Below are 48,963 nucleotides of genomic sequence, written 5' to 3'. Positions count from 1 at the left end.
CCATCGAGCCCACGCTCATCCAGATTGACGCCGGGGCCAGCCACGAAGCCGGGCGCATTGCCATCCTTGATGGTGAGCGGCAAGTCGGTGGAGACCCTGTCCCCGTCCTTGTCGGTCAGGGTCACGGTGAGCGGCAGCTCCAAAGACTCGCTGCCCTGGTGATCCAGCTCGGCGCTCAAGACAACCTGGGCCGTGACGCTCCAGTTGCCGTTGTTGTCCACCAGATCAAGCTCGGCGCGCAGTACCTCGCGGCCGTCCGCGCTGGTGCCCACCAGATCCCCATTGGCATCCAGGGTGAAGGTTACCGGGCTGCCGTGGCTGCTGTATTTACCATCCAGGCTCTGCTGGATGGCTGAAATGTCGAATTTCAGGCTGTTTGCATCGAGGGCATCGGAGCCGTGGCTCACGGTGAAGCTCATGTGGCTGACCACATCCTTCGCCCCTTGGTTGGCCTCCGTCATGGCGGTGCCGGTCACGGCGCTGATCACCGGGTTGGCGCCGTCGCCGATAGCGACGCTCAGGGTGGAGGAGACTTTGTCTCCATCGCTGTCGGTGAGGGTAAAGCCCGCCTTCAGCAGGCTGTCGGCGCTGCCCTGATCCAGCGGCTGGTTCAGGGTAAAGACGTAGTGGCCCTGCTGCCCTGTTTGATCCGAAACAAGGGTCAAGGTGAACACATTCTGGCCGTTGACGCTGCCGCTGATGCTGTTGCCGCTGATGCTGATGACAACGGGTTGGCCGCCGCTGGTGAGTCTCTGCAGGCCCGGTTGGCTGGCATCGAAGCTGATGCTGGCAAGGGGGTCGCTGCCGGCGGTGATATCGAGATCCCCGGTCAGGGTCTGACCGACCGTCCAGTCGCTGTCCTCCACCAGGGTGAGAGAAACGGGATCGACCTGGGGCAAGGCGCCGTCGGTGATCTGGATATTGAGGGTGCCGAGGTTGCTCTTGTCGCCGTCAAAATCGGTGCCCTGCACCTGCAGCCCCAGGTTGACGCTGTTGGTGCCCACAGGTTGATCCAGCACGCCATCGAGCTTCACATGGTACTTGCCGTCCAGATCCAGGGTCACGGTCAGAATGGTCTTGCCACTCGCATCCAGCAGGGTGATCTGGTTGCCATTGACCTGATAGCTGGTCGGCTTGCCGCCGCTGGTGAGACCATCCAGGGCAGGCTGGCTTGCCTCGAAGTTCAGGGATACCAGGCGATCGCTGCCCACATTGACCGGCAGCTGGCCATCCAGGGAGTGGCTGGCGCCCCCTTCCTGCAGGCTGATGCCGCCGTCGATGCCAAGGCTCGGATCCACGCCGTCGTTGATGGAGACCACCAGATCGGCGCGGGTCTCGTCGCCGTCGATCTCCTTGGCCGAGACGGTGAGCCCCAGGGAAAGGTTGTCGCTGCCCTGGTGATCCAGAGGCCCATTGAGGGAAACGGTCACCTTGCCGTCGATGTCGCTGCCAGACTGGCTGGCACTCAGCTCGGCCTTGATCACGTCAATGCGATTGCCCTGATCATCGATGTAAAAGCCGGTGAGCAGGCGATCGCTGCCGAACTCGAAGCTGAGCACATGGCCGTCGCTGCTGAGCCCGCTGCCGTTCAGACGAGTGAGCGTCGCGGCCTGATCGGCAAAGGCAAGGGAGTCCGCCAACAGGGGATCGGCCTGATGGCCCACCACGAACTCGCTCTGGCCCACCACGGCGCCCTGCTGGGTGAAGCCGTCTTCCGTGAGCGAAATGGGGGCTATGGTGAAGTCCGGCGGCGTGCTGTCCACCAGCTTGAGGGTGAGATTGGCACTCACCAGATCCCCGTCGCTGTCGCGGTATTCGAGGGAGAATGGCAGGCTCTGGCTGTCCTGGCCGTGATCCAGACTCTGGTTCCAGACAATGCGATAGCTGCCGTCATTGGCCAGGGTCAGGGTGAAGACGGTGACGCCCCCCGCGCTCGCGGTCAGGGTCTGGCCGCTTGTCTGGTAGCCGAGGGCCGCGCCCTGGCTGGTGAGGCCGAGCTGCTCGAGGGCGCTCTGATCGGCGCCGAAACTCACCTGCAGGTTGCCATCCAGACCCGCCCCCGTGTGCAGGGAGCCGGTGGCGCTCACCGGGCCATTGGCCAGATCCGCCTCGGACAGGGTCAGGGTATCGCTCTGGCCGATGAGGGGGGCGCCGTCGATCACCCGGTTCCCCGCCAGATCCGTCACCTCGGCGCGTACCTCGAAGGGGCCTTGAATGCCGGAGAGATCCAGGCCATTGAGCTGCCAGCGGCCGTCGCTCTCCACCAGGGCGCTGCCGCTATAGAGGGTCTGGCCGTTCTGGCCGATGAGGGTGATGGTGACGCGCTGGCCAGCTTCCACCTCTGTGGTGCTGCCGCTCAGGGTGACATTGCCCTGGCCCAGCAGGCTCTGGGTGTCGAGATCGTCGATGTCGATGCCGGCACGGGTGTCGACGGTGACGGTCAGGGTGTCGCTGGCCCGGTTGCCGGCGATGTCCACAGAATCGACGCGAAAATCATAGGCACCATCGGCCAGGGTAGTGGGGATCTGGTATTGCCAGTTGCCGTTGCCATCCACGGTGAGCACGGTCAGCACATTGCCGCCGAGGCTCAGGGTGACGGTGGCACCGGGCTCTCCCTTCCCTTGCAGCAGCGGCGTGGTGTCGCGGGTCAGATCGTCCACCTGGCTGGCGCCGGTGTCGCTCTCGTCGGTGAGATCCAGCGTGATGGTGGTGATGGTGTCGAGCAGGGTCTGACCGGTGTCGCTGGCCCGGTTGCCGGCCGCATCCTGGGTATCGGCCACTATGGTGAGCGGGCCGTCCACCAGCTTGCCGGTGACGTCGCCGAAGTTTGCCTCCCAGACGAAGCCCGGCAGCACCACTGTGGTGGTGGTCAGGCGATTACCATCCTGATCGATCAGGGTGACGGTCACCGTCTGGCCCACCTCGACGTCCTCGACAAAGCCGCGAATGATGACGCCGGCCGCCTCGTCGGCGTTGATGATGTTGTCGTCGGTCTGGGGCTCGGTGATGGTGATGGCCGCCAGGAGATCCTGATCTTCCGAATAGAGCAGCTCGTCCCCTGGCTGGGCGCCCTGATGGTCGGTGTCAAAGCCGGACTCCGCCAGGGTATATTCGCTGTTGAGATCCACCACCACGAAGCCGCCGGCGCTGGAGCCGACCACACCGCCCCCCGTGGCGGCTGCCGCGTTACCGGCCGCGGTCTCCTCAAACAGCTCGGTCGGGTCGGCCCCCTGACGGATGGCCTCCTGCAGGCTGGCCAGCTCGGGATCCATGGCCACGTTCGGTTCTGCCTGCGCCAGCTCGGACTGGTCGGCGTCCGGGGTCTTCGCGGGATCGCCCAGTTCGAAGCGTCCGTCCCCTTCGGTGAGCAGGCGCATGCCCGGCAGCAGCTGCATCCCCAGAGTGGCGCGGTGCAAGGAGCCATCGGCATCCATCACCAGCACGGTGCCCTCCACCTGGGTAACAAGAGTCGGTTTCTCTATTCGCAGCTCAGCCATACATCCTCCAACGGGTAAACACAGACAGCCCAGACCCACAAGGGTACAGGACGTCACCGTGACAGGCGGCTATTTTACCGCCTCTGTCGGCACAGATCCCTTCGCCATTTTCGAAAATATCGAAAGTAAATGCCGTAAACCTTCCTATTAAATTCAATAAAGTGCTGCCATTCACGGGATATCTCGGGATAGATACCCTTTTTCACGCCTCAGATGAAAAACATGGCTCTCCTGGTACCCATCCATACGACAACTCCTGACCTGCGCGCCCCCGGCCAGGCTTTCCCACTATTTCACCAGGGGAAGGTGAGTCCTCCATCCCCAGCAGGAATAAAGAATAAATATTCACTTTTACTTGGCGATAACTCTGGCCTAAGAGGCCATTCCCCTGCTCTTCCCCCCTTTGGCACGCCCCTGCTTCCCCGAGGCGCCGGCCAGCCGCAGCAGATCACCATGGATGAGGTGACGGGGATAACCACCAGATTGGGCTCAATAATTCAACCTGGATCTCACTTTTTGCATTAGCCCCCCATGCCAATTGATCTAGCGCAACTCCCACAGGGATAAATGATTATCCATTTTACCCATTTGGTATTATCCCCCCGAGCAAATGCATAAAAAATACTTTCTATGCAGTCATAACAATTAATCGGCCTGCCATGTCCATAAACCATGGGCACAGATGTCCACGCACCAAGATGGAACGGTCAGGCTCGGCATGGACATTTTATCTGGGAGTGATGACCGTGGGTTCACATAACAAGCCATTTCGGCCGGGTCTGGCCGCCCTGCTGCTGACGGCCCTGCTTGGCACCAGCATGCTGGCGCAGGCAGACGAGGCCGCCCCCGAGGGCAAGATAGAGGCGCGCAGCGAGCTGTTCGCCAAGGATCACGCCGATCAGTTCAGCAGTTGGCAAGACACCAGCGAGAGCCGCGAGCGCACCGACGCCCTGGCGGAAGATCCGCAGATGGTGGTGCTCTGGGCCGGCTACCCCTTCTCCAAGGATTACAACAAGCCCCGCGGTCACTTCTATGCGCTGACCGACGTGCGGGAAACCCTGCGCACCGGCGCCCCTAAGACCGCCGAAGACGGTCCACTGCCCATGGCCTGCTGGAGCTGCAAAGGCCCGGACGTGGCCCGCGTCATCGACGAGAAGGGTGAGGATGGCTACTTCAAGGGGATGTGGGCAAAAGGCGGCCCCGAGATCGTCAACACCATCGGCTGCGCCGACTGCCACGACACCGCCTCGAAAGAGTTCAAGGAGGGCAAGCCTGCCCTGCACCTCTCCCGTCCCTATGCCGACCGGGCCATGACCGCCATCGGCAAGCCGTTCAAGGAGCAGGGGCGCTTCGATCAGCAGTCCCAGGTGTGCGGCCAGTGCCACGTGGAGTACTACTTCAGCGGCCCCACCAAGGCGGTGAAATTCCCCTGGGACAAGGGCACAACAGTTGAGCAGATGGAGCAGTATTACGATGAAATAGGCTTTGCCGACTGGACCCATGCCCTCTCCAAGACCCCCATGCTCAAAGCCCAGCACCCCGAGTACGAGACCTGGCGCGCCGGTATTCACGGCCAGAACAACGTCGCCTGCGTCGACTGCCACATGCCCAAGGTGCAGAACGAGCAGGGCAAGGTCTACACCGATCACAAGGTAGGCAACCCCTTCGATCGCTTCGACCAGACCTGCCGCAACTGCCACACCCAGAGCAAGGAGATGCTGCAAGGGGTGGTCAAGCAGCGCAAGGATGCCGTCACCGAGATCAAGCTCAAGGTCGAGAAGCAGCTGGTGCACGCCCACTTTGAAGCCAAGGCCGCCTGGGATGCCGGCGCTACCGAGGCCGAAATGAAGGACATTCTGCAGGACATCCGTCACGCCCAATGGCGCTGGGACTTCTCCATCGCCTCCCACGGGGTGCAGATGCACGCCCCGGAAGTGGCGCTGCGCATGCTGGGAACCGCTCTGGACAAGGCTGCCGATGCCCGCACCAAGCTGGCACGTCTGCTGGCCGCCAAGGGGATCAGCCACGAGATCGCCATTCCTGACATCTCCAGCAAGGAGAAGGCCCAGGCCGCTCTTGGCATGGACATGAAGCAGATGAACAGCGACAAGGCCCAGTTCCTCAAGACCACAGTCCCCGCCTGGGATGCCGAGGCCAAAGCGGCCGGACGGCTCGCACAATGACGAGGCATGCGGGCCCGCAGTGTCGGGCCCGCAGCCGGATGGAGGCTTCCTATGGGTGATTTAACAATGGATTTCTTACGACTGATGCTGATGGCAGCCATGCTGCTGACCAGCCTGCAGGGCCAGGCCGCCGATGCGGCGAACGCCCCTGCGGCCCTCCCTGCCACACATGAGGTGGAGTTTTTGCGCAATCCCGATGCCGCCTGTACCGACTGCCACAAGGAGCAGGCATACGGCATGCACGGCAAGCACGGCCAGGCGACCAACCCCAACAACCTGGCGCCGGTCACCTGCACCAACTGCCATGGTCAGCCCTCCCCCCAGCACAGGGAAGGGGTCAAGGACGTGATGCGCTTTAGCGACAGCTTCAACAACAAGCAGAGCACCGGGACCTACCCCATCGCCGAGCAGAACGGGGTCTGCATGAGCTGTCACGAGCCGGGGCCCCTGCGCGAGGCGCTCTGGACCCACGACGTGCACGCCACCAAACTCAGCTGTACCAGCTGCCACCAGTTGCACCCGGCCAGGGAGCCCATGGTGGCGATTCCGGAGAAGTCCCGCATCAAGCTCTGCGTCGACTGCCACAGCAAGCAGCATCAAGCCAAGGCGGTCGGCCTGCAGGTCAATGCGGGCAAGGAGGCACCATGAGTTGCTCTCGTCGTGACTTCATGGCGGGGATGGGCGCGGGGGCCCTCATCATGATGACGGGCCCGGTGCGCGCCGGCGCTGCCAGCCTCGCCCACAGCCAGACCATAGACGGAGTGCGCTACGGCATGCTCCATGACGAGACGGCCTGCATCGGCTGCACCGCCTGCATGGATGCCTGCCGGGAGGTGAACAAGGTACCGGAAGGGGTCTCGCGCCTCGAGATCATCCGCTCCGGCCCCATCGGAGAATTTCCCGACGCCGACTACCGCTTCTTTCGCAAATCGTGCCAGCACTGCAACAACGCCCCCTGCGTGCACGTCTGCCCGACCGGTGCCTCCCATATCCGCAAGGAGGATGGCATCGTCGACGTCAACCCGGACTTGTGCGTCGGCTGCATGTATTGTCTGGCCGCCTGCCCCTATCAGGTGCGCTTTATCAACCCTGTGACCAAGGTTGCCGACAAGTGCGACTTTTGCCGCAAGACCAACCTGGCGGCGGGCAAGGAGCCGGCCTGCGTGGCCTCCTGCCCCACCAGGGCACTGGTGTTCGGCAATCTGGATGACCCGGGCAGCCCCATCGCCAAACGGCTGGTGAAGGAGACCATCTATCGCTACAAGCAGGCACTCGGCACCTCGCCCAAGATGTACCGCGTGCCCAAAGGGGAGATAACGTCATGACCATGCAAGCGGCATTTCACTTCCCCTCCCTTGTCTGGGGATTTGTCCGATCGCCATCTACCGCAGTCACAGAAGGAGGAATGGATCATGTTGCATGACGCATTTCACTTCCCCTCGCTGATGTGGGGATTTGTCCCATCGCCATCTACCCCGGCAATAACCGATGGAGGGAATGACCATGTGGCATGACGCATTTCACTTCTCCTCGCTGGTGTGGGGATTTGTCCGATCGCCATCTACCGCAGTAACAGAAGGAGGAATGGATCATGTGGCATGACGCATTTCACTTCCCCTCGCTGGTGTGGGACTGGCCCATCGCCATCTATCTCTTTCTGCTCGGCATCTCCGCCGGGGCCACCACCCTCTCGGTGCTGCTGCGCCGCCAGGGGGCCGGCAGCGAGAGCGGCATCATCAAGGCGACCGCTATTCTGGCGCCCGCGAGCGTGGTACTGGGGTTACTCATCCTCATCTTCCACCTGGCCCGCCCCTGGACCTTCTGGAAGCTGATGTTCCACTACCAGTTCGACTCCGTGATGTCCATGGGGGTCATGCTGTTCCAGGTCTATATGGCGGTGCTGTTCGCCTGGTTGGCGGTGGTGTTTCGCACCGAGTTCGAGGGGCTGCGCAGCCGGCTGCTAAAAGAGAAGTTCGCCTTTGTGGATGGGCTGATAGGCTTGCTGGCTCGTTTCGAGCGTCTGCTGGCACCGCTCTTGTTGCTGCTCGCCGTGCTGCTGGGGGCCTACACCGGCTTTCTGCTGTCGGCGCTCAAGACCTATCCGCTGTTGAACAACCCTGTGCTGCCGGTGCTGTTCCTCGTCTCCGGCGTCAGCTCCGGCATCGCCTCCACCATCTTGCTGGCGGTCACCCTGTTCAAGGAGAACCATCACAGCCAGGGGGTGAGCTTTGTCCACCGCTTCGAGCGGCCGGTGCTGGCGGTGGAGGTGTTGCTGCTGGTCTGCTTCTTTACCGGCCTCTACTTCGGTGGCGGCCAGAAGGAGATGGCCATGTGGGCTGCCATCGGCGGCGGCTTCTGGGCCCAGGTGTTCTGGCTCGGGGTGGTGGGCATCGGCATGCTGCTGCCCCAGCTGCTGGCTCTGCTGACCCCAGCGCCCCTGCGGGAGCGCAACAGCCATCTGGTGCTGATCTGCTGTCTGACCCTGGTGGGGATACTGCTGCTGCGTTACTTCGTGCTTTATGCCGGCCAGATGACGGTAGTTTAAAAACCGGTTCACGCTCCTGTTGCGAGGCCGTGATCAAGGCTCATGTGCTGCTCGCGTGTTTGCAATTAAGAGCGCTCACGTATGTCTATACGCTCTGGTTCGCGCAGCTCTTTAACGAGCTTCCGACCTCTCGCGACGGATCGTGAACCGGTTATTAAAGCTGGGGACCAGCGCCAGCCGCCCTCGGGTGACTGGCGCTGGCTTGTTGCTGGCCCAATGAATTTCTGGTGATGCCACACCCGTTGCTTGGCAATGTTCTCCGCCAAAGGGAGACGACGCGGCCTGTGTGTCATGACATGAATGAGATCAAAGATTGAACCGGAGGTTGTGTGCTGGCGGAGCTCGGCTATCTCTCACTGCTGCTGGCAGCGGCGCTCTCCCTGTTGCAGGGCACCCTGCCCTGGCTGGGCTTGCGGCTCGCCTCCCCCGCGCTGCTGCGCTGCGTCACGCCGCTGGCGCTGAGCAATGCCGCTCTGCTGGGGGCCGCCCTGCTGCTGCTCGCCAGCTGTTTTGGCCAGGATGACTTCACCCTCACCTATGTGGCCCAGCATGCCAACAGCGCCCTGCCCCTGGGCTTCAAACTGGCCGCCGTGTGGGGCGGTCACGAGGGCTCCATGCTGTTCTTCGTCTTTGCGCTGGGGCTGTGGGGCGCCCTGGTAGCGCTCTGCTCGAAGCGGGTCGATCCGTTGATCACAACCCGGGTATTGGCCATCATGGGGCTGATCGTGGGGCTCTTTGCCCTCTATACCCTGATCTTCTCCAGCCCGTTTGACCGCCAGTTCCCCGGACCGCTGGAGGGGCGCGATCTCAACCCCATGCTGCAGGACATCGGCCTTATCATCCACCCGCCCCTGCTCTATCTCGGCTATGTCGGCTTTGCGGTCAACTTCGCCTTCGCCATGGCGGCGCTGCACTCGGGTCGGCTCGATGGCGCCGTAGCCCACTGGAGCCGCCCTTGGGCGCTCGGCTCCTGGGTGTTTCTCACCGCCGGTATAGTGCTGGGCTCCTGGTGGGCCTATTACGAGCTCGGCTGGGGCGGCTGGTGGTTCTGGGATCCGGTGGAAAACGCCTCCCTGCTGCCCTGGCTGCTGGGCACCGCCCTCTTGCATGCCCTCATCGTCTGCGAGCGACGCGGCGCCTACGGTCACGGCGTGCTGCTGCTCTCCATCTTCACCTTTGCCTTGAGCCTGCTCGGCACCTTCGTGGTGCGCTCCGGGGTGCTCACCTCGGTGCACGCCTTCGCGGTGGATCCCGACCGCGGCCTCACCCTCTTGTTGCTGCTCGGGCTGCTATTGACCACGGCACTCACCCTGTTTGCCCTGCGGGCGGACATTCGCGCCCCCTATGCCCGCTTCGGTTTCTGGTCAAAGGAGGGGCTGCTCGGCGCTGCCATACTGCTGCTCTGCGTGGCCTGCGCCTGCGTGCTGCTCGGCACCTTCTACCCCATGGTGTTCCAGTCACTCCATCTGGGCTCGCTCTCGGTGGGTGCCCCCTACTTCAACGCTGTTTTCGTGCCGCTGGCGCTCTGCCTGATGGGGCTGATGACCCAGATCCCGCGCCTGCGCTGGCAGCGCCTTGCCAGGGTCTCCCCCCTCGGGACGCTGCTGCCGCCCCTGCTCGGCCTGCTGGGGGGCGGCCTGCTCAGCCTCGGCTATCGCGAACAGGGGTCCATGGGCTGGAGCGGCATCCTCGCCAATATGGCGAGCTTCTGGCTCATCGCGAGCCTGCTGCTCAATTTCTCATTCAAGACTCGCGACCTGAGCGCCAGCCGGCTGGGAAGCCTGCTGGCCCACCTCGGGGTGGCGGTCTGCGCCCTCGGCATCGCTCAGGTGAGTCACCACAGCCAGGAGGGAGGCACTGTGCTCTCTGCTGAGCGCCCCTATCGCCTCGGTGCCTATGAATTTCGTTACGAGGGGAGCGAGCCCCTGCTCGGCCCCAACTACACCGCCGAGCGCATTACCCTGAGCGTGTACAAGGAGGGTCTCGAGGTGGCCAGGCTCACCCCCGAGCGACGCCACTACAGCGTGCGCACCATGAACATGAACGAGCCCGGCATTGCCTGGGGGCTCTTTGGCGATCTCTACGTAGTGCTCGGCGAGAAGATGGGGCCGGAGGCCTATGCCATGCGGCTGCACCATAAACCGCTGGTGCGCTGGATCTGGCTCGGGGGCCTGCTGATGATGGCGGGCGGCGCCCTGCGCCTGCTGGGGCGCAAGCCCTTGCTGGCATCCCGTCCAGCCAGGATCCCGCAGTCCCTGCGCCAACAGGAGGCACCATGAGCCCGCGCCTGCGTCTCTTCCTCCCCCTGATAGTCACCCTAGGCCTCGGCGCCCTGCTCTGGCTCGGCCTGGGCAACAATCCCTACAGCCAGGATGAGGCCGTCGCTGGGCGCACCCTGCCCCCCTGGCAGAGCGACAATCTGCTGGATGGGGGCCTTATCCAGACCGCCAGCCTCAAGGGGGAGCCCTTTGTGCTTAACGTCTGGGCCAGCTGGTGCCCGAGCTGCCGCGCCGAGCACCCGCTGCTCAGTGAGCTGGCCAGCGCCGTGCCCCTCTACGGCCTCAACTACCGGGACAAGGGGGATGCCGCCCGCGCCTGGCTCGCGCAGGCGGGCAACCCTTATCGCACCGTGCTGGCCGACCCCGATGGCAAGCTGGCAATGGAGCTCGGCGTCTACGGCACGCCGGAGACCTATCTCTTTGCCGCCGATGGCACCCTGCTCAGCCGCCACACGGGGGAGATCACCAAGGAGGTCTGGCAGCGCCAGTTTGCGCCCCTGCTTGCCAAGGCTCGCAGCAAAACCCCTAACCTGGAGCAAGTACGGGAGAGTAAACCATGAGCCGTCTCGGCCACGCCCTGATCGCGCCGCTCTTGCTGGCATTGAGCCTTGGGGCCTTGGCCAGCGGAGTCGATACCTATCAGTTCCAGCACCCCGAGTTGCAAGCCCGGGCCCAGGATCTCGCCCGCGCCCTGCGCTGCCCCCAGTGCCAGAACCAGAATCTGGTGGAGTCCAACTCCCCCATCGCCCGGGATCTGCGGCTCGAGGTCTACCGCTGGGTGGACGAAGGGCAGAGCGATGAGCAGGTGATCGCCCGCATGACGGAGCGCTTCGGCGATTTCGTGCGCTACGATCCCCCCTTCAAGGGCAGCACGGTACTGCTGTGGGGAGGACCCCTGCTGCTGCTGGGGCTGGCGCTGAGGCTCCTTCGTCGCCGCCTGAAGGCCAGAGGGGAGCAGGCCACTCCGCCCGATGACAGGGTCAATCTGAGTGAGAGAGATCCCCGCAGCGCATTGAATCGCCTCATCATGGCAAGGGAGCAGGCTGGCCTCCCTCCCCATGATCCCCTCTATCGGGAGCTGGCCACCACTCACCTTGCCCATGCCACGCCTGTCGCCGAGCTGGCCCTGCGCGATCGGCTGACCCAGGCCCCCGGCCGCAGCGGGCGGCACGCGCGCGCCCTGCTGCTGCTTGGGATAGTGGCGCTAGGCGCTGTGGCCGGCATTTATGCCGCCAGCGGCCGCTACCAGGCCTGGCAGGCCTATCAATCCCGCCCCGATCCCCTGGCGGGGTTGAGCCCGCGGGATCTGCAGGACAAGGCGCTCGGCGCCCTGCACCAGCAGCTGCAACGCAACCCCGAAGATCTAGAGGCCTGGGCCGAGCTCGGCCAGTTGTATCTCTATCGGGACGAGTACGACAACGCCCTGCTCGCCTACCAGCGTCTGGCCCTGCTGGAGGGGGGCGCCAGCGCGGCGACCCAGGCCGCGCAAGCCACAGTGATCTACTACCAGGCGGGTCAGCGGCTCACCCCCGAGGCCGAGCGCCTGCTGGGCAGCGCCCTCAAGCAGGACAAGGGGGAAGTGAGCTCCCTGATGCTGCTCGCCTCCGATCACTTCCTGCACGGTCGCTACAGCCAGGCGATAGCCCTGTGGCAGCAGCTGCTCGACAGCGAGCGCCCCCGCATCAACCGGGCCGCGCTGATTGAGGCGATCCAGACGGCAAGAATAATGGGGGGCTAGCCGGGGACAGGGCGGGACGCAGAAAAGGGGGCAAGGGGCACCGAACAACCCCATAATGCAAACCGTGATTTCACAATGACAAGGTAGATGCATGATCCCTATTCGCTGCCACGCCGTTGCCGGAGTGGCGCTATCGAACATCGATGGCCAGATAAAGATGCTGCTGATGAACAGGGTCAAAGGGGGCTTCTGGTGTCATGTGGCGGGCACGGTCGAGGCGGGTGAAACCGGCTGGCAGACCATAGTGCGCGAGTTTGGCGAGGAGACGGGTATCACGGTTTGCGAGTTATACACAGCCCATTATCTGGAACAATTTTACGAAAGTACTTCAAATACGGTGGAGGTAGTGCCGGTATTTGTGGTCTATTGCCCGCCCAATCAAGCGATCACTCTCAACGACGAGCACACCGAGTATCGCTGGTGTTCGCTCACCGAGGCCAAGGCGCTGGTGAGCTTTCCCGGACAGCAGGCGCTCTATGACCATGTCTGGCACCATTTTGTGGCGCGCCGCCCCTCGCCGCTGATGAGGGTGGCACTGCGCTGATCCGGGTCGGCTGACAGCTCCCTCGCAGCCCCCTGCCGGCGCCCCTCTTCACCGCCACAAAGGGGATTAATGGTGCGTTCGACCCGATACCGCCCCGGAAGGCGCAAAAAGAGTAGCAATGATGGGCCAGAAAGGGCATATAGTGCGCCCCATGACGGGCGGAACCCGGCCAATGTACGCGCCAGATGTGGCTCATTATGAATCCCGTGAGAGGGCGCCATAGCCATGAATTCGGCTATTTCAAGGTGAGCCATCCCATAAAATGGAAATATCGGGCCGTCAGACGTTGTGAAGCGTCAATTACCGTCATATAACTTAGCCAAATGTCCCTGTCAGTCGTAGTAGAGCCAAACCATGAACCTTCGTCCTTTTCTTCCCCTGCTGCTCGGCGCCTTCCTTCTTCCCGCCAGCATGGAAAGCGCCCATGCCAACCCGTTTTCTGCGACCTCCTCCTCCACCAACAGCCTGATAGCACCACGCACCAATCTCGCCCTGGGATCCGATGCCTTCGTGGTTGCCAATCCCAGAACCGGGGAGATCCTGGCTGAACGCAACGCCAACCGGGTGATGGCGATCGCCTCCATCACCAAGCTGATGACGGCGCTGGTGGTGCTGGATGGCAACCAGCGCCTCAACGAGATGCTCACCGTCACCATGGACGATGTGGACAGGATCAAGGGCACCGGCTCCCGCCTGGCCATAGGCTCCCGCCTCAGTCGCGCCGACATGCTGCACATCGCCCTGATGTCGTCGGAAAACCGGGCCGCCTCGGCCCTGGCGAGACACTACCCCGGCGGCCGCCGCGCCTTCATCGAGGCGATGAACGCCAAGGCCCGCATGCTCGGCATGTGGAGCACCCATTTCGCCGACAGTACCGGGCTCAACCCCCGCAATGTCTCCAGCGCCCACGATCTCGCCAAGCTGGTGGCCAGCGCCTCCAGCTACCCGCTGATCCGCCAGTACTCCACCACAGAGCACAGACTGGTGCGCAACGGCAAACGCCAGATGCAGTACCACAACTCCAACCGCCTGGTGCGGGAAGGGAGCTGGCCCATCATGGTCTCCAAGACCGGCTACATCCGCGAGGCGGGCCGCTGCCTGGTGATGGACACCCGGGTCAACAATGAGCCCGTGGTCATGGTGCTGCTTCACGCCAACACCACGGATGAGCGGGTGGCCGACGCCAAGAAGATCAGAACCTGGCTGGAAACCTCGGGCCGCATGACCCTGACCGCCCAGTCCACCCCGCGCCCCAAGCTCTTCTCGGCGCAATAAGCGGGTCTCCCCGGACCGCAGGCCGCTCGCCTGCGGTTTTTTTGTGGCCGACCTCCTGGCTCCTGCCCCTCCCCTGACCCTTGCGCCGATGGCAAGGATCGCCCCTTCCATTTCCAGCAGCAAACATCAGCAAGGCATGAAAAGCGATGATGAAACACTGGCGATAAATGTTAACGCAGTGATAAATCACATTTTCAAGCAAGCGGATTTGCTGATCCCGCTGCCGATGATAACGTGATGCCCAGCCCGCAACCCCGGTCTGCTGTACCCGGGTTGCCGAAGGATTCAATCTGGTATGTTCAATGGCAAGGATGACGTGATGAAGATAGTCGTATTGGGGGGTGGGGTGATAGGGGTGGCCAGCGCTTGGTATCTGGCCAAGGCGGGCCATCAGGTGACCCTGCTGGAGCGACGCGGCGGGGTGGCGCTGGAGACCAGCCATGCCAATGCGGGTCAGATCTCCCCCGGCTATGCCTCCCCCTGGGCGGCCCCGGGCATCCCGCTCAAGGCGGCCAGATGGCTGCTGCAAAAGCACGCCCCCTTCACGGTACGCCCCACCTCGGATCCCTTCCAGCTGCGCTGGATGCTGAAGATGTTCGCCAACTGCACCCCGGCGGCCTATGCCACCAACAAGGGGCGCATGGTGCGCCTGGCCGAATACAGCCGGGACTGCATGAAGTTGCTGCGCGACGAGCTGGCGCTGGATTACGAAGGCCGCCAGCTTGGCACCCTGCAGCTGTTTCGAAGCACGGCCCAGTGTGAGGCCAGCAAGCGGGACATCGAGGTGCTGGAAGAGTACGGCGTGCCCTATGAGGCGCTGGATGCCAGCGGCTGTGAAGAGGTGGAGCCCGCCCTGGCGCGGGTACGCGGCAAGATAGTGGGGGGCCTGCGCCTGCCGGGGGACGAGACGGGGGACTGCTTCCGCTTCACCCAGGCCCTGGCGGCGGAGGCGGCGCGCCTCGGGGTGGAGTTCGTCTTCGACTGCCCCATCGACGAGGTTGAACTCGCCCAGGGACGGGCCGTGGCGGTCCGTGCCGGTGAGCGGCGCTGGCAGGCCGATGCCATCGTCTGCGCCCTGGGCAGCTATGGCACCGGCTTCCTGCGCCCACTCGGGATAGAGCTCCCCGTCTACCCGGTCAAGGGCTACTCCCTCACCCTGCCGATGACGGACGCCGCCGGGGCGCCGCGCAGCACAGTGCTGGACGAAACCTACAAGGTGGCCATCACCCGCTTCGACGAGCGGATCCGGGTCGGCGGCATGGCCGAGCTCAGCGGCTTCAATCTGGCGCTCAACCCCAGACGCCACGACACCCTGGCCATGGTGGTGAGGGATCTCTTCCCCGAGGGGGGCGATCTCCCCCGGGCCGAGTTCTGGACCGGGCTGCGCCCCATGACCCCGGACGGCACGCCCCTGGTGGGTCCAAGCCCCATTCCCGGGCTCTGGCTCAACACCGGTCACGGCACCCTGGGCTGGACCATGGCGGCAGGCTCGGGCCGCTTGCTGGCCGATCTCATCTCGGGCAGCGCCCCCGCCATCAGCGACGAGGGGCTTACCCTGGCCCGCTACGGCTAGCCCCAGGGCGCAACGCCAGATGCAACAGAGGGAGTGCCTGGCACTCCCTCTCTTTATTCGCCCCCTTTTGCAGGGACCGGGCCACCCGGCGCCAGCCCCGGCATCGACTGCCAGACCCGGGCGGGATCCGGCTCTTCGATGGCCGCCATCATCAGCTGCTCGCTCCAGCGTCTGTGCAGCAGCCACAGCTGCGCCCCCGCCTCCCCCTGCCCCTTGGTGCACTGCTTGGCCACGTCCGCGGTCCGGTAGAAATAGCGCACCAGGGTGGTGAGCTCGGGCTCGGGCCAGCGGCAGCCAAAGTGGCGCAGCCGCTCGGACCAGAAGGTGATCTGTCGCCCCTCGTGCTCCTGCTCGACCCCGTGCAGGGCAGGAATGAGATCCATCGCCTGCCACAGCGCCCCGTACCCGACGAAGCGCTCATCCAGCGCCTCCAGCGCCTCGTCCAGCATCAGCAGGGTCTGCGGCCAGCTGTCGGCCTGCTCGCGGATGATCTCCTGCTCCTCGCACACCGCCGAAAGCCAGGCCAGGGCCAGCCGGCAGATGATGGCCTCCTTGTTGGGAAACAGATGGTAGAGCGACTTGATGCCCACCCCGGCGCGGGCGGCGATGGCATTGGTGTTGAGGGCCGCAAACCCCTGCTCCTGCAACAGGGCCAGGGTGGCCTGCTCGATGCGGCTCGCCACCTCCTGGCTGCGCAGCTGCCTGGGTTGGCGCCGCATGCAAAGTTCGGCCGGCAGCACGTGTTGTGACATTCTCTTCCCCCGATGCGGTGTCCGCCCCCAGGGGGCGACTGGTTGTCATAACTACATGATGAGACAAGGTAAACACAAGTCAAAAAAAGTGCAGCAATCACTGGCATTTTTCAGAATAGCTGCGATAACCATAAGTGCTCATATCTGCAGTAAAAACTGCAATTAACCCAAGGAGAGCGCGCTATGGATAGCAAACACCCCCGTCTCAGGCTGGGCGCCATCGCCCTGCTGGTGAGCGGCCTGCTCGGCTGCCAGCAAGACAGCAGTGAACCGCCCCCCGGCAACACCCTCTATCTCAACGGCAAGATCCACACCCAGGATGGGCAACGCAGCCAGGCCGAGGCCATGGTGGTACAAGGGGGCAAGTTCACCTACGTGGGCTCCCGTGCAGGGGCCGAGGCCTTGCAAAACAGTGCGACCCAGGTGGTGGATCTGCAAGGGAGGATGGTGCTGCCTGGGCTGCACGACAACCACATCCACCTGCTCGGCACTGTGGCGCTCGACATGTGCGATCTGGACGGCCAGAGCGTCAACCTGGATCAGCTCGCGGCCAAGATCGGCGAGTGCCTGCCCCGCTACGCCCCGGCCCCCGGGGAGTGGCTGGTGGTCAACCAGTGGTCGCCCTATGACGGCAACACCCCCACCGCCACCCATGCCACCCTGCTGGCGGCCCTGGATGCGGCGGCGCCGAACAACCCCGTGATGCTGGCCGGGGTCGACGGCCATGCGGGCGGCTACAACTCCCAGGCGCTGGCGCAGGCACAGGACGAGGACGGCAATGTGGTCGGCTTCAATGCCACCACCCTGGCACCGGGCGGCGTGTTCGAGGCCTTCATCCCCTATGTGGATCTCGCAACCGGCGTGGTCCGGGACGCGGCCCGCAGCGCCATTGCGGTCCCCGACACCGGGGTGCTGAGCGCGGAGGGTGAACAGGCGCAGGCCCAGTATGACAAGATACTCCCCGCCATCTCGACGCTGATGGCCTCCCGCGGCATCACTGGGGTACAGGATGCCTGCGCCAACGACTTCATCCGGGGGCGGCTGCTCAAGATGCAGGACCAGGATCTGCTGCACATGCGCGTCACCGCCGCCACCTGCTTCAACCAGGATGACTACAGCGGCAAGCTGGACATCGACGGGCACCTGGCCAAGGCGAACCAGGTGCGCGATGCCTTCGCCGGCAACCCCCTCATCAAGGCCGATGCGGTCAAGATCTTCCTCGACGGCGTGCTGGAGGGGGATCCCTTCACCAGTCCCCCCTTCCTGCCCAATGCCGGCATGCTGGGGAACTACCATCATCCCCATCTGGCCCTGGATCCCGACAGCGGCGAGGTGAGCATCACTGCAGACAGCGAGGATGCGGGCAGCAACGGCATAGTCAACTACAAGGAGGCGGATCTGGCGCGTTACGTCACGGCGCTGGATGGGGCCGGATTTGGCATCCACATGCACAGCATCGGCGATCGCAGCACCCGGGTGGCCCTCGATGCCCTGGAGGCGGCCCGCGCCAGCAACGGGAACAGCGGCATCCCCCACACCCTGGCCCACCTGCAGGTGGTGCACCCGGACGATCAGAAACGCCTCGGCGAGCTTGGCCTCTACCTCACCTTCACCTATGCCTGGACCACGCCCCAGCTTGCCTACGACATGCTGGTCAGCCCCTTCATCCAGCCAACCAGGGTGGGACAGTCCCTGAGCGAGGCCATCTACGACCCCATGGGCTATCTCCATGACGCTCTCTACCCGGTCGAGAGTTCGCGCCAGGCCGGCGCCGTGCTGGTGGCGGGCAGCGACGCCCCGGTGGACAGCCGGGATCCGCGCCCGTTCGAGAACATGGCCGCCGGCATAGTGAAGGCGGCCGGCAGCGGCGACGACTTCAGGGCCAGTCAGCGCACTTCCCTGGCCGAGATGCTGGCCGCCTACACCATCAACGGCGCCAGGGCGGTACGCCAGGGCGACATCACCGGCTCCATCGAGGCGGGCAAGTCGGCGGACTTCATCGTGCTGGACCGGGACCTGTTCGCCCTGGTCAAGGCCGGCACGCCGGAGCAGATTGCCCAGACCCGGGTCGAGCAGACGGTCTTCATGGGGGAGACCGTCTACCGCAACCCCTGAACGACACGGGCCCCACAAGGGGCCCGCTTCTTATGGCTCACTCTTATGGCTCATTCTTATGGCTCACAGACGGGCGACTCCTCCGCCTGCCCGGGTTGCAGGGCCAGGGTGAAGAGCGCCGCCACCATGTCGGACTGGGTGATGATGCCCACCAGCCGCTCCCCTTCCACCACTGGCATGTGGTGCAGGCCCCCGTCGGAGAAGGCTTCCACCAGATCGTAGAGGGGCTGGTAGCGTCGCGCCGTCTGCACCTCCCGGGTCATCAGATCCGCCACCCGCAATTGCTCGAGCGCCTCCCGCCCCCTGGGCTGGCGGCTCGCCCTGTCGATCATCAGATCATGCAGGGTGATGATGCCCGCCAACCGGCCCCCCTCGTCCGCCACCGGCAGCGCCTTGATCTGATGGCGAGAGAGCAGCTCCCAGGCCGTCATGGCGGACGCCTCTGGGGAGGTCACCACCAGATCCCGCGACATTACCTCCTGGCAGCGCACCGTGCCCACTCGCCCCCGCAGGGCGTGCAACTGGGCCTCCTGCAGCAGCTCCTGCAGATCCTGGCGGCTGATGTCGAGCAGCTCCCCGTGCTTGTCCAGGGCAAAGTCGATGTCCTGGGTGGCGAGCCGGGCGCTCGGCTGGGGATCCGCCGTCTGGTGACGATTGGGTACCACCTTGCCGCCATTGGGATAACGGCGCCCCAGGGCGCGGTTGTAGAGCAACCCCAGGCTCAGCAACAGCAGGGAGTTGAGCAGCACCGGCAGCAGCACATAGCCGACCCCGAGCGCCCGGATCCCCTCGCCGCCGATGACGGCGGTCAGGGCCACGGCGCCGCCGGGCGGGTGCAGGCTGCGGGTGAGGAACATGGCGGCGATGGCCAGCATCACCGCCAGCGCCGAGGCAAGGGCCATGTCCGGCACCAGGCTGGCACTCAGTACCCCCATCAGGGCCGAGACCCCGTTGCCCACCAGGATGGACCAGGGCTGGGCCAGGGGGCTCGCCGGGGCGGCAAACAGCAGCACGGCGGAGGCCCCCATGGGGGCGATCAGCCAGTGCACCTCTAGCCCCAGCCCCCACTGGCAGAGCAGGGCGGTGCCCAGCAGACCGACGAAGGCGCCGAGGGCGCCGTAACAACTCTCTTTGAGGCTGGTATTGGTCGATACCGGCAAAAAATCCCTGAACTGCATCCTGCTCCCGAAGACGATAACATTTATTTCAAATGCGCAATTCTAGCCAGTTCCCCCGTCCAGTTCCAACACGAGTGTCATCGCGGCCTCCGGATCCCGGGGGCGGCTCACCTCAATCCGGTGATCGGGGATCGCAATGCCATCCCCCTCGACCGGTGCAGGCTGGCCGAGGCGTCGACGCGGGATTGGCCGCGGGCGCAAAGCCCGGCACCCTGCCTGCCAACAGGCTCCCCCCTGAGGGGCTTAAGATAATCATGCAAAAAAGAGGGAAGGCTTTCGCCTTCCCTCTCTCGTTATCTCAGTGCTCTTGCCTTGTCTGCCGAGCTAGCTGGATGGGCTGCTCAGGCCAGTTCGGCCCGCAGCGCCTTGGTGGCATCGACCATCACCTTGAGGGCAGCCTCGGTCTCTTCCCAGCCGCGGGTCTTGAGGCCGCAGTCCGGGTTGACCCAGAGCCTGTCGGCCGGGATCTGCTTGGCCGCCTTGCGGATGAGGTCCTCAATCCAGCCCTGGCTCGGCACGTTCGGGGAGTGGATGTCGTAGACCCCCGGGCCGATCTCGTTGGGGTAGTTGAAGCGCTCGAACGCTTCGAGCAGTTGCATCTGGCTGCGGCTCGTCTCTATGGTGATGACGTCCGCGTCCAGCGCCGCCACCGCCTCTATGATGAGGTTGAAGTCGCTGTAGCACATGTGGGTGTGGATCTGGGTGCTGTCCACCACTGGGCTCGCGCTCAGACGGAAGGCGCGCACCGCCCAGTCCAGATAGGCCTGGTGATCCTGCTTGCGCAGGGGCAGCCCTTCGCGGATCGCCGGCTCGTCGATCTGGATGATCTTGATGCCAGCGGCTTCCAGGTCAGCCACCTCGTCGCGAATGGCCAGACCAATCTGCAGGGCGGACTGCTCGCGGCTCACGTCTTCCCGGGGGAAAGACCAGCAGAGGATGGTCACGGGCCCGGTCAGCATCCCCTTCACCGGCTTGTCGGTCAGGCTCTGGGCGAATTTGGTCCATTCGAGCGTCATGGGGGTGGGGCGGTCGATGTCCCGGGTGATCACCGGCGGCTTGACGCAGCGGGAGCCATAGCTCTGCACCCAGCCGAAGCGGGTGATGGCAAAGCCGTCCAGCAGCTCCCCGAAATACTCCACCATGTCGTTGCGCTCGGCTTCGCCGTGCACCAGCACGTCCAGCCCTATGGCTTCCTGGCGCTCAATCGCATCCTTGATCTGGGCCTGGATGCCCGCCTCGTAGGCGCTATCGTCGATGCGACCGGCACGCCACTCCTGGCGCAGCACCCGGATGTCGGAGGTCTGCGGGAAGGAGCCTATGGTGGTGGTGGGCAGCAGCGGCAGCTTGAGATCCGAGCGCTGCGCCTGCGCCCGTACCGGGTAGGCGCTCTGGCGATCGAAGTCGCTGTTGGTGAGGCTGGCGAGTCGCGACTGCACCGCTTTCTTGTGGACCCGACTGTCGGACTCCCGATCGACGATGGGCTGGCTGTAGGCCTCGATCTTGTCGAGCTCGCCCCCGTCGAGATAGTCCGCCAGCAGCCCCAGCTCGTAGCACTTTTGCAGGGCGAAGGCGAACCAGCTGCGGGTCTGGGGATCCAGCTCGTGCTCCAGGGTCAAGTCCACCGGGCTGTGCAGCAATGAGCAGGAGGAGGCCACCCAGAGCCGCTCGCCAAGCTTCTCTTTCAATGCCTTGAGGGTCGGCGCCAGCTTGCCCAGGTTAGCACGCCAGACGTTGCGGCCGTTGATGACCCCAGCCGAGAGGACCCACTGGGCCGGTAAATGCGGCACCAGCGTCTCCAGCTGCTCGGGGGCGGCCACCAGATCCAGGTGCAGGCCGTCCACCTTGAGGCTGGTGATGATGTCGCGCTGATGGGCGACCGAGCCGAAATAGGTGGTGAGCAGCAGCTTGCAGGGGCCGGCCAGGCGCTCATAGGCATTGAGATAGGCCAGACGCCACTCGTCCGGCAAGTCCAGCGCCAGGGCAGGCTCGTCTATCTGCACCCACTCCACCCCTTGCGCGGCCAGCTTCGCCAGGATCTCCTGATAGACGATGAGCAGGCGATCGAGCAATTCCAGACGAGAGAAACCGCTCTCTTTCTCCTTGCCGAGCCAGAGGTAGGAGACAGGGCCCAGCAGCACCGCCTTGACCGGCAGCCCCAGCGCCTTGGCCTCTTCGACTTCGTCAAACAGCTGGCTCCAGCCCAGCTTGAAGCGCTGATCGCGGCTGAACTCGGGCACCAGGTAGTGGTAGTTGGTGTTGAACCACTTGGTCATCTCGGCGGCGGCGGCAGCCGGGCCGGTCGGCGCACGGCCACGGGCCACCCGGAACAGGGTGTCGAGATCGGTGTCGCCGTGACGGTGACGGGCAGGCACGGCGTCCACCAGCAGGCTGGTGCCGAGCACCTGATCGTACCAGGCGAAGTCGCCCACCGGCAGCAGGCTGACCCCGGCGGTGCGCTGCGCCTGCCAGTGGCGCTCACGCAGGCTCTTGCCCACGGCGACCAGCTCGGCCTGGGTGGTCTCGCCACGCCAGTAGGATTCCAGGGCAAATTTCAACTCGCGCTTGGCGCCGATGCGGGGGAAGCCCAGGGTGTGTGCTCGTGTCATAGGTCCAATTCCTTATGCTCATTCATCTGATGGGAAACTGGATGATTTGGCCATCCAGATGTTTACACATCTAGAGTGACGAGATAAGGTGACCTTGGCTATTGAATCCTCTTCAACTGGCTCTCAAGAAATCCTCAACTGACGCACAAAGGAGCAGTGCCATGGGTGTGCCCAACCAGTCGACCAGCCATCAGAACACCAACGCTGGCATCGATCTCAAGCACCTGAAGACCATCAGTGCCCTGGCCGAACAGGGCTCCCTGGCGGGGGCGGCCCTCAGCCTCAACCTCACTCAGTCCGCCCTCTCCCACCAGCTCAAAGAGCTGGAGACCCGCCTCAATCTGGAGCTGTTTCTTCGCAAGAGCCGCCCCCTGGTGCTGACGGCGGCCGGCCAGCATCTGCTGGCCCTGGCTCGTCAGGTGCTGCCCGCCCTGGCCCAGACCGAGCGCCAGTTGCAGGCCCTGCACAGCGGGGATGCGGGCAGGCTGCATCTGGCGCTGGATTGCCACAGCTGCATCCAGTGGCTGCTGCCGCTGTTGCCGGGCTTTCGCCGCCAGTGGCCCGGAGTGGCCCTTGAGGTGGAGTCGGTGCCCGGCTTCGATGCCATCAGCGCCCTGCTCGGCGGCCAGCTCGATTTGCTGCTCACCTCGGACGTGCAGGCGCGCGGGGATCTCCACTTCGAGCCCCTGTTCGCCTTCGATCTCACCCTGGTGATGGCGCCGGATCACCCCCTCTGTCAACAGGGCCGGATAGCCCCGGACGATCTGCGACCCGAGGTGCTGCTGGTCTACCCGGTGGAGCGGGCCCGCATGGACGTGTTCAGCCGCTTCCTGCAACCCGCCGGGGTGGAGCCCGCCCGCTGCAAGCCGGTGGACAACACCTCGGTCATGCTGCAGATGGCCGCCGCCGGGCTCGGTGTCGCCGCCCTGCCGCGCTGGGCCAGCGAGGAGTTCGTGCGCCAGGGCCTGCTAGAGGCGCGTCCCCTCGGCACCGGGATCCGCCGCCATATGTACGGGGCCGTGCGGGCCGCTGATCGGGATCAGCCCTGCCTGCAGAGCCTGTTCGAGCGCATTCGCACCCAGATGGCCGAGCAATGAGAGGGTATGAAAACGCCGCCCCAGGGGCGGCGTTCACGCTCTTTTTTCCATGGGCCCGCTCTCTGACGCCTCAGGATCCCTCGCCGCAGCCGGCGGCCCCCTGTCGTCTCGGACAGTTGCCGCAAAGCTCCCCATCCCCTCGTCTGTAGTGCAGGCAGCAGCGCTGGCGCACATAGCCAGGGAAGGCCTCATCCCGGGGGAGCGAGGCCGGGCGCCAGCCCGCCAGATGCCCGGCGGGCAGGCCGCAGGCGGCGAGCCAGAGCGGCGCATGGGCTTCGACCACCGCCGGGCTCACCTCGTCGAAGAAATCCGGCACCCGCACCAGGGCCGCCAGCAGATCGTCCGCCAGGAGCGGGCGCACGAAACCGGGGCGCAGCCGCTGCACCTCCCCAAGCAGCGCGAACAATGCCTGCCAGTGGGCCTGGAGCCGTTCCCCCGCCGCCTTGATCAGGGTCTTAACCTCCCCCTTGATCATGGGCTCCGCCGGCAGGCTGAAGCCGGACACCAGCCCCTCCTGATAGCCCTGCCCCATGCGATCCAGGGCGGGCACGGCACCCACCCGATAGACGGCCACCATGGCGAGGTAGATGGACTGCCAGCAGAGCATGCCCCAGCTGCGGGTCAGCCAGTAGGCCGCCCCCGCCTCCGGGTGCGCCTGCTGCCAGTGGCCATGCAGGGCAGCCGCCACCTCGTTCGGGGCACCATGAGGGGGGGCCGTCAGCAGAGCGGGGCTCTCCCCCGCCAGCCGCCCCTTGAGAGAGGGGATAAGCCCGGCCGCCGCCGCAAACAGGGCGTCATGATCCGCCAGCAGGCTATGCTGGCTGTGCACCGCCAGGGCGCCGAGTCCACGAGGCAGGGCATGTTCGGTGTTCACCGCCAGGGCGCCTGGGCCGCGAGGCAGGGTGTGCCCCGGCGCAGGTCCGGGGCGCAAGGTCAAAATGCGTATTTGAGTCGAGCCTCCACATTGCGCTCAGCCCCGAACCAGCAGTTGTTCTGGTCGTAGCAGGAGTAGTAGGTCTTGTTCAGCAGGTTGCTGGCGCTAAGCGATACCCCCACCCCCTTCATGCTCGCGCTGAGGGCGGCGAGATCATAGGAGGCGGACATGTCCATCAGCAGATAATCCGGCACTGTGTCGGTGTTGGCGGCATCCATCTCGGCCTCCCCCACGTAGCGCAGGCCGGCGCCGACCCGCATTCCCTCCAGGCTGCCGCCCGGCAGGTAGTTGCTCCACAAGGAGGCCATCTGCCTGGGCACCCAGACCGGGGTCTTGCCCTGCAGATCCGTGGTGTCCTTGGTGATCTCCATGTCCTGAAGGGTATAGCTCAGCGCCAGATCCAGCCGGCTGGTGAGATCGGCGCGCCCCTCCAGCTCTATCCCCCTGGAGACGATTTCGCCGGTCTGCAGCTTGGGCCCGTAGACGTTGTCCGGATCCGTCACCAGGGCGTTCTCCTTGGTGATGTGGAACGCCGAGATAGTGGCCGTCTTGCTCATGTCCTCGGAGAGGAACTTGAGACCCCCCTCCCACTGGTGACCGGTAGCGGGATCGAACGCCTTGCCGCTCTTGTCCGCCCCCGGCACCGGCTCGAAGCTCTCGGCATAGCTCACATAGGGTGACAAGCCATAGTCCAGCTCATAGAGGGCGCCGAGGCGGAAGGAGAGGTTGTCCTGATCGATCTGGGCCAGGGACTGGCTGGCGGCTCCCAGGTAGAGGCCGCGGCTGTCGGTGTCCATCCGGTAGCTGTCGTAGCGGGCGCCGCCTATGGCCATCAGCCGGTCGAGGCGCACCTGATCCTGCAGATAGACGCCGGTCTGGGACTGGCGAATGGTCTTGCGATCCTCATAGGAGAAGGTCAGGGCATCCGGCCGGATCTGGTTGTGGTCCGGGTTGAAGATGTCGATGCTGGGCGCCGAGTAGTCGAGGGTGTCCTGATAGAGGATGCGCGCGTCCAGATATTGATAGTCGACCCCGAGCAACAGGTTGTGCTGGGCACCGCCGGTCTGCACCTTGCCCGCCAGCTGGTTGTCGATGACAAAACCGCGGGACGCCTCATCGGTGAGATAGGCGTTGCGGGCCAGGGTGCGGTTGTCCGCCGCCAGCGCCGCGTTGTAGGTGTTGCGCTGATAGGCGGAGGCATCCATGTAGCGGGCATTCTGCAGCACCTGCCAGTTGGCGTTGAAGTCGTGGCTCAGCTTGTAGCCGAGCAGGGTCACATCCCGGTTGTACTCGTTCCAGTTCTCGTCGCCGAGGAAGGTGTCGCTGCCAAGCTGCCCCAGGGGGTTGGACTTGACCGAGCCGCTGGCGGGGACAGTGGTGTAGATGCCGGCTTGCGGATCCTTCTGGTAGTAGAGGTTGAGGTTCAGCAAGGTGCGGTCGCTCAACTGCCAGTCCAGGGAGGGCGCGAAGACGTAGCGCTCCTCTTCGGAGGTCACCGCCTGGCCCTCCTTCTGGCGGGCCAGCCCCACCACCCGGTAGGCGAGCTGCTCGTTGATGGCACCTGTGCTGTCGAGGGTCATCTCCTTGAGGGTGCCCGTCCCCGTCGCCACGCTGACGTTATGCTTGGCTTCCCGCTGGGGGCGCTTGGCAATGAGGTTGACCATGCCGCCGGGGGGCATGCTGCCATAGAGCACCGAGGTCGGCCCCTTGAACACCTCCAGCTGCTCGATGGCCACAGGATCTATCTGGGGTTGCAGGTTCCACTCGTTGTATTGCAACAGCAGGCCGTCATAGAAGTTCTGGTAGTTGTCAAAGCCGCGGATGTTGAACAGATCCAGCCGGTTGACCGCCCCGCCCCGCAGCTCGGTATTGACCCCGGGCACGTAACGCAGCGCCTCGCTCACCGAGCTGACGCCGCGCTGTTCCAGAGTCTCGCTCTCCACGACCGAGATCGCCTGGGGCGTCTCTATGGGGTCAAGCCGGGTCTTGGTCGCCGTGTTGCGATAGGTCTGACCCAGCACGGTCAGGGTCTCGTCGGCCAGCGCCGCGTCCTGGCTGCCGGGTGCGGCGGCCAGCACAGAGCCTGCCAACAGGGTGGAGATGGTCGCGGCGACCACGGTCAATGGGGGGTGAACAAGTTGCATCTGATCCTCGACTGCCTACTGCATGTGAATAGTAACAAATATCATTTGCATTTTATTGTTCTAATTTGCCGCGGAATTAACAATTTGGGGCATGTTGGCGGGTCAGTGACAAAGAAAGGGGGAAGAAGGGGGAAGAAGAGCGCCATCTGACTGCGTGACGAGTGAAACAGAGTGCAGGGGAAGCCAAATGGAGGGGCTGCGGCCTGGCGCTGGTCGAGACGCGCTTTCGCCGGGGTGGCCTCAAGGCCCCCTGTCCTGCCGGCCGAACCGGGCCTGATCAGCGCCCGCATCCGGCCTTCGCTTTAGCGCAGTTGCTCCTTTTTCATCCACACCCTTGATCCGGGTCAAGCCCTGCTGACAGGGATGGCGATAGTATGCGGCCCCTTTTATCAGTCCTGTTTGAGACGATACAAGGCATACGATCACCCCAATGAATGACACCATCAATAAAGATCTGCACTGCCACACCCAGCTCCACGTCTCCTTCGCGGTGATAGTGCTGACCCTGCTCACCGCCCTGGTGGGGGTCAGTTGCAGCATCCAGCGTGCGGCCGAAGTGAAGTATCACAAGGTGGCCGCCATGTTCGTGCACAACATGGCGACCCAGTTCATCGCGTTGCAATTCAAGCCGCTGGAGCACGTCCTCAACGAGACCGGCAGCTTCATCGACAAGCCCGCCCTGCAGGCCTTCCTCGGCGACGGGCACGCCCCCCTTCGCATGACCCTGATGCAAACGTTGTCCCTCACCCCCTATGTGAAAAGCATCCTGGTCGCCGATCAGCAGGGGTGCTTCAACTCTGTCCCCCACCTGCCGGTCGAGGCGGGCTTTGATGCCAGGGAGCGGCCCTGGTTCAAGTCCGCCGCCTCCCGCACCCTCTTCGTCAGCTACACGGACCACTACGCCAGCAGAATCGACCAGCAGCGGACCGTCTCCGTCTCCCGGCCCATCGTCGACAAGGAGGGCTTTCCCCTCGGCACCCTGGCCATGGAGCTCGATCTCGAGCAGATGAGCCATCCCCTGCGCCTGCTCAAGAGCCCCCTCAAGGGGGAGTTCTATCTCATCGCCCGCAGCGGCGACACCCTGCTGCACTCCAATGTGGGCAACCTGTTTCGCCGCCAGCTGGCGCCGCAGCTCATCGCGCAGATGACCAACGGGGCCGACCACCTCTATGACGCCGAGCACCAGACCCATGTCTACTACTTCGCCTTCTCCAACCCGGACTGGTTCGCCATCTACACCGTCAGCGACGCCGAATTCAAGGAGGCCAGCCACAGCGAATCCTATCAGTTGCAGATCGCCGTGGCGGGTTGCCTGCTGATCTGCCTGCTCTGCTGGGGCTCCCTGCGCCATGCCATCAACAAGATGATCGTCGAGATCATCGCCCTGATGCGCGTCGGCCGCATCGACATGAGCAAGCCCGGAGAGCTGCTGCGCCAGGAGATCCAGAGCGCCCATCACCAGATGCAGGAGGCTGTCGCCGCCTCCAACACAGATGCCCTGACCGGCCTCTTCAATCGCCGCAGCTTCGATCAGGATCTGGCCAGCCATCTGGCCGACGGCCGCCCCTTCTCCCTCGGCATGATAGATCTGGACAACTTCAAGGCCATCAACGATCAGCTGGGACACCTGGTGGGCGACCGCGTCCTCCAGGCCGTGGCGCAGGAAGGGGTGACGGTGGCCGACGGCCTGGCCAGGCTCTACCGCTACGGCGGGGAGGAGCTGGCCATCCTGATCCCCGGGGAGGACGAAGCCCAGGCACTGGCCCTGCTGGAGCGCTGGCGCCAACGGGTCCTGCAGCGTCAATGGCGAGAGGCCGGGCTGGTGGTGACCTTCTCGGCGGGGCTGGGTCAGTGGCGCCATGAATCGGCCGCGCACCTGATAGCAAGGGTCGATCGGGCACTCTATCAGGCCAAGGAGGCGGGCAAGAACCGGGTTCACCCGGCAGACTGACGGGGCTGGTTATCTGGCGTCATACGGGCGGTATGAAGGGCCCCGTTGCCGAGCCTAGCGGGGCGCTATGGGCAGCCAGTACTCCATGGAGGCATCGGGCTGCTGGCCGTCAAAGCCCGGGGCATAGCGCTCCAGCTCGAAGCCATCCAGCCCGCGATAGCCGGAGGAGGGCAGCCAGTGCAGGATGAACCAGTTGAGGCTCTGCCCCAGCTGGTTGATGGGGCCCAGGTGGCCCAGCACCGCATACTCCTGGGAGGGAACCCGAAGGCGCGCCAGCCCGGGGCCGGGCTCACTCCCCTCCTCTGCCGCCACCCCGGCCCAGTAAGGCAGCCGCTCCCCCGCCCCCGAGACGTCCACCACCCCCAGCAGCTCGCTGGACGACAGGCGCCCTCCCGCCTCGCGCCAGGCACCCCAGATGGCGGGCACCGTCTGCTGAAAGTCCGGCGCCTTCGCAAAGAGGCCCCGGATCTCCCCCCTGACGCCGTGCAGGGTGAACCCCGGCCGGCTCTCCACCCGCACCTGCACCAGCCTGGGAGGGCTGGCCAGGGGCATGGGGGCCCGCACCAGGGGGGTGCGCAGCCCCAGCCGCAGGCCCCGCTTGCGATAGGCCAGGGGGGAGCAGCCAAAGTGCTGCTTGAAGGCCCGGCTGAAGCTGACTTCCGAGCCAAAACCGTGGTTCAGTGCCAGATCCAGCACCCGCTGGCGGCTCGAGAGCAGCGCCTCCGCCGCCAGGCTCAACTTCAGCTCGCGCACATAGTGGGCCACCGTCTGGCCGGTCTCGTGCAGGAAGACCCGCTGCAACTGCCAGCGCGACCAGCAGCTCTGCTCGGCCAGTTGCTCCAGCGACAGGGGCTGATCCAGGTGGGTGTGAATGTAGTCGAGCACCCGCTCGATGCGGGTGAAATGGGGGCGCGTCTGTGGCGCCGGGTCTGGGAAAGCGGGGAAGCTTGTCATGCTGTGGTCGGGCTCTGTGCCGGCGAAGGGGCGCATTCGCCCAAGTGGCCACATTAAACATGGCCGCCGTGCCGGGGGCAAGCCTTGTGCGGCCCGGCTCCCGCTCGCAAGCACCTTGCCCCCAGACGTTCCCCTGTCACAAAAATGACGCCTTTCCCTGCCACATTGTTTGCAGACAAGGTTGTCAATTGCCCCAGGGGCACCATTCAACTCGTGACATGCAGGGAGAGCCAAGATGAAGAAGATTGCCTTGATCACCGGAGCCCGTGGCGGCATAGGGTCCGCCATCACCACCGCCTTGCTGGCCCAGGGGTATCGCATCATCGCCACCCACTCCAGCGTCAATGCCGCCGCTGCACGGGAGTGGTACCAGGAGCAGGGGTATCTGCCGGATCGGGTGCGGCTGCTGGCGCTGGATGTGGCCGACACCGCCATGTGCCGCGAGACCCTGGGCCGCCTGCTGCAGGAGGAGGGCCGGGTGGACGTGCTGGTCAACAACGCCGGCATCACCCGGGATGGGGCCTTCAAGCGGATGGCGCCGGATCAGTGGTTCGAGGTGATCCACACCAACCTGTGCAGCCTCTACAACGTGACCCAGCCGCTGTTCGATGCCATGTGCGAGCAACGCGATGCCCGCATCATCAACATCTCCTCGGTCAACGGCCAGAAGGGGCAGTTCGGTCAGGTCAACTACTCGGCGGCCAAGGCGGGCATGCTGGGCTTCACCAAGGCGCTTGCGGCGGAGGGGGCCCGCTTCGGGGTCACGGTCAACGCCATCGCCCCCGGCTACACCGCCACCCCCATGGTGGCGGCGATCCGCACCGACATCCTCGACAGCATCAAGGCCGACATTCCCATGCGCCGCCTCGCCAAACCGGAGGAGATAGCCGCCGCCGTGGCCTTCCTCGCCAGCGAAGCAGGGGCCTATATCACGGGGGAGACCCTGGCCATCAACGGCGGCCTCTATATGAAGTAGCGCCGGGATAATGGCAATAGACAGAGGGCAGCCAACGGGCTGCCCTCTGCTGTTGGTCGGCGCTACAAGGGGCGCGCCGCCCCCCCGGGTTCGGCGAAATGGCTGCGCAGGGCAGTGATCACCCGGCGCACCTTCTCCGGGATCTCCCGCTGGGGGGTGATGGCGTGGATCTCCATGGGCGGCACCCGAAAGCCTGGCAGCAAGGCGAGCAGGCGGCCCTGAGCGAGATCCTCAGCAACTTCCCCCTCGGGTTGCAGGGAGATCCCCTGCCCCGCCAGGGCAAACTGGCGCAGGGGCAGCACGTTGTTGCATTGCACCCTGGGTTTGCACCTCACCCTGTGCTCGCCCCCCCGCTCGTCAAGGAGCAGCAAGCCGCTCCCCAGCATGTCGCCGCAGAGCCAGTCGTGCGCGGCCAGATCGGCCGGGGTGCGCGGCGTCCCCTTGCGCGCCAGGTAGGCGGGGGCGGCGCACAGCAGCATCCGGGTCTGGCCCAGCTTGCGGGCCACCAGGGTGGAGTCCGGCAGGGAGCCGACCCGCAGCGCCACGTCGATGCGCTCGGCAATGAGATCCCGCTTCTCGTCGTCGGCGATGATCTGGATGCACAGGCCCGGATGGGCCTGCAACAGGGGCGACAAGGCCAGCGCCAGCGGCTGGCCCGCCATCCCCACGGGGGCGGTGATCCGCACCTCCCCGAGCAGGCTGTCGCGCACTTCCGAGAGGCGCAGCTCGGTCTGGTTGAGGGTCTGTTGCAGGGACTGGCACCCCTGCCACACCACCTCCCCCGCCTCCGTCAGGCTGAGGCGACGGGTGGAGCGATGGAGCAGAGGCAGGCCGAGCAGGCTCTCCAGCTGGCCGATGTGCTGGCTGACGGCGGAGGGGGTCATGCCGAGGGCCTTGGCGGCCCCCGTCATGGTGCCCGCCTCCACCACGGCGGCGAAGATGGCGTAGCGTCTGAGCTGATTCATTATTAAATCCAGCTTACAAGTGAATGCAATTTACAGAGGATTATTAAATCACATCCGGGGGCGTAGGATAGCCTCATTTCCACAGTGAAGGAGAGATATCCATGAAAATTGCCCTGATCGGTGCCAGCGGTTTTGTCGGTTCAGCCATCCTCAATGAGGCCGTCAGCCGTGGCCACAGCGTCACCGCCATCGTCCGTGACGTGAGCAAGCTGACCCCCCACCCGCAGGTCACCGCCGTGGCGGTGGATGCCCAGGACCCGCAGGCGCTGGCCGAGGTGCTCAAGGGGCACGATAGGGTGATCAGCGCCTACAACCCGGGCTGGAGTGCCCCGGACATCTACGACCAGTACCTCAAGGGGGCCAAGGCCATCGTCGAGGCAGCCAACGCCGCCCACGGCTGGCTGCTGGTGGTCGGCGGTGCCGGCAGCCTTGAGATAGCCCCCGGCGTGCAGCTGGTGGATACCCCGGACTTCCCGGCCGAGTGGAAGCAAGGCGCCCTGGCGGCCCGCGACGGTCTCACGGCCCTTCGCCGCGAAACCACCCTCGACTGGCGCTTCGTCTCCCCGCCGGTGTTCCTCGAACCCGGCGAGAAGCGCGGCGGCTATCGTCTCGGGGGGGATCAGGTGCTCTTTGACGGCGACAAGCCTGCCGGGATCACAGTCGGGGATCTGGCGGATGCCGTGATCAACGAAGCGGAACAACCGGCCCACCTGCGCCAGCGCTTCACCCTGGGTTACTGAAGAGAGTGATCTAGGCGCGCTGGGCGGGCGCTCACCCTCTAACCTCTGCGCCACACTACCCAAGGGGGGGGCTGATGCCTCCCCTTTGTTCATTCGCCTCCCATGGGCACAGCACCTTCCCTGGCCCCAGGCAGATTCATGGGCAAGGCGATCGGCTGGGTCGCATTTTCTCCGTGCAATCGACAAATTCCCCCAAAGGGATCGAATCCTATTTCGACTTTTGTATATAACTAAGAATATTTTGTTGCTTCCACCTTATAACTCCGAACAGTAGCATCCCCTTAAACCCAAACGGTGCCATCGTGAGCCACGGACCCAAGTCCTGCCCCTCGCCACACCGCCGTCTTTGTCGCGGATCCTCGGGACTGCACCCGACATCCGACACCTGAGGAGATGCACATGGAACATTCATCACTGCCCATCATCGACTTTGCCGCGATCACTGGTGCCCCCGAGGAGCGCCGCCAGATGCTGGCCAAGCTTGGCCGGGCGGCCCGCGACATCGGCTTCTTCTATCTGACAGGCCATGGTCTGAGCGAAGCGCAGCAACGGGAAACCCTGGCGCTGGCGGCCCGCTTCTTCGCCCTGCCCCTGCAGGAGAAGCTGGCGGTGCAGATGGTGCACTCCCCCCACTTTCGTGGCTACAACCTGGTGGGGGCCGAGCTCACCCGGGCGCGGCCGGACCGGCGAGAGCAGTTCGATATCATGAACGAGGAGCAGGCCCTCCCTTCGGTGCAGATCCGTGAACCCTGGCAGCGGCTCACAGGCCCCAACCAGTGGCCCGCTGCCCTGCGCGGGATGAAGACACAACTGCTGGCGTGGCAGGCGCGGCTGAGCGACATCACCCTCACCCTGCTCGCCGCCTTTGCCGAGGTGCTGGAGCAACCGGCCGGGGTGTTCGATGAGAGCATCCAGGGTGCCCCCTATCAGCACATGAAGCTCATTCACTACCCGGGACGGGAGACGGGGGGCAGCGGCCAGGGGGTCGGCGCCCACAAGGATCCCGGCTACCTGACCCTGGTGATGCAGGACGAGCACTCCGGCCTCGAGGTGGAGACGACCGACGGCTGGATCTCGGCGCCGCCCCTGCCCGGCGCCCTGGTGGTCAATATCGGCGAGCTGCTGGAGCTGGCCTCCAACGGCTACCTCAAGGCCACCCTGCACCGGGTGCAGAGCCCGCCGCCCGGGGTATCACGCCTCTCCTGCGCCTTCTTCATGGCGGCGAGACTTGATGCCACAGTGCCGCTGCTCACCCTCTCCCCCGAACTGGCGGCGCAGGCGCAAGGGCCAGAGAGCGACCCGACCAACCCCCTCTTCTATCAGGTGGGGGAGAACGTGCTCAAGGGGAGGCTGCGCTCCCACCCGGATGTGGCGGCGCGCCACTATGCTCTGCAACACAGGGGAGCGCAGGAGCCGATACCGGCCTGATGCCATCAAGAGGGGGGCGACAGACCGCCATCCCGACCACAGGAGAGGGGCGCCAGTGTGGCCCCGTCCACCGATTTTCACACCAGAACAACAACGCCATAGCCTGGCGACCACGGAGCAAGACGATGAAATTCAAGACCATGAGCGTGCACAGCGGCCAGCGGATCGATCCCCAGACCGGCGCCCTCACCACCCCGCTCTACCAGAGCAGCACCTTCAGCTACGTCAATGCCCAGGCGGGCAAGGAGCGCTTCGCAGGCCAGGCCCCGGGCTTTATCTACAGCCGCTTCGGCAACCCCACCACCGCCGAGCTGGAGCTGAAACTGGCGGCCCTCGAGGGCGCCGACGAGGCGCTGGTGGTGGCGAGCGGCATGGCGGCGGTGAGCGCCATCCTCTATGCCCTGGCCAGCAGCGGGGATGAAGTGGCCTACGTCGGCCCCCTCTACGGCGGCACCGAGGCGTTCTTGAAACAGACCTTCAGCCGGGCCGGCATCACCATCACGGGTTACGACAGCGATCAGGATCTGCTGGCCAACATCAGCCCCGCCACCAGGGTGATCCTGTTCGAGACCCTGACCAACCCCACCCTCAAGGTGGTGGATCCCCGGGTGGTGGTGGAAGCCGCCCGCAAGGTGGGCGCCATCAGCGTGTGTGACAACACCTTCCTCACCCCCTACCTGCTGCGTCCGCTGGAGCTCGGCATCGACGTGGTAATGCACAGCGGCACCAAGTACCTGGGCGGTCACGGCGACATCATCGCCGGGGTGGTGGCAGGCTCCCACGCGCTGATGAAGTCGATCCGCACCGTGGCCCTCAAGCACATCGGCTCCCCCATAGGGCCGCAGGAGGCCTACCTGTTGCAGCGCGGGGTCAAGACCCTGCCCCTGCGCATGGATGCCCACCTGCACAATGCCCAGAAGGTGGCCGACTTCCTCGCCGCCCACCCGGCGGTGAAGAAGGTGATCTACCCGGGCCTTGCCAGCCACCCGGGCCACGACGCCCTCGGCGCCTTCGCCAGCGGCTTTGGCGGCATGGTAAGTATTGAACTTGAAGGTGGCTTTGCCCGCTGCGCCACCCTGCTCGACAACCTGCAACTGTTCGTGCAGGCGGTGAGCCTGGGGGATCTCGAGAGCCTGGCCTGCCACCCGGCCAGCACCACCCACGCCGCCATGGACGAGGCGAGCCGTCTCGCCGCCGGGGTCAACGACGATCTCATCCGCTTCAGCATCGGGGTGGAAGACGCCGACGATCTCATCGCCGATCTGGCGGCGGCGCTGGCCCTGATCTGACCCTAAGCCGCCATGCACGACCGGCGCCACGGGCAATAAAAAAGGGAAGGCCAGGCCTTCCCTTTCTCTCATCCATTCCCGGGTGCGGGAAGGGGCCTAACTCAGGAGTCGTGATAATCCTGGCAGGCGCTCAGGGTGTTCTCCATCAGGCTGGCCACCGTCATGGGCCCCACGCCACCGGGCACAGGGGTGATGAAGGCGGCGTGATTGCGCGCCGTTTCAAACTCCACATCCCCCACCAGGGAGCCGTCGGCCAGGCGGTTGATCCCCACGTCGATCACCAGAGCCCCCGGCTTGACCCACTCCCCCGGAATGAAGTTCGGCTTGCCCACCGCCACCACCAGCAGATCGGCACGGCGCACCTGGGCCTCCAGATCCTGGGTGAAGCGGTGACAGGTGGTGGTGGTGCAACCCGCCAGCAGCAGCTCCAGCGTCATCGGGCGACCGACGATGTTGGAGGCACCGACCACTACCGCATGCAGACCGTGGGTCTTGACGCCGGTCGCCTCGATCAGGGTCATGATCCCCTTGGGGGTGCAGGGACGCAGCGCCGGGATGCGCTGGGCCAGACGGCCCACGTTGTAGGGGTGGAAACCATCCACGTCCTTGTCGGGACGAATGCGCTCCAGCACCTGGGTGGTGTCGCAATGAGCCGGCAGGGGCAACTGCACCAGGATGCCGTCCACCTCCGCATCCTCATTGAGCCGGTCGATCAGGGCCAGCAACTCTTCCTGGGTCGCATTGGCGCTGAGATCATAGGAGCGGGAGACAAACCCCACCTCTTCACAGGCACGACGCTTGCTGCCCACATAGACCTGGGACGCCGGATCCAGCCCCACCAGGATCACCGCCAGACCCGGTGCCCGCTTGCCCAGAGCCAACCGCTGTTGGACTTGTTCGGCGACCTGATTGCGAATCGTTTGCGCAACCTGTTTTCCATCAATGATTTTGGCAGACATCGTTCTTCACTCACCATGTGTTCAACTGCCGCGCATTGTCGCATTTTTTTGGCGCGGGTGTTAGCGGCTCTCGCCTGGCGGGCAATAAGTAGGCATTTGAATTTACTGGCGGAAAAAGTCGTTGACGCTGACTTTGACGCTTGGGTATGATGCCCGCCCGTTGCCCAGTCGTACCGCCCCCGGTATGCTGGACGATGAGATTTCGGTGATTAGCGCAGCCCGGTAGCGCATCTGGTTTGGGACCAGAGGGTCAAAGGTTCGAATCCTTTATCACCGACCAGGTTCATCGGGAAGTCCTTCGGATTTCTTGATACAACGCGCCCTTAGCTCAGTCGGATAGAGCAACGGCCTTCTAAGCCGTGGGTCGCAGGTTCGAATCCTGCAGGGCGCGCCATTGATGTGATTCTTCCCTCGAAGAGCGACATCGAAGGCAGATTTCAGTGGTGGCTGTAGCTCAGTTGGTAGAGTCCCGGATTGTGATTCCGGTTGTCGTGGGTTCGAGCCCCATCAGCCACCCCATTATTAGCTGTTCGCGCTGAATCAAGCCGACAGAGGCAAGCACGACTTGCCATGAACCGGGCATCTGATGCCCTCATCTAAACCGGCCCTGCGCCGGTTTTTTTGTGCCTGCGCCCCAGCCTCGCCGCCAGTCCCGAGCGCTCCGCTCCCTCTTTATGCTCTTTGCTCCCCTCCCCCTTGCTCTCTCACGCTTGTCCCTTTGCTGGTCGGTCAATGTCACCGCCTGGTACTGCCCCTCGCCAGGCCGGATCACAGCCATGATCGGAGCCATCACGGCCCCGATGTATCCCTGCTTCCCATGACGCAGCGCAAGCTTCCATGCCGATGACCGTGATATGGATAAAAACCGGCAAATGCCTTGTCTGCTTCCCTCATAAGGGCGAGCAACCACTTGCGCCCAGGCAGCGCACCACAGGTTGCCGCCGCGCCTGATGCGAGGGGAAGACGGGCAGAACGTAAATAGATTGTTAAACTAGATGGTCGTGATTCATCTTTTCGTAATCCATTCACTGCACAATAACGCAATATATTGAAAAAAAAGGAGTAATTGAAAGCTAGCCGCACAACAACAGACAGATCCCCTGCCATGACCCCACACAGCGCAGTGGAAATCTTCCCATACTAAGTGTCAGCAATGTAGATGCCCTCCAAGGAGAGACTGAGATGAGTGAAGAAAGCAAATGCCCCTTCAACCACACCGCCGGCGTCGGCAGAACCAACCGTGATTGGTGGCCGAATCAGTTGCGGCTGGATCTGCTGCACCAGCATTCCCCCAGCTCCGATCCCATGGACAACGATTTCAACTATGCCGAGGCATTCAACAGCCTCGACTACAAGGCACTCAAGAAAGACCTGGTCAAGCTGATGACCGACTCCCAGGAGTGGTGGCCGGCGGACTTCGGCCACTATGGTCCCCAGTTCATCCGCATGACCTGGCACGCCGCAGGCACCTATCGCATCACAGATGGCCGTGGCGGCGGTGGCCGCGGCCAGCAACGCTTCGCTCCCCTCAACAGCTGGCCCGACAATGTCAACATCGACAAGTCCCGCCGCCTGCTCTGGCCCATCAAGCAGAAGTACGGCAACAAGATCTCCTGGGCCGATCTGCTGATCCTCGCCGGCAACGTCGCGCTGGAGACCATGGGCTTTAGAACCTTCGGATTTGGCGGCGGCCGCCCGGATGTGTGGGAGCCGGATCAGGATGTCAACTGGGGTGACGAGATCGCCTGGCTCGGGGTCGACCCCGACCGGGTCAAGGGCGACCGCGAGCTCGCGGCCCCCTTTGGCGCCACCCACATGGGCCTCATCTACGTCAACCCCGAAGGCCCCAATGCCAGCGGTGACTACATGGAGGCGGCCAAGGACATCCGCTCCACCTTCGGCCGCATGGCCATGAATGACGAAGAGACAGTCGCCCTCATTGCCGGTGGCCACACCTTCGGCAAGGCCCACGGCGCCGCCCCCGAATCCCACAAGGGGCCCGAGCCGGAAGCCGCCCCCCTGGAAGCCCAGGGCCTAGGCTGGATGAGCGACTACGGCAGCGGCCACGGCAAGGATACCGTCTCGAGCGGCCTCGAGGTGACCTGGACCAAGACCCCGGCCCTGTGGAGCAACAACTTCTTCGAGAACCTGTTCAACTTCGAGTGGGAGCTGACCAAGTCGCCGGCAGGCGCCAAGCAGTGGGTGGCCAAGGATGCGCCGGAGATCATTCCCGATGCGCATATCCCGGGCAAGTTCCACAAGCCGACCATGCTGACCACCGACCTGACCCTGCGCTTTGACCCCGAGTTTGGCAAGATCTCCCGCCACTTCTATGAGGATCCCCAGGCCTTCGCCGATGCCTTTGCCCGCGCCTGGTACAAGCTGACCCACAGGGACATGGGCCCCATCGCACGCTATCTGGGGCCGGAAGTGCCCAAGGAAGAGCTGATCTGGCAGGACCCCATCCCCGCCGTCAATCACCCCCTGATCGATGACAAGGACGTGGCCGCCCTCAAGGAGAAGATCCTGGCGACCTCCCTGACCGTCGCCGAGCTGGCATCCACCGCCTGGGCCTCGGCAGCCACCTTCCGCGGCTCTGACAAGCGCGGCGGTGCCAACGGTGCCCGCATCCGCCTGGCTCCGCAAAAGGATTGGGCAGTCAACCAACCGGCACAGCTGGCCAAGGTGCTCAAGACCCTCGAAGGCATCCAGCAGGCCTTCAACGCCTCGGCCACCGGCGGCAAACGGGTATCCTTCGCCGATCTCATCGTGCTGGCCGGCGGCGTCGGTGTCGAACAGGCGGCCAAGCTGGCGGGGGTCACAGTGACTGTGCCCTTCACGCCGGGTCGCATGGATGCCTCCCAGGCCCAGACCGATGTGGACTCCTTTGCCGTGCTCGAGCCTCTCGCCGACGGGTTCCGCAACTACGGGGGCGAGTGCGCCGCCTTCGCGGAGACCATGCTGATCGACAAGGCGCAGTTGCTCACCCTGAGTGCCCCCGAAATGACGGTACTGGTGGGCGGCATGCGGGTGCTCGGCACCAACGCCGGCAACTGCCACGGGGTCTTTACCTCTGCCCCCGGCACCCTCTCCAACGACTTCTTCGTCAACCTGCTCGACATGGGCACGGAGTGGAAACCGGCAGCAGGAGCCAAGGGCATCTACGAGGGGAGTGATCGCAAGACAGGCAAGGTGAAGTGGACCGGCACCCGCGTCGATCTGGTGTTCGGCTCGAACTCCCAGTTGCGGGCCCTGGCCGAGGTCTATGCCAGTGCGGACGGGAAGGAGAAGTTCGTGAAGGACTTCGTGGCGGCCTGGACCAAGGTGATGAACCTGGATCGCTTCGATCTCGCCTGACCCGCACTCTCTGCATGCCACCGGGCCTGTATCAAGGGACATGCATGAGAGATGACCGGGCACCACAAGACAAAAACCCGACCATAAGGTCGGGTTTTTATATTGGCGGCGGGTCTGGATTGACCCGGACTGCCCTGCCCCTTGTCGAACCAGGGTTCAAACCGAGCGCCATCACCGGATAAAGTAAAAGGGCCTGTCGCAAGACAGGCCCTTTTACTTTATCCGGCGGTGAGGGAGGGATGATTCGCCACTGCGTGGCTCACCCCTTAGGGGCGGCCTCTGGCCGTTCATCGCAGCAAGCCGCTCTGCTCGAACCCGGCGAGGCTTCTCACCCTCCCTCTATGCACATCAGGGAACACGGTAGCCCAGATGCAAAAAACCGACCCTGAGGTCGGTTTTTTATAATTTGGCGGTGAGGGAGGGATTCGAACCCTCACTTTTGTATATCACAGCACAAATATAACCTTTACATTCAATGACTTACGCCGTTATCGACGACGATAAAAACAGTGTGATTGACTCAAACTATTGCCATGAGTTCTTTACATCTTTTATAAAGAAAAATTATTAAATGTCAAGAACATACACATGCTTTCTGACTATCGGAATATTGTTGTCGTTTCCTCTGAATGACGAATCGATTCAAGTCCTCGCGAACTCCTACTTTGCGGTAACGCCGCGTGAAGGTGAAGGGGTGAATGCCGCATAAACCAAGTTTCCGCAGAGCACTTTCACCACCAAAAAACACCGCATACTAAAAATGCCACGCGGCATGAATCGCTCTGGAACGCCATGTTAGGTGCGTTCCGATTAATCCAATTTTGGATACTTGTGCAACACTTCGATAGTTCCTATTTGAGTAGGATCACAAGTATACTCTGACTCTCCAAGCCAGTCTGCGCTATGGCTGTTGGGAGCGCTTAAAATTGCCTCAGATGAAACATAAGCACTCAATAAAACACCACCAGATTCAGCAGAATTTAGACCACGAGCAAACATTTCTGCTACCTGTTTTTTCGGGGTCCAGCAAAAGCCGATTAAGCCTTGGTCATAAAGAAATAGACATTCGCCACGATAAAGCTGAAGGTCACTACCATCATATTTTGGCAATATGAGCTTTAACCAATTGAGTATCAATTTATCATCGCTAACATTTCGGCGAATATGCCCACCATTTACAATCCAAAGCATATGCATACTATCGATGTCAAAAGAAAATTGCTCAATATTTTCAACTGCATATTTTATTGCTGACACCCACATTTTACTCGAAACATCGCATACATATTCTCCACTCATGATAGTGGAGGCTAACTCTTGATAATTGATACTGAACTCCTTAATTACCAAAAAGCATCTAACGTTTGAATAAGGGGGGGCTTTAGCCCGTCCCAGTGAGCGCAGCGAACGATTTCAACCAGTTGTTATATTCTATTTCCAATCTTTAATGATTCGGTCCTTAAAGATTGCCGTTGAGGAGCCCTTGTGTAGATACTCAATTACGCCGACCAGCTCTTTTGAAAAATCAATATTTACGGGGTTGATGATTGGTTTTTGAATGAAAAAATCAACCTCATAAGAAAGCATTTTAAGTCTTAGTCCATTATTAATGAGATACGCTTCTTTAAAAGTCTCTGAGTGGGTTAAGTCGCCGTACTCTCCATTCGCTTCCGAAACCAATCTAGACGCTAAGTCATATAGTGAGTAAGTTTCTTTTTTTACAACGTCTTCAATGAAGATTTCATTATTCATGCCTGACAAAATCAATTGGGAGCTTGTGTTTATATTTGTATTTTCATTTGCCCAGCCCCCGTCTATTCGAGGCCGAAAATTGGTTATTCTTGGGCAGGGTAGAATCTGCATTTCAATGTTAACTTCTCTAATCAGTGGGTTTCCGTCCTTGTCTTCCCAGTCATCATCACGTTGCTTGCGGACAATTAGAAGGTCCATTCGGTTGGCCTTTGCCTTTGCCTCTGCGCCACTTTGGTAGCCTGTCTTGGTGGCGAATACTGGCTTTAAGTCTGGTATGTCGCGTATTTTCCCAATAAGAGCATCAATTTTTTCAATTGAAACGCGTGAAGCGTAATCTTTGCATTCAATTACTGTTTTGTATGTTACGCCAGCTAGTTCGTACTCCCAGTACAGATCAAATTCGCGCTCAATCCCGAAGTTATCGAGTATTTTCTTATTTATCTCGATTTCGATGTTCTTTTGTTCGGAGAATTTCTCTGAGTCCAAAAGTGCTTGCTGAAGGCTTTTAACGAATTGTTCGTAATCTTTTCCATCAGACATTCGTGATATCTCTGTGAATATAAACTTTACTTGTGGGGTTGCGAAGCAATTCCACACCAATTTTTGTTAAACTTCGATTACTGATTGTTGGGATTGTAGAATACATCTGATTTAGCAGCAGGTATTTTGAAATTTTCAAAACCTATTTCCTGACCCTTTTCTTTGCAAGTTAGATAAATTGGGTGGCGTTTATTTTCACCTATCGTCTCTACACATATATCTATATTTTTACCACTTGCATGATATTCGTAGTATAGAGGCATGTTGTCAGGCTTGTTAATTGGGTTGAATGTAAACAAAAGGTTTGTTCTATTAATTGTGTTTTTATTGGGTTTTACTTTCCCGTAATGGAAGTGATATCCAAAATTGTGGTTTTCAATATCAACTCCATTTTTAGTGTTAGGTATTTTTAGTAAATATTGAAGATTCATGATCTTTTTAGGTGGGACTAAAATAGACTGTTTTTCAAGCAAAATTACATCTGAATAAATAGGCGTTGCGCTAATGGTTTCATAAAAAGTTGGATAGATGTCACCAATATCAACGTTGTCATTAAATTCAAGGCTCAGTTCTTGATTGCTTACTAATCTTTCCGCGTGTGATTCTAGTTTAAGGATTAGATTAATATAATCATCATTGTCAAATAACTCATGTTGAAAGTAATATAAATCCCTATCAAGTAGTATATTGTGGTTGAGTGTGCGAATGGCTTGATATGCTGCTTTTATAAAACGATGAGTGTTATTAGATATGGTATTCATAATTCTTACCGTAGAAGATTAACGTTTCAATTAGGCGGACGAAAAAAACGCCGCTTTTTGATGCGTCCACTGGAATGATTGGTTATTCCAGCACAACACCTTCTAACTCTACGAACCAGAAGCCTCCATGCTGTATCCAAGAAAAAATATATTGGCGATTCAAGGAGATCTTGATAGGTATCTTGGTGCTGCCAACCTGTGTAGTTAGCACCACAGGACCAGCCATATTTCCGTTGGAAATATCATAGTCCCAGCACTTACTTTCTTTCTTCTTGGGATTAACGAAGCCTTCTCGATCGTTCATGACAAGAGCAATCCCCCTGTCTGCCTTTTTCTCTTCACAGTACCGTTCGAGGATGTGCAGGTCGTCGTAGACATCTTTCATGAAAATGTCAGTGGCCCCGCGATTGCCTCCGGACGCAGCTTTGGTTCGGTAGCACTTAACCTCAATGGCTATTCGGTGAGTTGTTTGGCCTTTTAGTCCAACCACCAAGAGGTCAATTTCTCTTGATTTCCCCTCAACAGTCACGCCAGTTTCCAATTCGACATGACTGCTCTCGTCAGCCTCCACTGTTACTAGTGGCAGTGTTTGGCTGAGTATATTGGCGTAGTGCAGTTGCATGGAAGCTTCCTTGTTGACGCCAATGAGTCCTGCGCCAACTTTCCGTGAAAATACGTCCCATGCAAATGATATTGCAGCTCTTAGCCTTTCTTCAAAATTTCCGCTCAGCAAATCCATTGATGACCTCATGAGAAATGACTCTTTAATAACTGGCGCATAGGTTGGCGTTGTTTTTGCGTCTTTTTATTTCGCAAAACGATGACAGCCGTTATGCGTCCAGTTGATTAACCTGTTATCTCTGGCTGTATCTACGTGAGTACTTAATAAGATCGTAGGCACATACTATTTTTATGAACTGACTTTTTTCTCCTGTGGAGAAATCATCATATGCATGTTTTTTAAGTATATTTTCAAGATCGTTTAAATCAACCTTTTCTGGAGGGACAAAAACTGCCATCCTCAAAAATAAGTTGAAGTCTACGGCGTTATATAACTCTTCTATCCCCTCTTGTACCTGAGGAATGTTTTTTGAACGCTGTTCCTCATACCCACTAGGTCTCAGTTTTTCCACACCATGTTCTATTCGGGTTATTACTGAATCACATAGTCCGTCAATGGTTATTTCACCACTCTCGGTTATTAGCCCTGCACCGTTTAAATACTTATATATTGGATATGTTTACCTGACCTTTTATTAGATTCGGAAAGGCGTTAATAAGAATAGACGTATCGTCATAACCTCCGCTATCAAAAATAACATCCCTGACGATGTCTTCTCGAGTTACACCAATAATCCCTTGCTTAGCGATTTCCTCTGATTTCTTGATCTTGCTAATAGCTCCATAACCGACCACGAATTCTGGTTGCCCCTCAGCCCCATCTAAATCGTCAACATCTTTCACATAAAGTTTACCTTTAGGGTCGTTAGTCACCACGAGTTCGTATAGCTCATCCTTAATCTGTCGAAATATGTGTGCAGGGATTCGTCGTTTTACTTCTGAAAGAACTTCAAATATTTCCATGTACGAGCTTGCTTTAATGAGTTTAACTGGAAGTGTTTTTAGTATAATTGACTCAGTTAATACCGGCTCGTCGGCATCCGCAGACCACTCAACGAAAATAATATTTTCTTTTAATGCGTCCATCTTGCTTTCTGGGAAACACTCGACAATTTCCTCTAGGATTTCCAATATATGGGGGTCAGTTAATGAGTACCCTAAAAATATTATTGGATGCTCGATAAATATCGTTAGTAATTTTGATGATAAGTAAGGGTTCTTTTTACGAAAAAGTTCATAGTCTTGAGATGTTAATATAAGACTATTTGGCTCACTTGCACATCCGTGAATTTTGTATATTTCAGCAATTCCATGATTTCTACTAGAAAATAGCCCGTCTTGTCCCACAAAAACGGAGAACTCGCTAAAAATTGATTCTAGGAATAGATCCCAGTTCGTAGTAATGATACCATCAATTTTACTTGATGCTAAAAGCTCAATTTCTGCTTGATATTCTTCCAGTGTATTTTTATGAATATCTTTTAAATAGTCAGATATTTCAATCTTTAGTGGTGAGTCCTTCTTCAGCAAGTGCTCAGTGTAGCGTTCTTCTTTATCCCCTTTAATATCACTATCCCACCATTTATCACTATAAGATTGAGCTAGTATGCTGGCGATCTTCATTAGATCACCATCTGCTTGAGATCTGATTTTTGTGTAATTTCCACCAATCAATCCACAAAATCGCTTCAACAGTTCTTCCCAGTTTTCTGCACCAAGGTATCGCCTGGACATACCCGAACCAACGAAAAGGAATGGAGAGGCTGAAAATTTCTTAAAATGATCGGTGAGACTTTTCTTAAAAGTCATGAATCGTCCTTTTTTGTGATTCGAGATTTGGCATAACGCTGGAGTGAAGCTGCCCGCGTCAGCGGGTCCACTTGAATGACTTGTTATGCATTTTTACGCTGATGGAGAGAACGCATTAAGGATATAGAACAAAATGACAATTAACGAAATGATCATAAGATTTTTTAAGGCATCTCGCGTTATATCCCCTTCAACATAGGTGCTTATAGAAAGCACTGACAATGGAATAAACAAACTAACCCCGGTAAATCCAAATATAAAAAAAACAAAGACTCTCAGCTTTATAGACTGCTTTTCTAGCTTAAGAAATTTAAAAAAACGTGCAAATTCAACATTTTTTGATTTTGCATATGCACCGGCGCAGACAAACGACAAAGCCCAAAAGTCAACTAGAGTATCTGGAATAGCAACACCGAACAGTTCCGCTGGAAAGGAAAATACCGTATGCGCTAATCGACGATAGTAGTCAATGAAACTGGTAGCTATTGCCCCTATCCCTATACTAAACACCCGTTGAACAAAACTGATCAAGCTCATCGACGCAATAATCCAGCCGAGAACAGCATATACATCACGCCCAACTCTATTCGAATCGAAATTTTGCATAATTTAGTTCACTGATGCATAACAATTTATCATATGAAATGTTTCCGTATAGAAACATGTGGTTATTCTACATATCATAACTATTTTCTTGTAGTTTATCCATCTTATTATCAATTATTTCAATGTGTTATATCAAGGTTTTCCACATTGTCTGTAGGATAAAGGGGAACGTTTCCTCTATAACTACCCTAGGGCTCCACTAGTATATAAATACTGTTAATCTAAGGGGGATTATGATGCGTAAGCTTGGTTCACCTTTTCTTGTCAGTATCTGTATGAGCTGATGCTCACTGAGCGTTATGCCATGGCCACCATCAACCCCCATCTATATTGGATTGCATTCTTCATCCACAGCCAGCAGTAGCGTCACCCACTGAGCCTCGGAGACGCTGAGGTACAGCAATTCCTTACGTTCCTGGTCTGTGATCGACATGTCGCAGCAAAAACCCAGGCTCAGGCAGTCAATGCAATGCTCTCGTTTTTCTTTATAAATCTGGCTTATTACGCCCTCGCTATCGATGGCATGCCAACATAGCAGCAAGCCTCCCAGCAGCCTTCTCTAGGGAAGGTGCGAACAAGTCCCTGATATGAGATCATGTTTGTCATCTGGAGCCATGAAAAAGGGTTCATCATGGAGTTGTTTCCCAAATCGATGCAGCTTGAATGGAACTAACTGAGGACTTGGTGATCTGATCACCACCATCCTTTTCAAGTCTGTATCATGGGCACGTCGCTTCACTCCATCACCAACTGGCTTAAATACAACAAGTCTTTGATTAATCGTGGTTCACTCACCTTCTGGGTTGATGCCGATCTGGCCATCTGTTGCTCCTGGTGTGAACTGCCTTGTTGCGATAGGGAGAACGTGCAGGCTGCACCGTTTGACGGGACGGGTGGCAGCATTTGAGTCATGTTGTCGCAGCGTACCCAGAGCCAAGGCAAGGCGCAATCGGTGAATGCGTGATGGGCGCAGATAGGGGGCAGGTTAAGGCGGACATGCTGTCTGGGATTGCCACCTCGGCGCAGCAGTGCGCCAGCAGCTGGTCGCCCGTCATGGGGCGCCCGAGCAGATACCCCTGTAGGGTGTCGCAACCGAGCAGGGTCAGCAGGGCGCGCTGTTCCTCGGTTTCTACCCCTTCGGCCACGATGCGCATCTCTAGGGCTTGGCCCAGGGCGATGATGGCATCGATGATGGTGGCATCGCCCCCCTGTGGCGCCAGCGTGGTGACGAAGCCCCTGTCTATCTTGAGCTCGTTGGCGGGAAAGCGCTTGAGGTAGAGCAGGCTGGAGTAGCCGGTGCCGAAGTCGTCGATGGAGATGCCAAGCCCGAGCTCGGCCAGGCGGTTGAGGATGGCCAGGCTCTCCTCGGCGTTCTCCATGGCGGTGGTTTCGGTGATTTCCAGAGTCAGGTGACGGGCCTCCAGCCGATGGCGGGCGAGGGCGGATTCCACCTCTTCCAGCAGGCCGGGGCTGGCCAGCTGTATGGTGGAGAGATTGACGGCCACGCTCCAGTCCGGGTGTCCCGCGTCACGCCAGCGACTCATCTGGCGGCACGCCTCATCGATGACCCAGTTGCCGATGGGGATGATGAGTCGGCTCTTCTCCGCCAGGGGCAGGAAGCGGGCCGGCGAGATGGCCCCCTGCTGCGGGTGTTGCCAGCGCAGCAGGGCCTCGGCACCGACCACCTCGCCGCTACGGGCAGCGTATTTGGGCTGGTAGTGCAGGGCGAGCTCCCCCCGCTCCAGGGCGTGTTGCAGCTCCTGTTGCAGCAGGAACTGCTGGTGGGCGTTGGCGTTCATGGGGCTGTCAAAGTAGTTGTAGTGGTTGCGCCCCCGCTCCTTGGCGTAGTACATGGCGGCGTCGGCGTTGAGGGTCAGCTCGTGCAGGCTGGTGCCGTCCTGGGGATAGACCGCAATGCCGATGCTGGCGGTGATGTGCAGGCTGTGGTGTTCACACTGATAGGGCTGTGCCAGCGTGGCCAGCAGACGCTCGGCGAAGGCTGTGGTCTGGCCGATGTCCCCCGGCGCCAGGGCCAGTACGAACTCATCCCCCCCGAAGCGCGAGGCGGTATCATTGGGGCCAAGCAGAGCAGTGATCCGCTCCGCCACTTGGACCAGCAGCAGATCCCCGGTGTGGTGGCCGTGGGCATCGTTGATGATCTTGAAGCCGTCGAGATCGAGAAACAGCAGGGAGAAGCTGCGCTTGCTGTGCTGACACTCCTGAATGCGCTGCTCCAGGCTGTCGGCGAACAGCAACCGGTTGGGCAGCCGGGTCAGGCTGTCGTGCAACGCCAGTTTCAGCAGCTCGTTGTGGGCCTGCTGGAGGGAGGTCGAAAGGCGCGCTGCGTGGGCATCCAGCATGGAGAGCACCAGGGCGATGGCGAATACCGCCAGGGTCACGATGATGACCACGGTCGCCAGCCACTGGGTATCGAGCCCGGTGTAGAGGGCACCGCACAGACTCCTCTTCGGAAACTGGGCCGCCGCCATGCCGGTGTAGTGCATGCCAATGATGGCGCAGCCCATGACGAGGGAGGCGCAAGCCTTGCGGAAGAAGGCGCGCGGGCTGCTGTTGCGCAGCCTGAACGCAATCCAGAGGGCGGCCCCCGAGGCGAGCACGGCGATGAGGATGGAGAGGACGAAGAGCCCCCTCTGGTAGTGAATGCCGGGCATTATCTTCATGGCCGCCATGCCAATGTAGTGCATGGTGGCGATCCCGGCACCCATCAGCACGGCCCCGAACAGGATCTGGTGCCAGGGGAGCTGGGGGCGGCTCACCAGCCAGAGGGCGAAGGCCGACGAGCCGATGGCCGCGACCAGGGAGAGACCGGTGAGGGGGAGATCGTAGCCGAGCGCGATGGGCAGGTTGAAGGCGAGCATGCCGATGAAGTGCATGGACCAGATACCGAACCCCATGGCAAAGGCCCCCCCCGTGAGCCAGAGGGCGGCGCCCCATCCCTGGCTTTGGCTCACCCGGCTCGTCATGTTCAGCGCCGTGTAGGAGGCGAGCACCGCCAGCAGGATGGAGAAGAACACTAGGTCGTTGCTGTAATAACTGTCGAGCATGGGGTGGGTCGCGGTCACTTGATTCACTCTGGGATGGATAACGGCCTGAGCCATGGCCTGGCTGGAGAGAAAAATCGGGCTGAGGATTGTACACAAGAGGTGTCACAAACTGTACAGAGATACGCACCAAAATGAGCCCAGGATCAGAGTAAAAACACTGAATTTACCCCTTGATGGCAATTTCCTCCGCCCCTTGTCCGAAGGCGGGTTCCAAATTTTCCCGCGTGAAAAGCAGGGGTAAAGATGAATGTGAAGTTCCCGCTCAGTGACACTCGCTAGCCCACTGCCAGCTTGGCGACCTCTTTCCACATGAAGGAAGGCATTGGTGTCATCAGGCGTCATTTAATGTTCAAAAATGATACGCGAAGGGCGTTGTTCCCAAATCGATGCAGCGTGAATGGAACTAACTGAGGACGCAGTGATCTGATCACTACCATTCCCTTCAATTCTGCATCATGGGCGCGTCGCTTCACTCCATCACTAACTGGCCTCAATACAACAAATCTTTGATTAAGCGTGGCTCGCTCACCTTCTGGGTTGATGCCGAGGTCATGAACAACTGGTTCCACCACGACCATCACGGACGACGGTGCCGCAGCCAGCTCTACACCGACCAGACCATCTCAACCTTCCTGATGCTCAAGGGGATTTTTAACCTCACGCTTCGCGCAACTCAGGGGCTACTCGACTCCTTGTTCGAGTTGATGAATGTGCCGCTGTGCGCACCGGA

The 48,963-nt window shown here is 61.0% G+C and carries 38 protein-coding genes, 4 tRNA genes, 1 other RNA gene and 1 pseudogene; 25 read left to right on the top strand and 19 right to left on the bottom strand.

All coding sequences use genetic code 11. The annotated features are described in order from the left end of the window. Positions 1–3,497, bottom strand: a 3,497-nt coding sequence (locus HB860_RS05515; protein ID WP_247625991.1) for a retention module-containing protein, incomplete at its 3' end; no start/stop codon positions are given. A 740-nt stretch (positions 3,498–4,237) separates the two neighbouring features. Here HB860_RS05515 and nrfA point away from each other — a divergent pair. From nrfA to HB860_RS05460, 11 genes are all read left to right on the top strand, one after another. Then, positions 4,238–5,680 carry an ammonia-forming nitrite reductase cytochrome c552 subunit gene (nrfA, locus tag HB860_RS05510; RefSeq protein ID WP_247625990.1) on the top strand — a complete coding sequence of 481 codons (1,443 nt, stop codon included), beginning with the start codon at positions 4,238–4,240 and terminating at the stop codon, positions 5,678–5,680. A 51-nt stretch (positions 5,681–5,731) separates the two neighbouring features. Next, positions 5,732–6,328, top strand: coding sequence for a cytochrome c nitrite reductase pentaheme subunit (nrfB, locus tag HB860_RS05505; protein ID WP_247625989.1), 597 nt, complete (start codon positions 5,732–5,734; stop codon positions 6,326–6,328). Next, positions 6,325–7,005 (top strand): cytochrome c nitrite reductase Fe-S protein, encoded by a 681-nt coding sequence (gene nrfC / locus HB860_RS05500; protein ID WP_247625988.1) that lies wholly within the window; start codon positions 6,325–6,327, stop codon positions 7,003–7,005. Before nrfB ends, nrfC begins: the two co-directional genes overlap by 4 nt. 266 nt (positions 7,006–7,271) lie before the next feature. Beyond that, positions 7,272–8,225 carry a cytochrome c nitrite reductase subunit NrfD gene (gene nrfD / locus HB860_RS05495; protein WP_247625987.1) on the top strand — a complete coding sequence of 318 codons (954 nt, stop codon included), beginning with the start codon at positions 7,272–7,274 and terminating at the stop codon, positions 8,223–8,225. Between the two features lie 329 nt (positions 8,226–8,554). After that, complete coding sequence (gene nrfE, locus HB860_RS05490; protein ID WP_247625986.1) at positions 8,555–10,504, top strand: heme lyase NrfEFG subunit NrfE; 1,950 nt, start codon at positions 8,555–8,557, stop codon at positions 10,502–10,504. Further along, positions 10,501–11,064, top strand: coding sequence for a DsbE family thiol:disulfide interchange protein (locus HB860_RS05485; RefSeq protein WP_247625985.1), 564 nt, complete (start codon positions 10,501–10,503; stop codon positions 11,062–11,064). Before nrfE ends, HB860_RS05485 begins: the two co-directional genes overlap by 4 nt. After that, positions 11,061–12,242, top strand: coding sequence for a heme lyase NrfEFG subunit NrfF (gene nrfF / locus HB860_RS05480; RefSeq protein WP_247625984.1), 1,182 nt, complete (start codon positions 11,061–11,063; stop codon positions 12,240–12,242). The genes HB860_RS05485 and nrfF overlap by 4 nt, the downstream gene beginning before the upstream one ends. Positions 12,243–12,333: 91 nt before the next feature. Beyond that, entirely contained in the window at positions 12,334–12,786 is a 453-nt protein-coding gene (locus tag HB860_RS05475; protein WP_247625983.1) for an NUDIX hydrolase, read from the top strand. 354 nt (positions 12,787–13,140) lie between these two features. After that, complete coding sequence (gene pbpG, locus HB860_RS05470; RefSeq protein WP_247625982.1) at positions 13,141–14,061, top strand: D-alanyl-D-alanine endopeptidase; 921 nt, start codon at positions 13,141–13,143, stop codon at positions 14,059–14,061. 43 nt (positions 14,062–14,104) lie between these two features. Then, entirely contained in the window at positions 14,105–14,299 is a 195-nt protein-coding gene (locus HB860_RS05465) for a hypothetical protein (RefSeq protein ID WP_247625981.1), read from the top strand. Between the two features lie 81 nt (positions 14,300–14,380). Then, positions 14,381–15,634, top strand: coding sequence for a D-amino acid dehydrogenase (locus HB860_RS05460; protein ID WP_247625993.1), 1,254 nt, complete (start codon positions 14,381–14,383; stop codon positions 15,632–15,634). A gap of 53 nt (positions 15,635–15,687) precedes the next feature. Here HB860_RS05460 and HB860_RS05455 read toward each other — a convergent pair whose 3' ends face one another. Next, positions 15,688–16,386, bottom strand: coding sequence for a TetR/AcrR family transcriptional regulator (locus tag HB860_RS05455; protein WP_162519134.1), 699 nt, complete (start codon positions 16,384–16,386; stop codon positions 15,688–15,690). A gap of 183 nt (positions 16,387–16,569) precedes the next feature. Between HB860_RS05455 and HB860_RS05450 the strand changes: the two genes are divergently transcribed. Next, complete coding sequence (locus tag HB860_RS05450; RefSeq protein WP_247625980.1) at positions 16,570–18,501, top strand: amidohydrolase; 1,932 nt, start codon at positions 16,570–16,572, stop codon at positions 18,499–18,501. Between the two features lie 56 nt (positions 18,502–18,557). Here HB860_RS05450 and HB860_RS05445 read toward each other — a convergent pair whose 3' ends face one another. Both HB860_RS05445 and metE read right to left on the bottom strand, forming a co-directional pair. Further along, the gene (locus HB860_RS05445) at positions 18,558–19,679 is read right to left on the bottom strand and encodes an HPP family protein (RefSeq protein WP_247625979.1); all 1,122 of its coding nucleotides are present in this window, start codon (positions 19,677–19,679) and stop codon (positions 18,558–18,560) included. 341 nt (positions 19,680–20,020) lie between these two features. Continuing rightward, entirely contained in the window at positions 20,021–22,285 is a 2,265-nt protein-coding gene (metE, locus tag HB860_RS05440) for a 5-methyltetrahydropteroyltriglutamate--homocysteine S-methyltransferase (protein ID WP_247625978.1), read from the bottom strand. 161 nt (positions 22,286–22,446) lie between these two features. Between metE and HB860_RS05435 the strand changes: the two genes are divergently transcribed. After that, a complete protein-coding gene (locus HB860_RS05435) occupies positions 22,447–23,382 on the top strand; it encodes a LysR substrate-binding domain-containing protein (RefSeq protein WP_247625977.1) in 936 nt (311 codons plus the stop codon). 70 nt (positions 23,383–23,452) lie between these two features. On the opposite strand, the gene HB860_RS05430 is transcribed toward HB860_RS05435, so the two are convergent. Continuing rightward, positions 23,453–24,238, bottom strand: a complete 786-nt coding sequence (locus tag HB860_RS05430) for a siderophore ferric iron reductase (protein ID WP_282101162.1) — start codon at positions 24,236–24,238, stop codon at positions 23,453–23,455. A 77-nt stretch (positions 24,239–24,315) separates the two neighbouring features. Beyond that, on the bottom strand, positions 24,316–26,460 hold the full coding sequence (locus HB860_RS05425) for a TonB-dependent siderophore receptor (RefSeq protein ID WP_247625976.1): 2,145 nt from the start codon (positions 26,458–26,460) through the stop codon (positions 24,316–24,318). A 430-nt stretch (positions 26,461–26,890) separates the two neighbouring features. Here HB860_RS05425 and HB860_RS05420 point away from each other — a divergent pair, with 430 nt between their 5' ends. Beyond that, positions 26,891–28,411, top strand: coding sequence for a sensor domain-containing diguanylate cyclase (locus HB860_RS05420; protein ID WP_247625975.1), 1,521 nt, complete (start codon positions 26,891–26,893; stop codon positions 28,409–28,411). Positions 28,412–28,465: 54 nt separating this feature from the next. Here HB860_RS05420 and HB860_RS05415 read toward each other — a convergent pair whose 3' ends face one another. Then, positions 28,466–29,446 (bottom strand): helix-turn-helix domain-containing protein, encoded by a 981-nt coding sequence (locus tag HB860_RS05415; RefSeq protein WP_432612670.1) that lies wholly within the window; start codon positions 29,444–29,446, stop codon positions 28,466–28,468. 154 nt (positions 29,447–29,600) lie between these two features. Between HB860_RS05415 and HB860_RS05410 the strand changes: the two genes are divergently transcribed. Beyond that, positions 29,601–30,341: an SDR family oxidoreductase gene (locus HB860_RS05410; protein WP_247625973.1), complete on the top strand. Its 741-nt coding sequence runs from the start codon at positions 29,601–29,603 to the stop codon at positions 30,339–30,341. Between the two features lie 62 nt (positions 30,342–30,403). Here HB860_RS05410 and HB860_RS05405 read toward each other — a convergent pair whose 3' ends face one another. Further along, a complete protein-coding gene (locus tag HB860_RS05405) occupies positions 30,404–31,306 on the bottom strand; it encodes a LysR family transcriptional regulator (RefSeq protein ID WP_247625972.1) in 903 nt (300 codons plus the stop codon). Positions 31,307–31,407: 101 nt separating this feature from the next. Here HB860_RS05405 and HB860_RS05400 point away from each other — a divergent pair, with 101 nt between their 5' ends. The 3 genes from HB860_RS05400 (at position 31,408) to HB860_RS05390 (ending at position 34,763) form a co-directional block, all read left to right on the top strand. Continuing rightward, complete coding sequence (locus tag HB860_RS05400) at positions 31,408–32,046, top strand: NAD(P)-dependent oxidoreductase (protein WP_247625971.1); 639 nt, start codon at positions 31,408–31,410, stop codon at positions 32,044–32,046. Positions 32,047–32,445: 399 nt separating this feature from the next. Continuing rightward, on the top strand, positions 32,446–33,474 hold the full coding sequence (locus HB860_RS05395; RefSeq protein ID WP_247625970.1) for an isopenicillin N synthase family dioxygenase: 1,029 nt from the start codon (positions 32,446–32,448) through the stop codon (positions 33,472–33,474). A gap of 125 nt (positions 33,475–33,599) precedes the next feature. After that, a complete protein-coding gene (locus HB860_RS05390; RefSeq protein WP_205641877.1) occupies positions 33,600–34,763 on the top strand; it encodes a trans-sulfuration enzyme family protein in 1,164 nt (387 codons plus the stop codon). 101 nt (positions 34,764–34,864) lie between these two features. Here the strand turns inward: HB860_RS05390 and folD are convergent, their stop codons facing one another. Then, the gene (folD, locus tag HB860_RS05385; protein ID WP_247625969.1) at positions 34,865–35,722 is read right to left on the bottom strand and encodes a bifunctional methylenetetrahydrofolate dehydrogenase/methenyltetrahydrofolate cyclohydrolase FolD; all 858 of its coding nucleotides are present in this window, start codon (positions 35,720–35,722) and stop codon (positions 34,865–34,867) included. 203 nt (positions 35,723–35,925) lie between these two features. Between folD and HB860_RS05380 the strand changes: the two genes are divergently transcribed. The 4 genes from HB860_RS05380 (at position 35,926) to katG (ending at position 39,079) form a co-directional block, all read left to right on the top strand. Then, positions 35,926–36,002 (top strand) — tRNA-Pro (locus HB860_RS05380). A 37-nt stretch (positions 36,003–36,039) separates the two neighbouring features. Then, positions 36,040–36,116, top strand: a tRNA-Arg gene (locus HB860_RS05375). A 49-nt stretch (positions 36,117–36,165) separates the two neighbouring features. Beyond that, positions 36,166–36,241 (top strand) — tRNA-His (locus HB860_RS05370). A gap of 663 nt (positions 36,242–36,904) precedes the next feature. Beyond that, entirely contained in the window at positions 36,905–39,079 is a 2,175-nt protein-coding gene (gene katG, locus HB860_RS05365; protein ID WP_247625968.1) for a catalase/peroxidase HPI, read from the top strand. A gap of 223 nt (positions 39,080–39,302) precedes the next feature. Here the strand turns inward: katG and HB860_RS05360 are convergent. The 9 genes from HB860_RS05360 to HB860_RS05320 form a co-directional block, all read right to left on the bottom strand. Continuing rightward, a non-coding RNA gene (locus HB860_RS05360) (RtT sRNA) lies at positions 39,303–39,431 on the bottom strand. A gap of 55 nt (positions 39,432–39,486) precedes the next feature. Then, positions 39,487–39,552: transfer RNA gene (locus tag HB860_RS05355), tRNA-OTHER, on the bottom strand. Between the two features lie 337 nt (positions 39,553–39,889). Continuing rightward, positions 39,890–40,429, bottom strand: a complete 540-nt coding sequence (locus tag HB860_RS05350; protein WP_202864963.1) for a hypothetical protein — start codon at positions 40,427–40,429, stop codon at positions 39,890–39,892. 81 nt (positions 40,430–40,510) lie between these two features. Next, complete coding sequence (locus HB860_RS05345) at positions 40,511–41,371, bottom strand: restriction endonuclease (RefSeq protein WP_125600390.1); 861 nt, start codon at positions 41,369–41,371, stop codon at positions 40,511–40,513. Positions 41,372–41,448: 77 nt separating this feature from the next. Next, positions 41,449–42,132, bottom strand: coding sequence for a hypothetical protein (locus tag HB860_RS05340; RefSeq protein ID WP_247625967.1), 684 nt, complete (start codon positions 42,130–42,132; stop codon positions 41,449–41,451). A gap of 82 nt (positions 42,133–42,214) precedes the next feature. Next, positions 42,215–42,871 (bottom strand): hypothetical protein, encoded by a 657-nt coding sequence (locus tag HB860_RS05335; RefSeq protein ID WP_042022720.1) that lies wholly within the window; start codon positions 42,869–42,871, stop codon positions 42,215–42,217. A gap of 115 nt (positions 42,872–42,986) precedes the next feature. After that, the gene (locus HB860_RS05330) at positions 42,987–43,265 is read right to left on the bottom strand and encodes a hypothetical protein (protein ID WP_247625966.1); all 279 of its coding nucleotides are present in this window, start codon (positions 43,263–43,265) and stop codon (positions 42,987–42,989) included. Positions 43,266–43,356: 91 nt separating this feature from the next. Beyond that, positions 43,357–44,562 carry an SIR2 family protein gene (locus HB860_RS05325; protein ID WP_247625965.1) on the bottom strand — a complete coding sequence of 402 codons (1,206 nt, stop codon included), beginning with the start codon at positions 44,560–44,562 and terminating at the stop codon, positions 43,357–43,359. A gap of 93 nt (positions 44,563–44,655) precedes the next feature. Continuing rightward, positions 44,656–45,168, bottom strand: a complete 513-nt coding sequence (locus tag HB860_RS05320) for a hypothetical protein (RefSeq protein WP_125600384.1) — start codon at positions 45,166–45,168, stop codon at positions 44,656–44,658. Positions 45,169–45,541: 373 nt separating this feature from the next. On the opposite strand from HB860_RS05320, the gene HB860_RS22350 reads away from it, so the two are divergent. Further along, the gene (locus HB860_RS22350; RefSeq protein WP_125600556.1) at positions 45,542–45,703 is read left to right on the top strand and encodes a phage integrase N-terminal SAM-like domain-containing protein; all 162 of its coding nucleotides are present in this window, start codon (positions 45,542–45,544) and stop codon (positions 45,701–45,703) included. A 186-nt stretch (positions 45,704–45,889) separates the two neighbouring features. Next, positions 45,890–45,982 (top strand): annotated as a pseudogene (locus tag HB860_RS05315) (IS5/IS1182 family transposase); the annotation flags it as partial. A 94-nt stretch (positions 45,983–46,076) separates the two neighbouring features. On the opposite strand, the gene HB860_RS05310 reads toward HB860_RS05315, so the two are convergent. Continuing rightward, positions 46,077–48,233 carry a putative bifunctional diguanylate cyclase/phosphodiesterase gene (locus tag HB860_RS05310; RefSeq protein WP_247625964.1) on the bottom strand — a complete coding sequence of 719 codons (2,157 nt, stop codon included), beginning with the start codon at positions 48,231–48,233 and terminating at the stop codon, positions 46,077–46,079. A gap of 455 nt (positions 48,234–48,688) precedes the next feature. Here HB860_RS05310 and HB860_RS05305 point away from each other — a divergent pair. Then, a partial coding sequence (locus tag HB860_RS05305; protein ID WP_247625963.1) for a transposase occupies positions 48,689–48,963 on the top strand: 275 nt, incomplete at its 3' end.

The sequence above is a fragment of the Aeromonas genomosp. paramedia genome, assembly GCF_023093515.1.
In the GTDB taxonomy this organism is placed as follows: Bacteria; Pseudomonadota; Gammaproteobacteria; order Enterobacterales; family Aeromonadaceae; genus Aeromonas.
This window is presented reverse-complemented; position numbering and strand designations above follow the sequence as displayed.

Excerpts from the sequence above, each read along its gene's own strand:
- nrfA (WP_247625990.1), top strand. The coding sequence starts at position 4,238 with ATGACCGTGGGTTCACATAACAAGCCATTTCGGCCGGGTCTGGCCGCC.
- nrfB (WP_247625989.1), top strand. The coding sequence starts at position 5,732 with ATGGGTGATTTAACAATGGATTTCTTACGACTGATGCTGATGGCAGCC.
- nrfC (WP_247625988.1), top strand. The coding sequence starts at position 6,325 with ATGAGTTGCTCTCGTCGTGACTTCATGGCGGGGATGGGCGCGGGGGCC.
- nrfD (WP_247625987.1), top strand. The coding sequence starts at position 7,272 with ATGTGGCATGACGCATTTCACTTCCCCTCGCTGGTGTGGGACTGGCCC.
- HB860_RS05485 (WP_247625985.1), top strand. The coding sequence starts at position 10,501 with ATGAGCCCGCGCCTGCGTCTCTTCCTCCCCCTGATAGTCACCCTAGGC.
- nrfF (WP_247625984.1), top strand. The coding sequence starts at position 11,061 with ATGAGCCGTCTCGGCCACGCCCTGATCGCGCCGCTCTTGCTGGCATTG.
- HB860_RS05475 (WP_247625983.1), top strand. The coding sequence starts at position 12,334 with ATGATCCCTATTCGCTGCCACGCCGTTGCCGGAGTGGCGCTATCGAAC.
- pbpG (WP_247625982.1), top strand. The coding sequence starts at position 13,141 with ATGAACCTTCGTCCTTTTCTTCCCCTGCTGCTCGGCGCCTTCCTTCTT.
- HB860_RS05460 (WP_247625993.1), top strand. The coding sequence starts at position 14,381 with ATGAAGATAGTCGTATTGGGGGGTGGGGTGATAGGGGTGGCCAGCGCT.
- HB860_RS05455 (WP_162519134.1), bottom strand. The coding sequence starts at position 16,386 with ATGTCACAACACGTGCTGCCGGCCGAACTTTGCATGCGGCGCCAACCC.
- HB860_RS05450 (WP_247625980.1), top strand. The coding sequence starts at position 16,570 with ATGGATAGCAAACACCCCCGTCTCAGGCTGGGCGCCATCGCCCTGCTG.
- HB860_RS05445 (WP_247625979.1), bottom strand. The coding sequence starts at position 19,679 with ATGCAGTTCAGGGATTTTTTGCCGGTATCGACCAATACCAGCCTCAAA.
- metE (WP_247625978.1), bottom strand. The coding sequence starts at position 22,285 with ATGACACGAGCACACACCCTGGGCTTCCCCCGCATCGGCGCCAAGCGC.
- HB860_RS05435 (WP_247625977.1), top strand. The coding sequence starts at position 22,447 with ATGGGTGTGCCCAACCAGTCGACCAGCCATCAGAACACCAACGCTGGC.
- HB860_RS05425 (WP_247625976.1), bottom strand. The coding sequence starts at position 26,460 with ATGCAACTTGTTCACCCCCCATTGACCGTGGTCGCCGCGACCATCTCC.
- HB860_RS05420 (WP_247625975.1), top strand. The coding sequence starts at position 26,891 with ATGAATGACACCATCAATAAAGATCTGCACTGCCACACCCAGCTCCAC.
- HB860_RS05410 (WP_247625973.1), top strand. The coding sequence starts at position 29,601 with ATGAAGAAGATTGCCTTGATCACCGGAGCCCGTGGCGGCATAGGGTCC.
- HB860_RS05405 (WP_247625972.1), bottom strand. The coding sequence starts at position 31,306 with ATGAATCAGCTCAGACGCTACGCCATCTTCGCCGCCGTGGTGGAGGCG.
- HB860_RS05400 (WP_247625971.1), top strand. The coding sequence starts at position 31,408 with ATGAAAATTGCCCTGATCGGTGCCAGCGGTTTTGTCGGTTCAGCCATC.
- HB860_RS05395 (WP_247625970.1), top strand. The coding sequence starts at position 32,446 with ATGGAACATTCATCACTGCCCATCATCGACTTTGCCGCGATCACTGGT.
- HB860_RS05390 (WP_205641877.1), top strand. The coding sequence starts at position 33,600 with ATGAAATTCAAGACCATGAGCGTGCACAGCGGCCAGCGGATCGATCCC.
- folD (WP_247625969.1), bottom strand. The coding sequence starts at position 35,722 with ATGTCTGCCAAAATCATTGATGGAAAACAGGTTGCGCAAACGATTCGC.
- katG (WP_247625968.1), top strand. The coding sequence starts at position 36,905 with ATGAGTGAAGAAAGCAAATGCCCCTTCAACCACACCGCCGGCGTCGGC.
- HB860_RS05345 (WP_125600390.1), bottom strand. The coding sequence starts at position 41,371 with ATGTCTGATGGAAAAGATTACGAACAATTCGTTAAAAGCCTTCAGCAA.
- HB860_RS05340 (WP_247625967.1), bottom strand. The coding sequence starts at position 42,132 with ATGAATACCATATCTAATAACACTCATCGTTTTATAAAAGCAGCATAT.
- HB860_RS05335 (WP_042022720.1), bottom strand. The coding sequence starts at position 42,871 with ATGGATTTGCTGAGCGGAAATTTTGAAGAAAGGCTAAGAGCTGCAATA.
- HB860_RS05325 (WP_247625965.1), bottom strand. The coding sequence starts at position 44,562 with ATGACTTTTAAGAAAAGTCTCACCGATCATTTTAAGAAATTTTCAGCC.
- HB860_RS05320 (WP_125600384.1), bottom strand. The coding sequence starts at position 45,168 with ATGCAAAATTTCGATTCGAATAGAGTTGGGCGTGATGTATATGCTGTT.
- HB860_RS05310 (WP_247625964.1), bottom strand. The coding sequence starts at position 48,233 with ATGCTCGACAGTTATTACAGCAACGACCTAGTGTTCTTCTCCATCCTG.